General features: G+C 69.1%; 59 protein-coding genes (1 of these 59 only partly in view). 21 read left to right on the top strand and 38 right to left on the bottom strand.

Annotation, left to right across the window (positions count from 1 at the left end):
- Window positions 1–87, top strand: the 3' end of a protein-coding gene (locus tag AC0685_RS38645) for a DUF485 domain-containing protein (protein WP_478230023.1). The gene continues 336 nt to the left of window position 1, outside the view; 87 of the gene's 423 nt are visible here — the last part of the coding sequence; its start codon lies beyond the left edge, outside the window; it ends in the stop codon at window positions 85–87.
- Complete coding sequence (locus AC0685_RS38640; protein WP_340685105.1) at window positions 84–1658, top strand: solute symporter family protein; 1575 nt, start codon at window positions 84–86, stop codon at window positions 1656–1658. The genes AC0685_RS38645 and AC0685_RS38640 overlap by 4 nt, the downstream gene beginning before the upstream one ends.
- A 53-nt stretch (window positions 1659–1711) precedes the next feature.
- On the opposite strand, the gene AC0685_RS38635 is transcribed toward AC0685_RS38640, so the two are convergent.
- Window positions 1712–2281, bottom strand: coding sequence for a TetR/AcrR family transcriptional regulator (locus tag AC0685_RS38635; RefSeq protein WP_478230037.1), 570 nt, complete (start codon window positions 2279–2281; stop codon window positions 1712–1714).
- 136 nt (window positions 2282–2417) lie between these two features.
- Here AC0685_RS38635 and AC0685_RS38630 point away from each other — a divergent pair, with 136 nt between their 5' ends.
- On the top strand, window positions 2418–3845 hold the full coding sequence (locus AC0685_RS38630) for an MFS transporter (RefSeq protein WP_478230022.1): 1428 nt from the start codon (window positions 2418–2420) through the stop codon (window positions 3843–3845).
- On the opposite strand, the gene AC0685_RS38625 is transcribed toward AC0685_RS38630, so the two are convergent.
- The 5 genes from AC0685_RS38625 to AC0685_RS38605 form a co-directional block, all read right to left on the bottom strand.
- A complete protein-coding gene (locus AC0685_RS38625; RefSeq protein ID WP_034322453.1) occupies window positions 3835–4188 on the bottom strand; it encodes a DUF3817 domain-containing protein in 354 nt (117 codons plus the stop codon). The two genes, AC0685_RS38630 and AC0685_RS38625, sit on opposite strands and share 11 nt — an antisense overlap.
- 23 nt (window positions 4189–4211) lie before the next feature.
- Window positions 4212–4583 carry a hypothetical protein gene (locus tag AC0685_RS38620; protein WP_340685101.1) on the bottom strand — a complete coding sequence of 124 codons (372 nt, stop codon included), beginning with the start codon at window positions 4581–4583 and terminating at the stop codon, window positions 4212–4214.
- Between the two features lie 326 nt (window positions 4584–4909).
- The gene (locus tag AC0685_RS38615; protein WP_478230021.1) at window positions 4910–5794 is read right to left on the bottom strand and encodes a lytic transglycosylase domain-containing protein; all 885 of its coding nucleotides are present in this window, start codon (window positions 5792–5794) and stop codon (window positions 4910–4912) included.
- A gap of 131 nt (window positions 5795–5925) precedes the next feature.
- Window positions 5926–6408 carry a helix-turn-helix transcriptional regulator gene (locus AC0685_RS38610; protein WP_478230020.1) on the bottom strand — a complete coding sequence of 161 codons (483 nt, stop codon included), beginning with the start codon at window positions 6406–6408 and terminating at the stop codon, window positions 5926–5928.
- A gap of 350 nt (window positions 6409–6758) precedes the next feature.
- The gene (locus AC0685_RS38605) at window positions 6759–6914 is read right to left on the bottom strand and encodes a hypothetical protein (RefSeq protein WP_162182762.1); all 156 of its coding nucleotides are present in this window, start codon (window positions 6912–6914) and stop codon (window positions 6759–6761) included.
- Between the two features lie 132 nt (window positions 6915–7046).
- Between AC0685_RS38605 and AC0685_RS38600 the strand changes: the two genes are divergently transcribed.
- Window positions 7047–7832 carry a crotonase/enoyl-CoA hydratase family protein gene (locus AC0685_RS38600; RefSeq protein ID WP_478230019.1) on the top strand — a complete coding sequence of 262 codons (786 nt, stop codon included), beginning with the start codon at window positions 7047–7049 and terminating at the stop codon, window positions 7830–7832.
- A 10-nt stretch (window positions 7833–7842) separates the two neighbouring features.
- On the top strand, window positions 7843–8382 hold the full coding sequence (locus tag AC0685_RS38595; protein ID WP_478230018.1) for a GNAT family N-acetyltransferase: 540 nt from the start codon (window positions 7843–7845) through the stop codon (window positions 8380–8382).
- A gap of 211 nt (window positions 8383–8593) precedes the next feature.
- On the opposite strand, the gene AC0685_RS38590 is transcribed toward AC0685_RS38595, so the two are convergent.
- Together AC0685_RS38590 and AC0685_RS38585 are read right to left on the bottom strand one after the other, a co-directional pair.
- Window positions 8594–9742: a CaiB/BaiF CoA transferase family protein gene (locus AC0685_RS38590; protein ID WP_478230017.1), complete on the bottom strand. Its 1149-nt coding sequence runs from the start codon at window positions 9740–9742 to the stop codon at window positions 8594–8596.
- A gap of 27 nt (window positions 9743–9769) precedes the next feature.
- Window positions 9770–10921: an acyl-CoA dehydrogenase family protein gene (locus tag AC0685_RS38585; protein ID WP_478230036.1), complete on the bottom strand. Its 1152-nt coding sequence runs from the start codon at window positions 10919–10921 to the stop codon at window positions 9770–9772.
- Window positions 10922–11025: 104 nt separating this feature from the next.
- On the opposite strand from AC0685_RS38585, the gene AC0685_RS38580 reads away from it, so the two are divergent.
- From AC0685_RS38580 to AC0685_RS38545, 8 genes are all read left to right on the top strand, one after another.
- Complete coding sequence (locus tag AC0685_RS38580; RefSeq protein ID WP_478230016.1) at window positions 11026–11640, top strand: TetR/AcrR family transcriptional regulator; 615 nt, start codon at window positions 11026–11028, stop codon at window positions 11638–11640.
- Window positions 11641–11767: 127 nt separating this feature from the next.
- Window positions 11768–12124 (top strand): YbaB/EbfC family nucleoid-associated protein, encoded by a 357-nt coding sequence (locus AC0685_RS38575; protein WP_478230015.1) that lies wholly within the window; start codon window positions 11768–11770, stop codon window positions 12122–12124.
- Complete coding sequence (locus AC0685_RS38570) at window positions 12121–12387, top strand: hypothetical protein (protein WP_478230014.1); 267 nt, start codon at window positions 12121–12123, stop codon at window positions 12385–12387. The genes AC0685_RS38575 and AC0685_RS38570 overlap by 4 nt, the downstream gene beginning before the upstream one ends.
- Window positions 12384–12767: a WXG100 family type VII secretion target gene (locus AC0685_RS38565; protein ID WP_478230013.1), complete on the top strand. Its 384-nt coding sequence runs from the start codon at window positions 12384–12386 to the stop codon at window positions 12765–12767. The genes AC0685_RS38570 and AC0685_RS38565 overlap by 4 nt, the downstream gene beginning before the upstream one ends.
- Window positions 12764–13459, top strand: coding sequence for a hypothetical protein (locus AC0685_RS38560; RefSeq protein WP_478230012.1), 696 nt, complete (start codon window positions 12764–12766; stop codon window positions 13457–13459). Before AC0685_RS38565 ends, AC0685_RS38560 begins: the two co-directional genes overlap by 4 nt.
- A complete protein-coding gene (locus tag AC0685_RS38555) occupies window positions 13456–14031 on the top strand; it encodes a DUF3558 domain-containing protein (protein ID WP_478230011.1) in 576 nt (191 codons plus the stop codon). Before AC0685_RS38560 ends, AC0685_RS38555 begins: the two co-directional genes overlap by 4 nt.
- 103 nt (window positions 14032–14134) lie before the next feature.
- Window positions 14135–14932, top strand: a complete 798-nt coding sequence (locus AC0685_RS38550; protein ID WP_478230010.1) for a hypothetical protein — start codon at window positions 14135–14137, stop codon at window positions 14930–14932.
- Window positions 14933–15049: 117 nt separating this feature from the next.
- Entirely contained in the window at window positions 15050–16663 is a 1614-nt protein-coding gene (locus AC0685_RS38545; protein WP_478230009.1) for a succinic semialdehyde dehydrogenase, read from the top strand.
- 74 nt (window positions 16664–16737) lie between these two features.
- Here the strand turns inward: AC0685_RS38545 and AC0685_RS38540 are convergent, their stop codons facing one another.
- The 9 genes from AC0685_RS38540 to AC0685_RS38500 all read right to left on the bottom strand — a co-directional run bounded on the left by AC0685_RS38540 (window position 16738) and on the right by AC0685_RS38500 (window position 26978).
- Window positions 16738–19764, bottom strand: a complete 3027-nt coding sequence (locus AC0685_RS38540; RefSeq protein WP_478230008.1) for a helix-turn-helix transcriptional regulator — start codon at window positions 19762–19764, stop codon at window positions 16738–16740.
- 63 nt (window positions 19765–19827) lie between these two features.
- A complete protein-coding gene (locus AC0685_RS38535; protein WP_340685091.1) occupies window positions 19828–20040 on the bottom strand; it encodes a hypothetical protein in 213 nt (70 codons plus the stop codon).
- 164 nt (window positions 20041–20204) lie between these two features.
- Window positions 20205–20414 (bottom strand): DUF397 domain-containing protein, encoded by a 210-nt coding sequence (locus AC0685_RS38530; protein WP_125675531.1) that lies wholly within the window; start codon window positions 20412–20414, stop codon window positions 20205–20207.
- On the bottom strand, window positions 20411–21313 hold the full coding sequence (locus tag AC0685_RS38525) for a helix-turn-helix domain-containing protein (protein WP_478230007.1): 903 nt from the start codon (window positions 21311–21313) through the stop codon (window positions 20411–20413). The genes AC0685_RS38530 and AC0685_RS38525 overlap by 4 nt, the downstream gene beginning before the upstream one ends.
- Before the next feature lie 463 nt (window positions 21314–21776).
- Window positions 21777–22676: an acyl-CoA thioesterase II gene (tesB, locus tag AC0685_RS38520; RefSeq protein WP_034322491.1), complete on the bottom strand. Its 900-nt coding sequence runs from the start codon at window positions 22674–22676 to the stop codon at window positions 21777–21779.
- 227 nt (window positions 22677–22903) lie between these two features.
- Window positions 22904–24328, bottom strand: coding sequence for a pyruvate kinase (gene pyk, locus AC0685_RS38515; protein WP_043848002.1), 1425 nt, complete (start codon window positions 24326–24328; stop codon window positions 22904–22906).
- 111 nt (window positions 24329–24439) lie between these two features.
- Window positions 24440–25105, bottom strand: coding sequence for a DUF2461 domain-containing protein (locus AC0685_RS38510; protein WP_478230006.1), 666 nt, complete (start codon window positions 25103–25105; stop codon window positions 24440–24442).
- Between the two features lie 100 nt (window positions 25106–25205).
- On the bottom strand, window positions 25206–26426 hold the full coding sequence (locus AC0685_RS38505; RefSeq protein WP_340683250.1) for a glycoside hydrolase family 18 protein: 1221 nt from the start codon (window positions 26424–26426) through the stop codon (window positions 25206–25208).
- A gap of 210 nt (window positions 26427–26636) precedes the next feature.
- A complete protein-coding gene (locus AC0685_RS38500) occupies window positions 26637–26978 on the bottom strand; it encodes a winged helix-turn-helix transcriptional regulator (RefSeq protein WP_465434609.1) in 342 nt (113 codons plus the stop codon).
- 104 nt (window positions 26979–27082) lie between these two features.
- Between AC0685_RS38500 and AC0685_RS38495 the strand changes: the two genes are divergently transcribed.
- Complete coding sequence (locus AC0685_RS38495; RefSeq protein WP_478230005.1) at window positions 27083–27553, top strand: group II truncated hemoglobin; 471 nt, start codon at window positions 27083–27085, stop codon at window positions 27551–27553.
- A gap of 38 nt (window positions 27554–27591) precedes the next feature.
- Complete coding sequence (locus AC0685_RS38490; protein WP_478230004.1) at window positions 27592–29034, top strand: aromatic amino acid ammonia-lyase; 1443 nt, start codon at window positions 27592–27594, stop codon at window positions 29032–29034.
- Window positions 29035–29108: 74 nt separating this feature from the next.
- Here AC0685_RS38490 and AC0685_RS38485 read toward each other — a convergent pair whose 3' ends face one another.
- The gene (locus AC0685_RS38485; RefSeq protein ID WP_478230003.1) at window positions 29109–30626 is read right to left on the bottom strand and encodes an amidohydrolase family protein; all 1518 of its coding nucleotides are present in this window, start codon (window positions 30624–30626) and stop codon (window positions 29109–29111) included.
- 131 nt (window positions 30627–30757) lie between these two features.
- Complete coding sequence (locus AC0685_RS38480) at window positions 30758–31783, bottom strand: 6-phosphofructokinase (RefSeq protein WP_340683255.1); 1026 nt, start codon at window positions 31781–31783, stop codon at window positions 30758–30760.
- A 282-nt stretch (window positions 31784–32065) separates the two neighbouring features.
- Here AC0685_RS38480 and AC0685_RS38475 point away from each other — a divergent pair, with 282 nt between their 5' ends.
- Window positions 32066–33142, top strand: coding sequence for a 3-deoxy-7-phosphoheptulonate synthase (locus tag AC0685_RS38475; protein WP_478230002.1), 1077 nt, complete (start codon window positions 32066–32068; stop codon window positions 33140–33142).
- Window positions 33143–33495: 353 nt separating this feature from the next.
- Here AC0685_RS38475 and AC0685_RS38470 read toward each other — a convergent pair whose 3' ends face one another.
- Window positions 33496–33981, bottom strand: a complete 486-nt coding sequence (locus AC0685_RS38470) for a polyadenylate-specific 3'-exoribonuclease AS (RefSeq protein ID WP_061984256.1) — start codon at window positions 33979–33981, stop codon at window positions 33496–33498.
- 20 nt (window positions 33982–34001) lie between these two features.
- Window positions 34002–34763: a lysophospholipid acyltransferase family protein gene (locus tag AC0685_RS38465; RefSeq protein WP_478230001.1), complete on the bottom strand. Its 762-nt coding sequence runs from the start codon at window positions 34761–34763 to the stop codon at window positions 34002–34004.
- Between the two features lie 214 nt (window positions 34764–34977).
- Between AC0685_RS38465 and AC0685_RS38460 the strand changes: the two genes are divergently transcribed.
- Genes AC0685_RS38460 through AC0685_RS38450 form a run of 3 tightly spaced genes read left to right on the top strand, consistent with a single transcriptional unit; the run spans window position 34978 to window position 37399 of the window.
- Window positions 34978–35748 carry an alpha/beta hydrolase gene (locus tag AC0685_RS38460; protein ID WP_478230000.1) on the top strand — a complete coding sequence of 257 codons (771 nt, stop codon included), beginning with the start codon at window positions 34978–34980 and terminating at the stop codon, window positions 35746–35748.
- On the top strand, window positions 35745–36236 hold the full coding sequence (locus AC0685_RS38455) for a hypothetical protein (RefSeq protein WP_478229999.1): 492 nt from the start codon (window positions 35745–35747) through the stop codon (window positions 36234–36236). The genes AC0685_RS38460 and AC0685_RS38455 overlap by 4 nt, the downstream gene beginning before the upstream one ends.
- Before the next feature lie 20 nt (window positions 36237–36256).
- On the top strand, window positions 36257–37399 hold the full coding sequence (locus AC0685_RS38450; protein WP_478229998.1) for a glutamate--cysteine ligase: 1143 nt from the start codon (window positions 36257–36259) through the stop codon (window positions 37397–37399).
- Between the two features lie 60 nt (window positions 37400–37459).
- Here AC0685_RS38450 and AC0685_RS38445 read toward each other — a convergent pair whose 3' ends face one another.
- The 7 genes from AC0685_RS38445 to AC0685_RS38415 are packed head-to-tail and all read right to left on the bottom strand — an operon-like array spanning window position 37460 to window position 42561.
- Window positions 37460–38332, bottom strand: coding sequence for an NUDIX domain-containing protein (locus AC0685_RS38445; RefSeq protein WP_478229997.1), 873 nt, complete (start codon window positions 38330–38332; stop codon window positions 37460–37462).
- 4 nt (window positions 38333–38336) lie between these two features.
- Window positions 38337–39296 carry an ROK family protein gene (locus tag AC0685_RS38440; RefSeq protein WP_039923619.1) on the bottom strand — a complete coding sequence of 320 codons (960 nt, stop codon included), beginning with the start codon at window positions 39294–39296 and terminating at the stop codon, window positions 38337–38339.
- A 16-nt stretch (window positions 39297–39312) separates the two neighbouring features.
- The gene (locus AC0685_RS38435) at window positions 39313–39732 is read right to left on the bottom strand and encodes a hypothetical protein (RefSeq protein ID WP_478229996.1); all 420 of its coding nucleotides are present in this window, start codon (window positions 39730–39732) and stop codon (window positions 39313–39315) included.
- A complete protein-coding gene (locus AC0685_RS38430) occupies window positions 39729–40871 on the bottom strand; it encodes an ArsA family ATPase (RefSeq protein WP_478229995.1) in 1143 nt (380 codons plus the stop codon). The genes AC0685_RS38435 and AC0685_RS38430 overlap by 4 nt, the downstream gene beginning before the upstream one ends.
- 14 nt (window positions 40872–40885) lie before the next feature.
- On the bottom strand, window positions 40886–41326 hold the full coding sequence (locus tag AC0685_RS38425) for an SRPBCC family protein (protein WP_125675560.1): 441 nt from the start codon (window positions 41324–41326) through the stop codon (window positions 40886–40888).
- 27 nt (window positions 41327–41353) lie between these two features.
- Entirely contained in the window at window positions 41354–42142 is a 789-nt protein-coding gene (locus AC0685_RS38420; protein WP_478229994.1) for a metallophosphoesterase family protein, read from the bottom strand.
- Between the two features lie 8 nt (window positions 42143–42150).
- Complete coding sequence (locus tag AC0685_RS38415) at window positions 42151–42561, bottom strand: polyketide cyclase / dehydrase and lipid transport (RefSeq protein WP_378436573.1); 411 nt, start codon at window positions 42559–42561, stop codon at window positions 42151–42153.
- Between the two features lie 125 nt (window positions 42562–42686).
- Between AC0685_RS38415 and AC0685_RS38410 the strand changes: the two genes are divergently transcribed.
- Window positions 42687–44477, top strand: a complete 1791-nt coding sequence (locus AC0685_RS38410) for an AMP-dependent synthetase/ligase (RefSeq protein ID WP_478229993.1) — start codon at window positions 42687–42689, stop codon at window positions 44475–44477.
- Window positions 44478–44611: 134 nt separating this feature from the next.
- Here the strand turns inward: AC0685_RS38410 and AC0685_RS38405 are convergent, their stop codons facing one another.
- The 3 genes from AC0685_RS38405 to AC0685_RS38395 all read right to left on the bottom strand — a co-directional run bounded on the left by AC0685_RS38405 (window position 44612) and on the right by AC0685_RS38395 (window position 48051).
- Window positions 44612–45706 carry an FAD-dependent oxidoreductase gene (locus AC0685_RS38405; RefSeq protein WP_478229992.1) on the bottom strand — a complete coding sequence of 365 codons (1095 nt, stop codon included), beginning with the start codon at window positions 45704–45706 and terminating at the stop codon, window positions 44612–44614.
- A gap of 65 nt (window positions 45707–45771) precedes the next feature.
- Window positions 45772–46719: a ferritin-like domain-containing protein gene (locus AC0685_RS38400; protein ID WP_478229991.1), complete on the bottom strand. Its 948-nt coding sequence runs from the start codon at window positions 46717–46719 to the stop codon at window positions 45772–45774.
- 87 nt (window positions 46720–46806) lie between these two features.
- Window positions 46807–48051: an aspartate aminotransferase type Ic gene (locus AC0685_RS38395; protein ID WP_478229990.1), complete on the bottom strand. Its 1245-nt coding sequence runs from the start codon at window positions 48049–48051 to the stop codon at window positions 46807–46809.
- A gap of 176 nt (window positions 48052–48227) precedes the next feature.
- Between AC0685_RS38395 and AC0685_RS38390 the strand changes: the two genes are divergently transcribed.
- The gene (locus AC0685_RS38390) at window positions 48228–48731 is read left to right on the top strand and encodes a hypothetical protein (protein WP_478229989.1); all 504 of its coding nucleotides are present in this window, start codon (window positions 48228–48230) and stop codon (window positions 48729–48731) included.
- Here AC0685_RS38390 and AC0685_RS38385 read toward each other — a convergent pair whose 3' ends face one another.
- The 7 genes from AC0685_RS38385 to AC0685_RS38355 are packed head-to-tail and all read right to left on the bottom strand — an operon-like array spanning window position 48732 to window position 55397.
- Window positions 48732–49226, bottom strand: a complete 495-nt coding sequence (locus tag AC0685_RS38385; protein ID WP_478229988.1) for a hypothetical protein — start codon at window positions 49224–49226, stop codon at window positions 48732–48734.
- Window positions 49223–49711 (bottom strand): hypothetical protein, encoded by a 489-nt coding sequence (locus tag AC0685_RS38380; RefSeq protein ID WP_478229987.1) that lies wholly within the window; start codon window positions 49709–49711, stop codon window positions 49223–49225. Before AC0685_RS38380 ends, AC0685_RS38385 begins: the two co-directional genes overlap by 4 nt.
- Complete coding sequence (locus AC0685_RS38375) at window positions 49711–50946, bottom strand: MCE family protein (RefSeq protein ID WP_478229986.1); 1236 nt, start codon at window positions 50944–50946, stop codon at window positions 49711–49713. The genes AC0685_RS38380 and AC0685_RS38375 overlap by 1 nt, the downstream gene beginning before the upstream one ends.
- Complete coding sequence (locus tag AC0685_RS38370) at window positions 50943–52148, bottom strand: MCE family protein (RefSeq protein ID WP_478229985.1); 1206 nt, start codon at window positions 52146–52148, stop codon at window positions 50943–50945. The genes AC0685_RS38375 and AC0685_RS38370 overlap by 4 nt, the downstream gene beginning before the upstream one ends.
- Window positions 52145–53335, bottom strand: coding sequence for an MCE family protein (locus tag AC0685_RS38365; protein ID WP_478229984.1), 1191 nt, complete (start codon window positions 53333–53335; stop codon window positions 52145–52147). The genes AC0685_RS38370 and AC0685_RS38365 overlap by 4 nt, the downstream gene beginning before the upstream one ends.
- Window positions 53332–54363 carry an MCE family protein gene (locus AC0685_RS38360; RefSeq protein WP_478229983.1) on the bottom strand — a complete coding sequence of 344 codons (1032 nt, stop codon included), beginning with the start codon at window positions 54361–54363 and terminating at the stop codon, window positions 53332–53334. Before AC0685_RS38360 ends, AC0685_RS38365 begins: the two co-directional genes overlap by 4 nt.
- Window positions 54360–55397 (bottom strand): MCE family protein, encoded by a 1038-nt coding sequence (locus tag AC0685_RS38355; RefSeq protein WP_478230035.1) that lies wholly within the window; start codon window positions 55395–55397, stop codon window positions 54360–54362. Before AC0685_RS38355 ends, AC0685_RS38360 begins: the two co-directional genes overlap by 4 nt.
- Window positions 55398–55458 lie beyond the last annotated feature (61 nt).

Genomic DNA, 55458 nt, shown 5'->3' with positions numbered 1-55458 from the left:
ACGATCGCCTACCTGAAGTTCACGAACAAGCGGCTCGACCCCAAGGTCGAGGCGCTGCGGGCCTCCGTCGGGGCGGGTGAGCGATGAGCATCCCCGACAACAACCCGGTGCTGAACATCGCGGTGTTCGCGCTCTTCGTCGCGATCACCCTGTACGTCGTGTACCGCGTCAGCACGCGTAACTCGTCCACTTCGGACTACTACGCGGCAGGCAGCGCCTTCACCGGGCGACAGAACGGCATCGCACTTTCGGGTGACTTCCTCTCGGCGGCGTCGTTCCTCGGTATCGCCGGGGCGATCGCGATCCACGGCTACGACGGCTTCCTGTACTCGATCGGGTTCCTCGTCGCGTGGATGGTCGACCTGCTGCTGATCGCGGAGCTGCTGCGCAACACCGGCCGCTTCACCATGGGCGACGTGCTGAGCTTCCGGATGAAGCAGCGCCCGGTCCGCGCCGCGGCCGCGACGTCGACCCTGGTGATCTCCTTCTTCTACATGCTCGCGCAGATGGCGGGCGCCGGCGGCCTGGTGGCGCTGCTGCTGGACATCCACGGTGGTATCGGCCAGGCGCTGGTGATCGGCGTCGTCGGTGTCGTCATGGTGCTGTACGTGCTGGTCGGCGGAATGAAGGGCACCACGTGGGTGCAGATCATCAAGGCCACGATCCTGTTGCTGACCGGTGCGCTGATCACCGTGTTCCTGTTCGGCAAGTTCGGCTTCAGCTTCTCGAACCTGCTCGCGGCCGCCGCCGACAACAGCCCGCTCGGTGACGAACTGCTGGAGCCGGGCGGCTCGTACGGCAAGAGCGAGGTCACGAAGCTCGACTTCGTCTCGCTGGCACTGGCCCTGGTCCTCGGCGCCGCCGCGCTCCCGCACGTGCTGATGCGCTTCTACACGGTGCCGAACTCGCGCGAGGCGCGACGCTCGGTGGTGTGGGCGACCGCGTGCATGACGATCTTCTATCTCTGCACCCTGGTCATCGGTTTCGGCGCGGCCGCGCTGGTCGGCCCGGAGGCGATCAAGAACGCGCCCGGCGGGGAGAACTCGGCGGCGCCGCTGCTCGCGCTGAACATCGGCGGCACCCTCCTGCTCGGCATCGTCTCGGCGGTGGCCTTCGCGACCATCCTCGCCGTCGTCGCCGGGCTGACGATCACCGCTTCGGCGTCCTTCGCGCACGACGTGTACGCGAACATCTTCAAGCGCGGCAAGGCCGAGCCGGCCGCGGAGGTCCGGGTCGCCCGGCTGACCGCGGTCGCCGTCGGGGCGCTCGCGATCGTGGGCGGCATCCTGGCGAACGGGCAGAACATCGCGTTCCTGGTGGCGCTGGCGTTCGCCGTCGCGGCGTCGGCGAACCTCTCGACGCTGCTGTACTCGCTGTTCTGGAAACGCTTCAACACCACCGGCACGCTGTGGGGCATCTACGGCGGGCTGATCGCGAGCCTGGTGCTCGTGTTCTTCTCGCCGGTGATGTCCGGGGCCGCGGACTCGATCATCAAGAGCGTCGACTTCCACTGGTTCCCGCTGAAGAACCCGGGCCTGGTGTCGATCCCGTTCTCGTTCCTGTGCGGGTTCGTGGGCACGTTCGTCGGCCGGTCGAAGGCCGATCCGGTCAAGCACGCGGAGATGGAGGTGCGGTCCCTCACCGGGATCGGCTCCTGACCCGCGCGCCATGAAAGGTCCTTTCCTTGCGAAATTTGCAAGGAAAGGACCTTTCATGGCATCCGGAGACCGTCCAGCACGATCGCGAGAAGCCGCTTCGTGTCCTCCTCCGAAGCCTTGCTCGCGGCCGAGCCCAGCCCATGGCCGAGCCGCAAGATGTCGACGCCCGCGACGTCGGGCCGGAGCACACCCTCGTCCTGAGCCGCCTTCACGATCGTGTCAGCAGCGGCCCGCAGGCGTGACTGGCACCAGCCGAAGACTTCGGAGCCCGCGTCGACGGACGCCTTCAGCGTCATCGCGAGCCCATGCTTCTCGACAACGTAGATGACGTGCGTGGCCAGCCAAGTCTCGAGTGCCTTGCCCGGCGGCAATTCGTCGAGCAGGTCGTACGCCTGCTGCGCCAGCCCGTCGATCTCGTCGCGGTAGACGGCCTCGATCAACTTGTCGCGCGTCGGGAAGTGCCGGTACAACGTGCCCGCGCCGACACCGGCGCGTTTGGCGATGTCGTCGGCGGGCACGTCCACGCCGTCGGCGGTGAACGCCTCCTTCGCCACGGCCACGATGCGCTCGTAGTTGCGCCGCGCGTCCGCGCGCATGGGGCGGGCCGGATCGGCCGTGACCATCTGCACCTCCTCGGCGACGAAAACGGAGACGTTCTCCGAATTCACTTGCGTAAGCGGAGACGGTCTCCATATCATCGCTCACGACCTCAAGTGGAGAGTCTCTCCGCTTCATCTCGTTACGTCTTCGGAGTATTCCTTGACCGAGCGAACCCTGCGTGCCGAGCCCCGGCCCGAACCGGCCGAGGCCCCGCCACCTCCGCACCGGCTGGTCCTCCCGATCATCCTGACCTGCCAGCTCATGCTCATCCTCGACGCGACGGTGATGAACGTCGCGCTCCCGCGCATCCAGTCCGAACTCGGCTTCACCGATACTGGCCTGTCCTGGGTGATGACGGCGTACAGCCTGGTCTTCGGCGGCTTGCTGCTCCTCGGCGGCCGGGCGGGCGACTTGTTCGGCCGCCGCCGGACGTTCGTCGTCGGCGCGGCCGTGTTCACCGCCGCCTCCCTGCTCGGCGGCCTCGCCGGTTCGGCGGAACTGCTGATCGCCGCCCGGGTCGCGCAGGGCTTCGGCGCCGCGCTCGCTGGGCCGAGCACACTGGCGCTGATCACCAGCACGTTCACCGAAGCCAAGGCACGAGTGCGCGCGCTGGCGTTGTTCTCGGCGATGTCCAGCAGCGGTTTCGCGATCGGCCTGCTGCTCGGCGGGCTGCTGACCGAATGGATCTCGTGGCGTGCGGCGCTGTACATCAACGTCCCGTTCGGGCTCGCGATCGTGCTGCTCACTTCCCGGTACGTCGCCGATCCTCCACGACGGCGCGCCCGGCTGGATCTTCCCGGCGCGTTCACCGGCACCCTCGGCGTCGGCTCGCTCGTGTTCGCCTTCACCCACGCCGCTTCGCACGGCTGGGGCGACATGATCACCCTCGGCAGCCTCGCCGCCGGGGTGACGCTGCTGGCCGCGTTCCTCACCATCGAGACGAGGGTGCGCGAACCGCTGATCCCCCTGCGCCTGTTCGCCGAACGCGACCGCGCCGCGGCCTACGTCAACTTCTTCCTCGGGCCGATGGCGATGATGTCGATGTTCTTCTTCCTGACCCAGTTCCTGCAGGACATCGCGGGTTTCGCCGCACTGGAGACCGGCTTCGCGTTCCTGCCGATGGCGGTCTGCATGTTCCTGCTGAGCAGGCTGATCCCGAAGCTGCTCCCCCGGTTCGGACCGAAGCCGCTCGCGCTGACCGGGACCGCGCTGATGACCGGCGGGGTCGTCTGGCTGACCACCCTGACCACGGACAGCGGCTACTTCTCGCATCTGCTCGGGCCGATGCTGCTGATGGGCGTTGGCGCCGGGCTGGCATTCTCCCCGCTCAGCGTGATCATCATGGCGACGGTGCCCACCGACGACGCGGGTGCCGCCGGCGGCGCGCTGCAGACGTCGCAGCAAGTCGGGGCGACATTGGGGCTGGCGATCCTGATCACCGTGTTCGGCGCGGCGACCCGCACGCCGTCCGGGAGCCCGGCGGAGACTGCCGTCGCCGGGATGACCGCGGCGTTCACCGCCGCGGCCGTCGTGACGGCGGTGTCGTTCCTGGTGGCGCTGACCTTCCGGCGCCGGCTTAGAGCTTGACGCCCGCCTGGACCTTGTGCGTGACCTTGCGCTCCATCACGAACGAGAAGAACGGGATGCAGCCGGCGATCAGCACGAGGAGCGTGCCCTTCATCGACCAGCGGGCCTTGATCGCGAGGTCGACCGCGAGCAGCAGGTAGATCAGGTAGAGCCCACCGTGGACCATGGGGATCATCTTCACGAACTGGGGAAGTTCCACGCGGAAGACGTACTGCAGCAGCATTTCGACGACCAGCCCGAGCAGGGCCACACCGGTGGCGTACGCCGCGACGCGGAACCGGATCAGCGGTCCGCCCAACGAGACCGGGCGGGCCGGGGCGGCGTCGTCAGTTCGGGTGGTCATAGGGTCTCGAACCTCTCTGGGGACTACTTGTCGCGGGCGTTGAGTTCGCGCAGGTACCTGTTGTACGCGGCGAGCTCGTCGTCCTCGGGGGGCGGCGGCGCCGGAGCCCGTCGCTGCCGGGGAGCGGGCACTTCGGGGACGGCGGTCTCGGCCACCGTCTCCTGGGCGTCGGCCTCGGCGGCGCGACGGCGGAGCTTGCGGATCCGCCAGAACATGAAGGCGGGGAACAGTCCGAACAGCGGCCACTGCAGAACGTAGCCGAGGTTCTGGAACGTCCCGCTGGCCGAGGAGAACCGCTCCCACTGCCACCACGCGAGCCCGCAGCACAGCGCCAGGCTCACCAGGCAGACGCCGGCGATGCCGAGACGGCGCAGGGTGACGGACGAAGCGGGCACATATCGACGCTAGCACTGGGCGCGCGGCGAAACATCGCCGACCTGGGCGCTCGGGACCTTGGTCCCGAGCCGCGACCTCGCGCGTGAGGCGAAGGTGTCGTGAGTGAGTTGGGGGCGTGCCGCCGGTGCACAGATGGCGGTTCGCGTGACCGGATGGACGACACACGTGATTGAACGGACGCGCACACCGGTCCGTGAAGGCCTCCTTACCTACCCTGAAGGTAGTGAAGGAGGCCCTCACTACCCACCGATGTGACGCCTTGTGACGCTGGGACAACCGTGACGCCAGGAAGCCTTCACAGAACGATCCGACCGGGCCGAATCGCTCACGAACGCGAGGCGACGGCCTTCGCGTAGTCGTCCGCAAGCCCGAAGACCTTCTGCGCGTACTCGGTCGAGTTGTTGTACGACAGGATTCCCTGCCACCACCCCGATGCGGCCGACATGTCCCGGTTGTTCACGCACAGGTACCGCGCCGCCGCCAGCGTCGCGTCGTCGATCTGCTGCGGGTCGCCGAGGCCGTCGCGGTTGCCGTCGGCGGCGTACCGGCGCCAGGTGCTGGGGATGAACTGCATCGGGCCGACCGCGCGGTCGACGGCCGCGTCGCCGTCGAATTGGCCGCCGTCGGTGTCGCCGATCGCCTTCACGCCGGGCGATCCGTCGAGCGGGACGCCGATGATCGGCTTCGACGGCCGTCCGTCCTGGCCGAGGACGGCGCCGCCGTACTGACCGTGGTTCGACTCGATCCGGCCGATACCCGCCAGGGTCGCCCACGAGATCTTGCAGTTCGGCTGCATCTGGCGCATCGCCAGCTCGGCGTTGCCGTAGGCGAGCAGCGCCCTCGCCGGGATGCCGGTGGCCTGCGCCGCCCGCTCGGTCCAGGCGGTCAGCGGGTCCTTGCCCGGCTTCGGTTGCGCCTGCTGCGGCGCGGTCTGCTGGGCGGCGCCGCCCGCGAGGGTGGCGTTGACCGGGGCGACCGAACCGGGTTTGACGTCCGCCGCCTTGACCTGCAGCGCGGGGATCTCCATCGTCGTGGGGCTCGCGACCGGGGCGGACGCCTTGGTCACCAGCCAGATCCCGCCGCCGGCGAGGCCGAGCACGGCCAGCACGATCACCAGCCTGCCGAATACGGCGGCGCCCACCCCGCGGCGTGGCGGAGCGGGCGTGGCCGGGTCGGCGACGAGCTCGTCGTTTTCCGGGGTGGTGCGCACGAAGCGGGTCCTCCAGCGTGGGCGGCGATCACGACCGATGCTCGAACAACGAGCCCGCGCAGGTTAGCGTTACGCGGTCGCCGGAATCGCCCTTGCCACGCCGGTTCACCCGCGCGTGCGAGAAGTTCTCATCAGGCGGACTTCTGCTGCCTCGCCAGCCGCGCCACGCACCAGGCCGGGGCGCTGCCGCGACGGAGGTGCTGCAAAACGGTCATCGGGCCGAGACGGCGGCTCAGGTCGGACGGGGCGAGCCCGGCCGCGCGGTAGTCGAGCGCACGCTGGTCGAGCGGGCTGATGCCGGCGTCCCACCAGGCTTCGGCCTCGGCGACGCCGCCGACCATCTGCCACCAGCCGGCGGCCGCGACGAGCAGCTCCTGCGGGACCTCCGGGAGACGACGGCGCATGGCGTCGAGGTAGCCGGGATCGGCGGCCTCGACCGGCGCCCAGCGCCCCTGGCCGGACTGCTGACGCTGGCCGGGGATTCCGGGAGCCTGCCTCGGCACATCGGCCAGCCACGCCGACGCGATGCGATCGGCTTCCTGCTCCTCGGGGGTCTGCTCACGCTCGGCCGCCCACTGCCGGATCAACGCATCGACTCCGGGATCTCCGGTCATCCCTGCCTCCTCATGATTCCCCGACTGACAAGCCCTGACTTACTTGCCCGGCTGAAAGTTCCGCTGCCGTGAGGCTTGCACCTGCGGAAACTCCTCGCCCAGGAGGCCGGCTCCGGCGCCTGGAGGACCAACCGATCACGCAATGTGAGCACCGTAGGGGCGCGGAGGTCTTTTCCGCCAGAGCTTCCAGGGCACGAATTCGTCGACCAGCGGGTTTTCGGGGGCAATCCACCCGGATGGTCGAGTCATCCGACCGAAATCCGAGACGGGTGACGCTGAGTGATAACCGCTGGTGACTGTGCACAGCGATCACCGGCATCACCAGGGACGCCGGTGATCGCCGCGATGGGTCAGGAGAAGAGGCTCCGGACGAACGTCACGATGGCTTCGGCACCGGACCGGAGCCAGCCGAGCGCGGTGTGGACGGCGTCGGCGGATTGCGTCGGCCTGCTGATCAGAAAGAAGAGCACGAGCGCGACGACGGCGATCACAACGAATTTCTTCAAGCCGGGCGACATGGCTCCATCCCATCACACCGTAGTGTCCAGACGATGACTCCGCGCGCACTGCGGACTTTGTCACCACTTTAAGGAGAATCGGGCCCTGTTGCCCACCCGGTTTCCCCGAGGGAGCGATCGATGAGCGAAAACGTTCTTGTCCACCGGGAGGGGCCGGTGACGACGATCACGCTGAACCGCCCCGAGTCGCGCAACGCCGTGGACGGTCCGACGGCGAACGCTCTGGCGGACGCGTTCCGCGCGTTCGACTCCGACGAACAGGCCGCGGTCGCCGTCCTCACCGGTTCGGGTGACGCCTTCTGCGCCGGAGCCGATCTGAAGGCCGTCGGCACCGGCCGCACCAACTCGCTCAGCCCGGCGGGTGACGGGCCGATGGGCCCGACGCGCATGGCGCTGTCGAAGCCGGTGATCGCCGCGGTCCGCGGGCACGCCGTCGCGGGCGGCCTGGAACTGGCGCTGTGGTGCGATCTCCGGGTCGCCGACAGCACTGCCGTGTTCGGCGTGTTCTGCCGCCGCTGGGGGGTGCCGCTGATCGACGGCGGCACGGTGCGCCTCCCCCGGCTGATCGGGCATTCGCGGGCGATGGACCTGATCCTCACCGGCAGGCCGGTGGACGCCGACGAGGCGCTCGCGATCGGGCTTGCGAACCGGGTCGTGCCGGATGGCGAGGCCCTGGCGGCCGCGCAAGCGCTGGCACGCGAACTGGCCGCGTTCCCCCAGGCGTGTCTGCGCGCGGATCGCAAATCCGCGTACGGCCAGTTCGGACTGACCGAGGACGAGGCGATGCGCGCCGAGTTCTCGAACGCGCTGATCGGCGGAGGGCTCGCCGAGGAGGCCGTCGCGGGCGCGAGCCGGTTCAGTGACGGCGCGGGGCGTCACGGCAGTTTCGACGGCCCACGGCTCTAGGGTCTGTCGGATGACAGAAACCGGAGTCGCGCTCAGACCGGTCTACGAAGACGACCTGCCGATGCTGGAAGCGCTGACGAACGATCCGCGGGCCGCGGGCACGTTCGAATGGCACGGCTGGCACGACCCGCACTTCCTGCGCCGCCGCTGGGCCGAGACCGGCATGCTCGCGGCGGACAACGGGATGCTGATGATCGAGCTCGACGGGCAGCGGCTCGGTTTCGTCTCCTGGCACAAGACGAGGACGGGCTCGACGTCGTACTGCTGGAACGCCGGGCTCGTGCTCGTCCCCGAGGCACGCGGCCACGGCTACGGAACCGAGGCGCAGCGGTTGCTGGTCCGCTACCTCTTCGCGCACACGCAGATGAACCGGGTCGAGGCGTCGACGGAGGCGGGCAACCTCGCCGAGCAGCGCTCCCTGACGAAGGCGGGCTTCACCCGGGAGGGTGTGCTGCGCGGCTACGGGTTCCGGGACGGCGCCTGGCGCGACCACATCCTCTATTCGGTGGTGCGATCGGACCTGGGCCCCGCGAATGGGAAGGCCGGTTAGAGCCGATCGTGTCTTGGCTACCTACCGCCGACGCGCGTGGCAGGATGGACGACTCGCGGCGGGGCCCGGCCACGGTCGTGTCGTCCCACCAATCACGCGTGTCGTCCGCCGGATCACGCGTGTCGTCCGGTAGGTCACGTGACATCGTCGGTGCGGTCTCGTGAGTGGTAAGGACGGTTAGAACCGTCCTTACCACTCACGAGGCCGATCACTAAGCGATCGTCCCGGCGGCCCTGAGCCGTTCGATCCCCTCGGCGTCCACGCCGAGTTCGGCGAGGACCTCGGCGGTGTCGCCACCCTTGGGCCGAGGCGGTTCCGGCGTCTCGGCCGGCGTGCGGTCGAACCTCGGCGCCGGCGCGGGCTGCAGCATGCCGCCGACGTCGATGAACGTCTTGCGCGCGACGTTGTGCGGATGCGACGGCGCCTCCTTCGGGGAGAGCACCGCCGTCAGGCACGCGTCGGTGCCCTCGGCCTTCGCGACCAGCTCGTCGCGGGTGTGCTTCGCGACGGCTTCGGCGACGATCTTGCGCAGCTTCGGCCACTCGTTCTTGTCGACGTGGACCGGGGTCTCCTCGGGGTCGAGGCCGAGCACCTTCACCAGGTCGCCCCAGAACCGCATCTCGATCGCGCCGATGGCGACGTATTTGCCGTCGGCGGTCTCGTAGGTGTCGTAGAACGGCGCGCCGCCGTCGAGCATGTTCTCGCCGCGCCCACCGGACCACAACCCGGAATCCAGCAGCCCGTGCAGGCTGGTGGTCAGCAGCGCCGCACCGTCCACCATGGACGCGTCGACCACCTGTCCCTTGCCGGACGTCTGGCGTTCGAACAGCGCCGCCAGCACACCCATGGCGAGCAGGAGGCCACCGCCGCCGAAGTCACCGACGAGGTTGAGCGGCACCACCGGCCGCTGCCCGGCGTGCCCGATGGGTTCGAGCGCGCCGGAGATGCCGATGTAGTTGATGTCGTGCCCGGCGACGGTCGCCAGCGGGCCGTCCTGGCCGTAGCCGGTCATCCGGCCGTAGACCAGCCGCGGATTGCGGGCGTGGACCTGTTCCGGCCCGATGCCCATCCGCTCGGCGACGCCGGGGCGGAACCCCTCGATGAGCACGTCGGCGTCGTCGGCGAGTTTCAGCACCAGTTCGACGCCCTCGGGGGTCTTGGTGTTGATCCCGATCGACCGCCTGCCGCGCGCGAGCGGATCGTTCGGGAACCCGATGACGTCGTTGCCCGGTGTCGCCCGGTCGATCCGGACGACCTCCGCGCCGAGATCGGCGAGGATCGTGCAGGCGAACGGCGCCGGGGCGAGCCCGGCCAGTTCGACGACCTTGAGCCCGCTGAGCGGGCCGGCCTTTTTCGCCACGTTCTTCCTTCCTACGCCAACGGTTTCTCAGAGCGTGCGAGAGATGATTTCCTTCATGATCTCGCTGGTGCCACCGAAGATGCGGGAGATCCGGATGTCGGCCCACGCGCGCGCGATCGGGTACTCGGTCATGTAGCCGTAGCCGCCGAAGAGCTGCAGGCAGTCGTCGACGACCTTGTTGACCCGTTCGGTGGTCCACAGCTTCGCCATCGCCGCGCCCTGCACGTCGAGTTCCTTGCGCAGGTGCCGTTCGATGCACTGGTCGAGGAACGCGCGGGACACCGCGGCCTCGGTCGCGGCCTCGGCGAGCTTGAACTTCGTGTTCTGGAAGTTGTAGACCGGGCGGCCGAACGCCTGGCGGTCCTTGGTGTAGGCGATGGTCTGGTCGATCGCGGCCTCCATCCCGGCGACCGCGGTGACGGCGATGATCAGCCGTTCCTGCGGCAGCTGCTGCATGAGCTGGATGAAGCCGAGACCTTCCTGTGCGCCGAGGAGGTTGGCGGCGGGCACGCGGACGTCGTCGAAGTTCAGCTCCGCCGTGTCCTGCCCCTTGAGGCCGATCTTGTCGAGGACGCGGCCGCGGCTGAAGCCGGGCGTGTCGGTCTCGACGGCGATCAGCGAGACACCCTGCGCGCCCGCCTCCGGGTCGGTCTTCACCGCGACCACGACGAGGTCGGTGTGGAAACCGTTGGTGATGAACGTCTTCGCGCCGTTGATCACGTAGTGGTCGCCGTCGCGTACCGCGCGGGTCTTGATGTTCTGCAGGTCCGAACCGGTGCCTGGCTCGGTCATCGCGACCGCGCCGACCATCTCGCCGGAGGCGAACTTCGGCAGCCACGCCTTCTTCTGCTCTTCATTCGCGTACTCGAGGATGTAGTGCGCGACGATTCCATTGTGGACGGTGACGCCCCAAGCGCTGTCACCGGACCGGGCCTGCTCTTCGTAGAGCACGGCTTCGTGGGCGAACGTGCCGCCGCCACCGCCGTACTCCTCCGGGATGGACAGGGCCAGCAGGCCGACCTCGCCCGCCTTCGTCCACAGCTCGCGGTCGACCTTCTTCTCGGCCGCCCAGCGCTCCTGGTTCGGCACGAGTTCCTTCTGGCAGAAGGTCCGGGCGAGGTCCCGGAGGTCTTCGAGCTCCGTCGTGCTCCACGAACTCTTCTGGATCTGCAAGGGCACGGCCAACGCCTCCTGATCGGACCTGGAAAACATGACGCTTAGGATGTAAGTTCCATTCGGAATGTACATCCGTACCGAGCTGCACGTAAAGGGGGCCGGAGCCGGTGAGCGTGCTCGGCAGGACCCACCGCACCCAGGCCGAGCGGCGCGAGCAGACCCGCACCGCGCTGCTCGACGCGACCATCGACTGCCTGGTCGACCTCGGCTACGCGCGCACGTCGGTCCAGGAGATCTGCGCCCGCGCCGGCGTCTCGAAGGGCGCCGTGCAACATCACTTCTCCGCGAAGGCCGAACTCATGGCGGCCGCCGTCGAGCATCTGACCGAAAAGCTGCGCGGGCGGCTCGCGGCGTCGATCACGGCGCTTCCCGGCGGCGCCTCGGGGGTCGCGGCGGCGATCGACCTGCTGTGGGAGGGCTACTCGGGCACGCTGTCCACGGCCGCCACGGAACTGTGGGTCGCGGCGCGCACCGACCCCGAACTCCGCGAGGCGATCCGCCCGGTCGACAGGGCGCTGGGCCGCTCGACGCTGGAGCACGTCACCGCGGTCGCCGGGGATCTGCCGAAGGAACGCGCGGAGATCCTCTTCTGGCTGACCGTGAACCTCACCCGGGGACTGGCGCTGGACGCCGAACTCGGCGGCGATCCGAAGCGACGGCGGCAACTGCTCGACGAATGGAAGCGCGTCGCGGTGATGTTGTACGAGGACACCTCCTCATAGCGGCGAGAATTGCGAATTCACAAAAGTAGAGGTACCGCGCTTACGAAAGCGTGAGGAAGAAGACAAGCCCCACCTGCGTTTACTACTCTGGATATTCGGGTAGCTACGCAGGGGAGGCGACACCGACGTGTCCTGGAAGGCGGACGAACTCAGACTCCGGGCCGAGGAACTCGACGCGGAACTCGAGCGGAACAGGTACCCGGGCCGATCGCACGACGGGCTGGCCTTCGCCGTCGTCACCGGTCAGGGCAGGCTGATCGGCCTGTTGCTCGCGGATCACGCGACCGGCATCCCGCATCCGCAGCTGGCCGGGCCCGCCGTCGTGGAGGCCGTGCACGCGGCCAGGAAAGCGGCGGCGGAAGTGAGCCTTGTCAAAATGCGGGCGATGTTCGGCGAAACGGATCACCGGCGCCGAAGATCGCCGGAACCCGACGGTGAGGAGAGTTTCGAGGAAATCGACTTCCTGGACGGAGGTCTCCGGTGAATCACGAAGACGATCTTTATCACCTCGCGAAAGAAATAGACGCCAAGGTCGAGAGCGCGAAAGAGGCGTCTTCGGCGGCGGCGCGGGCGCAGCGGACATGGCGGCTCCCCGGCGAGATCGGGACGTTCACGACCACCGGGACAGGCGAACTGGTGGACGTGTCCTTGAACCCCTCGGTGGTGAAGTCCTACTCCGCCGCGAGCCTGTCCCGGAAGCTGCTCGCGGGCATCCAGCGGGCCGAGCGGGACGGAGGGATCGCGTGAGTAGTCCGCATCCCTTCGACCCCGGCCCGGGACAGGGCTACCACGTCTATCCGGAGAAGCTGCGCGCCGCGGCGGACACCATCGACCAGGCGGCGGATCTCGTCCGCGGCTTCGCGCTCACCGACCTCGCCGACGTCCGGCTCGGACCGAACGACCTGGGGTTGCCGGGCACCCTCGCCGAGCTGATGCGGGGCGTGCAGGGCGCGGGCACTGTCGACGCCTACAACCGGGCCGTCGACCAGGTCCGGGAGATCTCCGTGGCCAACTCAGCCGAACTGGGCGAACTGAGCGCGGCGCTCCACCGCGCCGCCGAGCACTACGAGCGACTCGACCGGCAGGCCTACGAAGAGATGAAGAGGCTCGAAGGAGGGATCCGATGACCGGCCTCCAGTACCCCGACAAGGCCGACCAGGAGGTCCGTTTCTACGCCGACCTGATCGGTGCGGACGGAATCGTCGAACTCCTGGACAACCTCAAGAACTTCCTGCTCGGCGACCTGCGAAGGTCACTGGAGCTGGCGGACAAGTTCGCCTCGCAGAGCAAACTCAAGTCGGCGTCCGAGCTCGTCACGACGACGAAACTGTCGTTGCGCACGACCTGGCAAGGCGATGGCTTCGACCAGTTCGACGCGTACGCCGCCGAAACGACGAAAGCCCTCGACGCGGGGCAGACGTCCTTGGGCAACCTGACGACGGTCGTGGTGAATCTCGCGACCACCGTCATCAACACCTACAAGAACCTGCTCGAGCTGCTGGGCAACTGCGCTTCGACCCTCGCCCAGCTCGGCGGGAAGTTCGGCGTGGTCCTCGGTTCGGCGGTGTTCCCGCCGCTGACCCCGCTCGCGGTGAAGGATCTGATCGACGGCATCAACTCGGCGTTCACCACCTTCTGGCGGGACTGCAACGCGAGCCTCACGCACCTGCTCACCGACATGACGACGCTGATCGGGGCCGGGTTCCAGCTCCAGGTCATCAAGGAGACCTTTCCCAAGGTCCCGCCCGTGGGAACGAGCGCGCCGGTGGTCGCCGATCCCCGGCGCTGGCGGATCAAACCCGAAGCGGATCCGGCATGAGGCGCGCGGCGATCGTCCTCCTGGCACTGCTCGTCGCCGGCTGCGGCGGGACGGCGCCCGAGCCGCCGCGGCGGTCGCCCGCGCTCGCGCCGCCGATCCCCGCCCCTCTCGACGGCGCGAGGTTCCTCGCCGACCCCTGCAGCGCGATCACGGTGGAGCAGGTCGAAAGCATCGGCTTCACCGGCGGGAGCCGCGACTCGGGCGACGGCGCACGCTGCGTCCTCGCCTTCGGTCCGATCGTCCGGGTGCAGACCTCGTGGCTGAGCCCGATGCGGGAGACCCTCGGCACCCTCTACGCCGACCACGCGAACGGCAAGGCCACCGGGAACCGGTGGGAGGAGCTGACGATCAAGGGCTATCCGGTGGTGGTGGTCTGGGCCGAGGAGAACGTCCCCGGCCGTCAGGACAAGGGGCCGCTCGCCTGCCGGCTGGCACTCGGGCTGGACGAGGAGACCTTGATGTACGTCGGCACCAACGTCGACGAACGCGCCGAGGCGGGCCCGTGGCGGTACGACTCTTGTGGCGCCGCGAAGAAGGTCACGGAATTCGTCATCGAGAACCTCCGCTTGTAGCACGCACGGATGCCGCTGACCAGAGCACAGCTGACACTTATCCCGTCGGCCGATCCGTGGTGGAATTCCTTGCTGGACAACCGAACCGGCGGAGGAGTCGACCATGAACGCGCCGCAGCAGCAGCCGTACCAACCGACTGGCCCGTTCGGCGCAGTACCGCCCGCCACCGCGTCGCGCCCGCCGTCCGACGTGCGGCTCCCCCGCCTCTTCGCCGCGATGATGGGGGTTTTCGCCGGCCTGCTGGTCCTTCTCGCGACTTTTCTCCCGCAGTCGACGTACGAGCAGGTGTCCGACGGCAAGGCGGTGTCGAAATTCGCCGAGACCGGCTGGACGCGGATCTTCGACATCGAACCGTCGGCGGAGGAGAAGGAGTTCTACGACAAGACGCATGTCGCCCGCTACGGCATCCCGCTGTCCGCCGCCGCGCTGACTCTGTTCGCCGGGGCCGCGGTGGGTTTCGCCGCGTACCAGCGCAATTCGGGTTCGCCCGCCGCGACGACGTCGAGGACGCTCCTCATCGCGGGCGGGGCGGGGGCCGCGGTCGGCGTCTGGATGCTCGGCATGGACATCTCGGCGAGCCTGAGCTTCGGACAGGACACCGGCCGGTTCGTCTCGCGTTATGGGACCGGGAGCGGATTCTGGATCCTGCTCGCCGGCGGGCTCGTGGCGTTGCTCACGGTCGGGCTGGCGGTCGTGGCCAACCGTCGTGAACCGGCGCCGCCCCCGCAGGCCCCTTACCCGGTCACCTACACCCCTTATGCTCCCGGTGTCCCTCAGCAGCAGTATCCGCAGGCCTACGAGCCGCCGTCGCCCCCGACGCCGCCCGCGGGATCCGCGTTGCAGCAGCAGGACATCCTGCGCCCGTCCCCGGACAATCCGCCACGGCCCGACAATACGTGAAACTGATTCATATCAGCACTGGACAGTCTCCATACCGGCGGTATGCTGTACTCGTCGGTAACACCTGGGCTCTGCGTGGCGCCTTTCCGGCTCCGCGCGGCATGGAACGGAGACGGCATGACGAGCACGACACCGGCGAGTGCGGGCCAGCACACCGAAGGACCGTCCACCATCGGCGGCGTTCCCGGCGCCCCCGCCATGACGAGGGCGGAACGGCTCGTGCGCCGGGTCGTGGGCGGTGCGGACTCGGCGCCCGTCCAGATGCGCGCGCCCTTCACCGGACAGCCGATCGCGACCCTTCCCCAAGCCACCGACGCCGACGTCCGCGCCGTGTTCGACCAGGCGCGGGAAGCTCAGCGCGCATGGGCCGAGCGACCGGTCGAAGACCGCCAGCGCATCCTGATCCGCCTGCACGATCTGGTGCTGAAGCGGCAGGAAGAGGCGCTCGACCTCGTGCAGATCGAGGCGGGCAAAGCACGGATGGACGCCTTCGACGAAGTCAGCGCCACCGCGCTCGTGGCCGCCTACTACGGCAAGCACAGCGCGAAGTTCCTGTCGCCGCGCCGCGCCGCCGGGCTGATCCCGGTGTTGACGAAGGTCGGCGAGATCCGGCACCCCAAGGGTGTCGTCGGGATCATCTCGCCGTGGAACTACCCCCTCGCGCTGACCGCGATGGACGTCCTGCCCGCGCTCGCGGCGGGCAACGCCGTCGTGCAGAAGCCGGACAACCAGACCGCGCTCTCAGCGCTGTGGCTGCAGGAGGTCGCCGAGGAGGCCGGGCTGCCCGCCGGTGTCTGGCAGATCGTGCTCGGCCGGGGCTCGCAGATCGGCGACGCCCTGGTCGAGGAATCGGACTACCTGTGCTTCACCGGATCCACGCCCACGGGTAAGGGGCTCGCCGCGAAGGTGGCGGAGCGGCTGACGAGCTACTCGCTGGAACTCGGCGGCAAGAACCCGATGATCGTGCTGCCCGACGCGGACATCGCCAAGACCGCCACGGGCGCGGTGACCGCGTGCTTCTCCTCCGCGGGGCAGCTGTGCGTCTCGGTCGAGCGCATCTACGTGCACGAGTCGATCCGCGAGGAGTTCACTCGCGCGTTCGTCGCCAAGACCGCCGCGCTGCGGCTGGGCGGCGCCCTGGACTACCAGGCGCAGATGGGATCCCTGACCTCCGAGGCCCAGCTGGAGACGGTGTCGGCGCACGTCGAGGACGCCCGCTCCAAGGGCGCGAAGGTGCTCACCGGTGGCAAGGCGCGGCCCGACCTCGGCCCGCTGTTCTACGAGCCGACCGTGCTCACCGACGTCACCGAAGACGTCAAGCTGTTCGCCGAGGAGACCTTCGGGCCGGTCGTGTCGATCTACGGCTACACCGACGTCACCGACGCGATCGAGCGGGCCAACGACACGAAGTTCGGGCTGAACGCGAGCGTGTGGTCGCGCAACGGCCGGGCGGGCTGGGAGGTCGCGGCGCGGCTGAAGGCCGGGACCGTCAACGTCAACGAAGGCTTCGCGGCGACTTTCGGGACCGTGGGCCTGCCGATGGGCGGGATGAAGGAGTCCGGCGTCGGGCGGCGCAACGGTGCCGAAGGCCTGCTCAAGTACACCGAGGCCCAGGCGATCGCTTTGCAGCGCGGGATGCCGCTGCGCCCCGGCCGCGGAATCCCGCCGAAGCTCTGGGTGCGGGCACTGAGCACGAGTCTGAAAGCCCTGCGCCGCCTCCCGCGCCGCTGATCCACCTCCCGCATTTCGTCCTCTGAACGCGGTACTTGCACACGCAAGGATCGCATTCAGAGGACGAAACGCGGCTAGGAGGAAGAGGTCGGAGCGGCCAGCAGGCCCCGGTCATAGGCGATCGCGACCGCCTCGGCCCGGCGGCTCGCGCCGAGTTTCGCCATCACGCGCGAAAGGTGGACGCTCACCGTCTTCTCGCTGATGTACAGCTCTTCACCGACCTGCCGGTTGGTCCGGCCGAGCGCGACGCGCTCCAGCACGTCGCGCTCCCGATCGGTGAGCGGATCGACGACGTCACGACGCGGCGCCGCGGCCTCCCCGGGAAGCTCGACGCGCGCCCTGTGGCTGAGCTCCCGGACGGCTTCGCGCAGCGGGCAGGCGCCCAGCCGATCGGCCACCGCGTGCACGGCCAGCAGCTCCGACGCGGCGAGCGCGGTGTCGCCGTCCGAAGCCAGCAGGGATTTCGCGTGCTGCAGACGGCACATGGCCTGCTCGTACACCGCGCCGTACCCGAACGCCTCGACCGCCTTCGCCCACAGCGCCGGATCCCCCGCGCCGCGCAGGCTGCCGCCGAGCGCCTCCAGCCGGGCGAGCCACGCCAGCGCTTCCGGGCCCAGCGACACCGAACGCGGGATGCCGTGTTCGGCGCAATGGCGGCCGTGGGCGAGGAACTTCTCGCCCGATTCCACCGCGGCCTCGACTGCCGCCTGATCACCACGTACCCGTGCCTCGGCGGCCTGGGCGACGGCCGCCGTGAGACCGTGCACGCTGATCCGGATGCCGCCCAGCACGGCGGGTTCGACCTCTTCGAGCCAGTCGATCAGCTCATGCGCATGACGCACCGCACCCGCGTGATCTCCTCGCCACGACGCGAGCTGGATCGCGGCGTCGCCCGCCGCGAGCGCGATCGAGTAGTCCGCGCTCCAGTGCTGACGGAGGCTGGGCAGGATCTTGTCCGCGTCCGCGAACCGGCCCCTGCCGACGACGAACTGTGCCCAGATCCCCAGGAAGCGCCCGGCGACGACACTCGAAACACCGCGGCCCGCGCGGCCGGCATCGTCGTCTTCCGGCCAATCCCCGCTGACGTACCGCAGCGTGAGGTGTTTGGTCCGCAGCTCGATGCCGAACGAGCTCCAGGTCAGCCCGGTCTCCTTGGCCCGCTTGATGCCCTTGGCGTAGTACTTCAAGGCGGAATGGATCTCTGCCCTGTCGTCGTAGCTCAGCCCGAGGAAGTGCAGGGCCCGTAGCTCGCCATTGAGCGCGCCGGAATCCCTGGCCTTCCGCTCGGCCTCGCGCAGCCTCTCCCGCGCCTCCTCGACGTCGCCCGCCGAATCGGCCAGCGTCCCGAGCGAGACCAGCGCCGCCGCCTCCGCCCCGCCCGCGCCGACGGCCCTGGCGTCGGCGACCGCGGCCAGCGCGCACTGCAGCGCCTCGTCGTGCCTGTCGATCAGCCGCAGGATCCCGGCGCGGGTGGCGAGCACCCAGGCCCGCGCGGCACTCGCCTCGGTGTGTTCGACCAGCTCCCAGGCCTTGTCGATCGCCTCGACGACCTCGTCCAGCGTGCCGTCGACCGAAAGCAGCGCCTCGGCGTGCCGTCGCCAGACCTTGGCGGCCCGCTCGTTGCCGGTGTCCGGGCCCAAGGCCTCGGTCGCGGACCGCGAATAGGCGACCGCGCGCTCCGGCTCCCCCGACGTGCTCGCGAAATACGACGCCTCGTGCAGAAGGCGGAGCTCGTCGACGTCCGACGGCCGGTCCGCCGCGGGCACGGCGTCCCAAATGGACAGTGCCTGCTCGACGTGCCTCAGCGCGGAGCCGGGCGCGCCCAGCTTCTCCGCTTCGTCCATCGCGCGCAGCAACGCGGCCAGTGCGGTGACGAAGTCCTTGCTCTCCATGCTGTGGTGCGCGAGCCGCGCGTCCTGGCCCCGGCCTTGTGTGCGGTTACGGATGCGTGCCGCGTACGCCGCGTGCATGCGCACCCGCTCCCCCGGCAACAGGTCGCCGTACACGGCTTCCTGCAGCAGCGCGTGACGAAAGGTGTAGAAACCGTTCTCGATCACCAACACGTGATGCTGCACGGCCTCGCGCAGCGCCTCGTCGAGTTCGAGTTCGTCCAGGCCGGAGATCTCGGCGAGCGCGGCGTGCGCCACCGCGTCCTTCGCGACCGAGACCACGCGCAGCACCCGGCGCGTGATCTGCGAAAGCTGCTCCACCCTGGCGAGGAGCACTTCGGCCAGCCCGGCGGGGAGCTCGCGGCAGTCCTTCGCGGACGCGAGCAGCTCCTCGACGAAGAACGGATTGCCCTCGGACCGGGTGACGATGTCGGCGATCAGGTCCTGGCCGATCGGCTCGTCGGCCAGCGCCTCGACGAACGCGCGCGCGTCCTCGGCGCCGAACGGCTTGACCTCGACACGTTCGACCGCGCCCAGCCGCACCACCTCGGACAGCACCGCCCGGAGCGGATGCCGCCGGTGGACGTCCTCCTCGCGATAGCTCGCCACCACCAGCAGCCGCTGGGTGCGCAGCCTCGTCAGCAGGAAGGACAGCAGGTTCCGGGTGGAACCGTCGGCCCAGTGCAGATCCTCCAGCAGGATCACCACGGGCCGGCGCTGCGCGATGACGGTCAGCACCCCCAGTACCGCGTCGAACAGCTGGAGCTGGCCGAGGTCCCGTTCGGGCCCGAGGCGCTGCGTCGACACCCGTTCGCTCGCGGTGAGCTGACCGTCTTCGATGGCGGGGTAGTCCTCCGCCTGCTGCATCTGCGGGAGCAGCCTGCCCAGCGCCGGCCGGGCCCGGAGCGCGGCGGTGACCGCGGGATCGGACGTCGTCGCCAGCGGCGCCAGCGCCTCGGCGAACGGAAGATAGGGAAGACCGCCCTCATGGACGTCGATACAGCGCCCGGTGAGCACCAGGGCGCCCGCGCCCGCGGTGTACTCGCCGAGCGCGGTCAGAAGGCGGGTCTTGCCGACGCCGGCGTCACCGGAGAGCAGCACCGCGCCGGCCTCGCCCCGTTCTGCACGGGCGAAGGCGGCGCGGAGCTGCCGCATCTCCTGTGTGCGGGCGACGATCGGGATTCCGGAGCCAAGACGGGGCACGAGGTGCATTCTTGCCTACCGGGCCGACAACTTCGCCTGTGTTTTCGCCGAGAGCTTCATCGCACTCGACCTCTACCGGGTGATGTCGCCGCTGCGGGCGGGCGCCTGCCGGACCTCTCGGCGCTCCTGGGCGGGCACCTGGACTTCGGCGCGCTGCGCGCGGATCCGCTTACTCGCCCGGCGGGCCCGCTCGACCCATATGCTGCGGCCCGCTCGCTGCAGCTCTTCCCGGCGATACTCGACCTCGGCCAGTACGCCGGTGAGCAAAGCGTCGTTCGTGTTCATCACTGTCTCCCCTTAGGAACTTCACTGCCTTGTTGGTAGTGAAGAGATTCGTCCTGAGGGGTGCCCTGAGGCATCGGGTGATCACCTACACCCGGACGTGATTCGACCCCTTACGCCGGCCCATCCCCTGCTCGGGGGGCGTAAGGGGTCGAGTTCGGGGATCTTCAGTCGTGAGCGGGGCCACTCGTGCGCACCGCGCCGAGCAGCCCACGCCAAGCCTGCGGCGAGAGGCGGAAGGCACCTCCCTCAGGGTCCTTGGAGTCCCTCAGCGCGGCACCGGAACCGGTGAAGGCGACCTCGACGCAGTCGTTGCCGCCACCGCTGTGGCTGCTCTTGAACCACCGGGCCTGGGAAAGATCATCGTTGGGCGTCATGCTCCCCGCTCCTTACTTGTTTCCAGGGACTTCTCCGGAAGGGCCGCCTGTTCGGCGAACCTTCCGGCGGCCTCGGCGATCACCTCGACCGAGTCGTCCGGCTTCAACGCGGCGGCACGCAGATGGTCGAACATCAACGCGTATCGCCGGACGTCCGGGGGTTCCTCCAGGTACAGCCCGCTGGAGGTGCTGTCGACGTAGACCACGTCGGTGTCGGCCAGTTCGGGGAAGCCCATGATGAGGAACGGACCCTCCATCCCGGGATGGGCACCCGCGCCGAACGGCACGATCTGGACGGTCACGTTCGGCTGCGCCGCCATCGTGACCATCCGGTACAGCTGCTCCGCCATGACCTCGGGGCCGTCGACCACGCGGTGCAGGACCGCTTCGTCGATGACGGCCCAGTACTCCGGGGGCGAGGGATCGGTCAGCAGTTCCTGCCGCGCCATCCTCGCCGCCACCCGGCGCCTGATCTCGGCGTCCTCGGCGTCGGGCCGCATCGCCCTGATCACGGCCTTGGCGTACCGCTCGGTCTGCAACAGGCCCGGGACCAGCAGCGCCTGGAACGCCCGCAGCGAACTCGCGTCCGCCTCCAACCCGACGAAGGTGCCGGTGAACACCTCGTTATACGCGTGCCACCAGCCGCGTTTGCGGGCTTCCCTGGCCAGCTGGACGAGCGCTTCCTGCTCGTCGCCCGCGATGCCGTACAGCTCGAGCATGTCGCGCGCGTCGCGCGGGGTGACACCGACATGCCCCGTCTCGATGCGGCTGACCTTCGACGCCGAGCATTCGAGCTTCTCGCTCACCTCGTCGATCGTGAGGTCGGCCGCCTCGCGCAACCGCCTCAACTCGCTCGCCAGCCGCCGGCGGCGCACGGTGGGTCCCTGACCCCTCGTCATCACGGCACCCTCCACAAGCTGTCCGAGCAACACCGATCGCGACACGGCGAGGAGAACAGTGTTCAGTAACCTCGCACGAAGCACATCTAACCAGCCCGAGACACATTCGGTGAGATGGTCACACGACCATTTTCACCCACGCCTCGATTTTCATCCTGCAATTTGCAGATTGCCGTTGTAGGTTGAGCATTGTGCAACGCGGTACGCCCGCCCTCACCGGCGGCAGCGGATCCGCTCGCGGCACAGGCGCGGGGCCGCGAGCTGCACCGATGGGCTTTCGGAAGGATACCCGTCGAAGCCGGATTCACCCCCGGTGCGGGGCCGGAGCCGTCCCCCGATCGGTTCCGGCCCTCCCTTTATGCCCGCATCCATTCCGTAATGCTCTGGCTCCAGATGTTAATTCGTTTCGCCATTCCCTCTAAAGGGTGGACAAGACGACATCTCCGATGCGGAAAGTCACCGTTCACACGACCCGCAGAAGACCTTCCTGCACCACGGTGGCGATATGCGTTCCGTCCGCGGCGAAGAACCGGCCGGTCGCCAGCCCGCGGGCACCCGACGCGGTCGGCGATGCGCTGTCGTAGAGGAACCACTCGTCGGCCCGGAACGGACGGTGGAACCAGAGCGCGTGGTCGAGGCTCGCGCCCAGCACCTTGTCGAGATCCCAGTAGACGCCGTGGCGCGCGAGGACCGAGTCCAGAAGCGTCATGTCGGAGGCGTAGGTCAGCACGCAGACGTGCAGCAGCTGCTGGTCCGGGAGCTTGCCGTCGGCCCGCATCCAGACCTGGTTCCTGGCGGGCCGGTCGCCCGATTTCCTGGTCACCCACGGCGGATCGTTGACGTAACGCAGGTCGATCGGGCGCGGCCGGTCGAGATGACCCATGAAGTACCCCTCGGCCCGCTCCTGCAGCGTCGGGAGCGACTCGGGGTCGGGGACGTCCGGCATGGTCTCGGAGTGTTCGATACCGCCTTCGTCCTTCTGGAACGAGGCGGACAGGGAGAAGATCGCCTTGCCGTGCTGGATGCCCACGACGCGGCGAGTGGTGAACGAGCGGCCGTCGCGGATGCGGTCGACCTCGTAGACGATCGGGACACTCGGGTCGCCGCCGCGGATGAAGTACGCGTGCAGCGAGTGGACCTTCCGCTCCTCGGGGACCGTGCGGCCGGCGGCGACCAGCGCCTGCCCCGCGACCTGCCCGCCGAACACCCGCACCGGCGAATGGGCGGGCGAGACACCTCGGAAGATGTTCTCCTCGATCTTCTCCAAGTCCAGCAGCGCGACCAGCCGGTCGAGCACGGGCTGTCCGCCCACCCCACCGGCGTTGTCGAAACCGGCCGCGGCTTCCCTGGCCATCTCAGTCATGTCCTGAACTTTAGGCCGTGCGGGTGCCGTGGGCCCGGGTGAGGCGGGACGTTTGTCGCGAAGGCCACCTTCGGGACACCTTGGACTCTCGGGGCGGCTGGCGGCCGACATCTCCGGCGAGGGGGCGGTGCGGGCGGTCGGGCCAAGACGTAGTGAAGGCCTCCTTCCCTACTCTGACGGTGGGGAAGGAGGCCTTCACGGCACAGTCGCGGCCTCGTGAGCCGGCGTCAGGCGTGGTCGTCCTCGCCGAGGCGGTGCACCCGGATGAGGTTGGTCGAGCCGACGGTCCCGGGCGGGGAACCGGCCACGATGACCACCAGATCACCCTTGGCGTACTTGCCCATTTCGAGCATCGCGTGGTCGACCTGCTGGATCATCTGGTCGGTGGAGCCCACCTTCGGCACGATCCGCGTCGTGGTGCCCCAGGTCATCGCGAGCTGGCTGCGGACGCTCTCCTCCGGCGTGAACGCCAGCAGCGGCAGCCGCGTGTGCAGCCGCGCGAGCCGCCGGACGGTGTCACCGGACTGGGTGAAGGCGACCAGCGCCTTGGCGTTGAGCCGCTCGCCGATGTCCCGCGCCGCGTAGGAGATGACGCCTCGCTTGGTGCGCGGGACGTGCGACAGCGGAGGCACGACCGGCGAGTCGGTCTCGACGGCTTCGATGATCCGGCCCATGGTCTTGACCACGTCGATGGCGTAGCGGCCGACGCTGGTCTCACCCGAGAGCATGAGCGCGTCCGCGCCGTCGAGCACCGCGTTGGCGACGTCCGAGGCCTCGGCGCGCGTCGGACGGGAGCTGTTGATCATCGACTCGAGCATCTGCGTCGCGACGATGACCGGCTTCGCGTTCTCGCGGGCGATCTGGATGGTGCGCTTCTGCACCAGCGGGACCTGCTCCAGCGGGAGTTCCACGCCGAGATCACCGCGGGCGATCATCACCGCGTCGAAGGCCAGCACGATGGCTTCGAGGTTGTAGACCGCTTCGGGCTTCTCGATCTTCGCGACGACCGGGAGGCGTCCCTTGCCGACGCGGTCCATCACCTGGTGGACCAGGTCGATGTCGGCGGGTGAGCGGACGAACGAGAGCGCGATGAAGTCCACGCCGAGTTCGAGCGCGAACTCGAGGTCTTCGATGTCCTTTTCGGACAGCGCCGGCACGGAGACGTCCATGCCCGGCAAGGAGACGCCCTTGTTGTTGCTGACGGGGCCGCCTTCAGTGACCTCGCAGACGACGTCCGGGCCGTCGACCTCCTTGACCACGAGGCCGACCTTGCCGTCGTCCACGAGGAGACGGTCGCCGGGCTTCGCGTCGTCGGCGAGTCCCTTGTAGGTGGTCGAGACGCGGTCGTGGGTTCCCGCGACGTCCTCGACGGTGATGCGCACGATGTCGCCGTTGTGCCACTCGACCGGGCCACCCGCGAAGGTGCCGAGACGGATCTTCGGCCCCTGGAGGTCTGCGAGGATGCCCACCGCGCGACCCGATTCGGCGGCGGCGGTGCGGATGAGGTCGTAGACCTGCTTGTGGTCGCTGTGCGTCCCGTGGCTGAAGTTCATCCTCGCGACGTCCATCCCGGCGTCGACGAGTTGCCGCATCTTCTCCGGCGTAGCGGTCGCGGGGCCCAGGGTACAAACGATCTTCGCGCGTCGGCTCACGTTCGCACAGCGTAGTCCCTCATCGCGGATACGTCTGTACCGATACCGAAAGTTCAAGAAAAGTGTCAGTCGACCTGGCGATGAGGGCAACCGTCGACCAGGGTTCGGTGGTTATCGTCGCGGCTTCTCGCTCGGCCCGACGCGGTCACGCGCCCACTCGTTGAACGCGCGGACCTGCCGCCATGCTTTCCGCACCCGGTCGAGCGTGCCCCGTTCGTGCAGGACGTCGTCCGGCTCCCAGCCGCGGACGGCGTACACGGAGCGGTACTTCAGCAGGTCGATGCGGGGATGGTCCTCGGTGAAGCCGCGCGGCTTCGACTTGAGCCTGTCCCCCTTGATCTCCCAGCCCGCCTTCTCCAGCTTCGCGAGGATCTTGGCCAGCTCGGCGCCTCGCAGTTCGGTGTCGACGGCCTTGCGGAAGCGGGCGAGCTGATCGGACTCGAAGTGGAAGCAGCCGCCGCCGACACGCAGCCCGGCCGGGCCGACCTCGACGTAGTACGCGCCGCCGCCGCGGCCCTGTTCGATCACCGCGCCACAGTGGGTCTTGTACGGCGTCTTGTCCTTGGCGAACCGGACGTCGCGGTACGGACGGAAGACCTTGCCCTCGCCGAAGCCGTCGCCGAACTCCGGGACCAGCTCGGCGAGCAGCGCCTCCATCGGCGCGCGGACGTCGGCCTTGTAGGTGGCGAGATTCGCGTCCCAATAGGACTTGGAGTTGTCCGCCTCGAGACCGTCGTAGAAGTCGATGGCGTACTCGCCGAAACCCTCGAAAGCCATACGCAGACCGTAATCCTCACCTCCGACAGAAGCGCGTGAAGGCCCCCTTCCCCTTGGGTTCGCCGAGGGAAGGGGGCCTTCACGCGCGCCCGAGGGAGGCTTACTTGGCCAGCGCGGTGATCAGCTCGCCGTCGGTGGTGTCACCGGACAGCTCCCAGAAGAAGGCGCCGCCGAGCCCCTGGTTCTTGGCGTAGGTGACCTTGCCGCCGATGGTCGCGGGGGTGTCGTAACTCCACCAGTCGCTGCCGCATTTGGCATAGGCGGTGCCCGCGACGGTGCCGGTGGCCGGGCAGGTGTTCTTCAGGACCTTGTAGTCCTGGATGCCCGGCTCGGTGCCCGCCGCCGGACCGGTAGCGGTGCCACCCGGGGCCTCCTGGGTGACGCCGGTCCAGCCGCGACCGTAGAACCCGATGCCCAGCAACAGTTTGTTCGCCGGGACGCCCTTGCTCTTCAGCTTCTGGATCGCGGCGTCGGAGTGGAAGCCGGCGGTCGGGATGCCCTCGTAGCCGGTCAGCGGCGAATGCGGGGCGGTCGGGCCCTGCGCGGCCCAGGCGCCGAAGTAGTCGTAGGTCATGACGTTGTACCAGTCGAAGTACTGCGAGGCGCCGCCGTAGTCCGCCGCGTCGATCTTGCCGCCGTCGGTGCCGTCCGCGGTGATCGCGGCGGTGACCAGCTTCGAGCCGAATTTCTCCCGCAGGGCCTGCGCGAGGTTCTTGATCGCGGCCGGTCCACTGGTGTCACACGAGAGTCCGCAGGCGTTCGGGTACTCCCAGTCGATGTCGATGCCGTCGAAGACACCGGCCCAGCGCGGGTCGTTGACCAGGTTGTAGCAGGACTCCGCGAACTTGGCGGGGTTCTTCGCCGCCTCGCCGAAGCCGCCGGACCAGGTCCAGCCGCCGAAGGACCACAGCACCTTGAGGTTCGGGTACTTGGCCTTGAGCTTCTTCAGCTGATTGAAGTTCCCGCGCAGCGCGCCGGTGTCCCAGCTGTCGGCGACACCGTCCACACTGCCCGCGGCGTCGTAGAACTTGCTGGTCGCCGCCTCCGCGTCGCCGATCGCGCAACCACCGTTCGTCACGTTGCCGAACGAGTAGTTGATATGCGTCAGCTTGCTCGCCGAACCCGACGTGTCGATGTTCTTCACATGGTAGTTCCGCTGGTAGACGCCCCATTCGGCGAAGTACCCGAGCACCTTGCCGACCGAGGCCTCCGGTGCTTCCGGTGCGGCTGCCGCCTGCTGCGCCGGTGCGGCGACGGCCAGCGCGCCCAGCGCGACGGCCGCGGCACCCGCGAGCGCGGTGAACCTGGTCAAACGGGACATGCGTTCTCCCTTCACGGTCACCAGCGGTGACGAGAGGACTGCGGCGGGACACGCACAAGTTAAGTGGACTAGACCACTTCGTCAATGGTGCAGACCACGACTTTCGGATGGACATTTTCGAACATTCCCCGATGGGAATATGCCGAACGCCTCGCCGAGCCGGTCAAGGCTCTCCAGCGGAGCCACTCGGCCATAGCGGAACGGCAACAGTCAGTGAATGGGTAACGGCTCGAAAGCGATACCGCGGTCCGCAGCGCGCCGAGTCCCCCAGTCGTAGAGCGCTTCGAGTGCGGGGCGTAACCGTTCCCCTTCCTCGGTGAGCCGGTACTCGACGTGCGGCACCCGCCCCTCCCGGCTCTCCCTGAGCACGAGGCCGTCCGCCTCCAGTTCGCGCAGGTGCTGGGTCAGCATCTTCTCGCTGACGCCCGGCATCCGGCGCCGGAGCTCGCCGTACCGGTGCACCCCTTCCTTCAGATGCGACAGGATCACCGGCTTCCACTTGCCGCCGATGACGTCGACCGCGAGCTCGACCGCGCAGCGGTACCGCTTCATCGTCACTCCCGTTGGCACGCACCGAAAAGTAAGCGGTTGTCCCGAGCGATCCGGGGTGGTTGCCTTGCCGGACCGCAAGATCAGCGCCGCTGGGAGGACCCTACGTGACCGAGACGCCGACGTTGTACGAATGGGCGGGCGGACTGGCCGCCCTGCGACGGCTGACCACCGTCTTCTACGGCCGCGTGCTGAAGGACCCGTTGCTGGAACCGGTCTTCCGCGACATGGACCCCGGCCACCCCGAGCACGTCGCGGTCTGGCTCGCCGAGGTGTTCGGCGGCCCGGAGACCTACAGTCACGACCACGGCGGCCACCGGCACATGGTCGGGCGCCATCTCGGCCGCGCCATCACCGAAGAGCAGCGCCGCCGCTGGGTGAATCTGCTCTTCGACGCCGCCGACGAGGCCGGGCTGCCCGCCGATCCGGAGTTCCGTTCCGCGTTCGCCGCGTATGTCGAATGGGGCAGCAGGCTCGCGGTGATGTTCTCGCAACCAGGCCGAGAGGTGACCGTTCCCGAGCCCATGCCGAAATGGGACTGGGGCAACCGGCCGCCCTGGCAGCCGCCGTCGGACTGAAGGCGTTCATAGTGGGGCGGTCACGAAAGGAGGCCGCCGTGATCCGGGTGGACGGCCGGACCCTGCGCTGCGCGGACGTCGTGACCGCCGCGAGCACCGAGGGTCCGCTGGGCATCGACGTCTCGATCGCCGCGCTGCGCGGCGCGGAAAGCGCGTGGAAACTCGCCGAAGAGCTGAGCACGCGCCGCATCGTCTACGGCCGCACCACCGGCGTCGGCGCCAACAAGGAGGACCCGGTCGGCGAGGGCGAATCGCCGGATCACGGGCTGCGGCTGCTGCGCAGTCACGCGGGTGGCAGCGGCGACGTCATGTCCCCCGGCCAAACCAGGGCGATGATGCTCATCCGGCTCAACCAGCTGCTGGCCGGACGCTCGGGGCTCAGTCCCGAGCTGATCGGGGCGCTGGCCGCCGCCGTGCGGACCGGGGCGCTGCCGCTGGTGCACCGGCTGGGCGCGATCGGCACCGGCGACCTCGCGCCGCTCGCGGAGACCGCGCTCGCCCTCACCGGCGAACGGCCGTGGCTGGCAGGCGGTGTGCCTCCCGTGCCCGTGCGGGCAGGTGACGCGCTCGCGTTCATGAGCAGCAACGCCGCGACGCTGGCCGAAGCGACCCTCGCGGCGATGCGGCTCGACACCCTGACGCGGGCGAGCCATGTCGTCGCGGCGCTGACCTACATCGCGCTCGACGGGAACCCGGAGGCCTACGCGACTCCCGTCCACGAGGCGCGGCCGCACGCCGGGCAGGTCGCGTGCGCGGCGGAGATGCGGCGGCTGCTCGGGATGGAGGGCACGCCCAAGCCCGGAAGGCGTATCCAGGACCCGTTCGGCCTCCGCGCTTTCCCGCAGGTGCAGGGACCCGCGCTGGACGCGATCCACTACCTGCGCGACGTGCTCGCGGTGGAGATCAACGCCAGCACCGAGAACCCGATGATCTCGACGGTGCACCAGGACGCCTACCACCACGCGCACTTCCACACCGCGTACGTCTCGACCGCGCTCGACCAGGTGCGCGCGACCGTCCATCAGGTCGCCGAGCTGTCGGTGGCCCGGCTGGGCGATCTGGTGGAGCCGGAGTTCACCGGGCTGCGGCCGTTCCTCGCGGCCGGGCCGTCGGGCAGTTCGGGCGTGATGATCCTGGAGTACGTCGCGCATGACGCGCTCACCGAACTGCGGCAGGCCGCGCTCCCGGCGACGCTCGGCACCGCCGTCGTCTCACGCGGGATCGAGGACCACGCGAGCTTCTCCACCCAGGCCGCCCGGGCGGCGACCGCGGCGGGCTCGGCGTACCAGCAGGTGCTGGCGTGCGAACTGGTCGCGGCCGTGCGGGCGCTGCGGATGCGCAAGGCCGATCTCGTGTCCCTGCCCGCGCGGGACGCCTACGAGGCAGCCGCGGCGGTGCTCGACCCCAGCGTCGACGATCGGCCGCTCACCGAGGACATCGCCCGCGCCGTGTCGCTTTTGGACACCCTCGCGCTCGTCTGACTCCTGCATTTCGTCCTCTGAACGCGGTGGTTCGCGTCGCCAACTACCGCGTTCAGAGGACGAAATGCGGGAGGTCAGCAGCAGCAACCCCGCAGGGCGAGGGAGTGGAGGCGGGCGCTCGTGGCCGGCGCCGGCCGGTTCGCGGCCGCCTCGACGGCGTCGAGCATCCGCAGGCGCTCCGCCTTGTCGAGGACCCGGCCGCGGGTGATCACCGTGTCGATCTTCGCGACGTTGCGGATGTCGGTGGCCGGGTTCGCGTCCAGGAGCACGAGATCCGCCTCCTTCCCCACCGTCACCGTGCCCGACGTCGCTTCCCTGCCGAGGAACTTCGCCGCGTCACCCGTGACGGTCTTCAGCGCCTGCACCGGCGAAAGCCCGGCCTCGACCAGGAAGGCGAGTTCCTCGTGCAGCCCGCTGCCGGGGAAGGTGTACGGGTTGAGGCAGTCGGTGCCGCCGATGAGCCCGACGCCCGCTTCGTGCGCGACGCCGACCAGCCGCAGCGTCTCCTGGTAATAGCGCTCCTGCAGGGCGATATCCGCCGGAGTCTTGGGCGTCACCCGTTCGATGCCCTTGGCCCAGCTCTCGCGGACGCCGGCAGGCACGTATTTCAGCCGCGGGTCGTGCTGGTGGGTTTCGGCGGGCTGCGTGACCACCCGGTTGATCGTCAGCGTCGGCGAATGCCAGGTGCCGTTGCGCCGCAGCCTGCCGAAGTAGGCCTGCGCCCGGCCGCGGTCGTACGTGGTGACCGATTCGAACTCCAGCCGCCGCGCCAGGTCGAAGAAGGCACGCGGCTCCGCGGGGTCGTAGGGCGTCGCCGACAACCTGTCGAGGATCTCGTCGCACCGGGACGAGCAGTGGACGGACACCCCGAAGAAGTGCTCGAGGCTGTGCTGGCCGAGGTCGCTCACCTCGAGGTGGGACAGTTTGTACGGCCAGTGTCCCGAGAACCGGAGGCCCTGCGCGCGGGATTCGTCCGCGACGGCGCGCAGGGCGTCGCGTCCGAGGTAGGAGTAGGTCTTGACGAATTCGGCACCCGCGGCCTTCTCCGCACGGACGACGGCGCGTGCTTCGGCCTCCGTCGACACATGGAGCACCGGTGGCGCCAGAAGCGTGACCGGCCCGTCGACGATCCCGCTCGCCAGCACCATCCGCGGGCCGAGCAGCTCACCGCGTTCGATCTTGGCCTTCGTCTCGCGGTTCTCCGCGTACCCCCACATCTCGCGGACCCCCGTGACACCGTGGATCAGGTGCAGGGGCGGGACGACTTCTTCGAGGTCCGCGCCGTGGGTGTGCATATCCCAGAGCCCCGGAAGGAGGTACTTGCCTCGGCCGTCGATCACCCGCGCGCCACCGGTTTCCGGAAGCTCGGCGGAGCCGCCCACCCAGACGATCCGGTCACCGGCCAGCACGACCGAAACGCCGGGCCGTGGAGCCGAACCCGTGCCGTCGATCAGCGTGACCTCGGCGATGACGACGATCTCGCCCTGGTCGGCGCCTGCCGTGCCGGGCAGCAGCGCGGCGAAGGCCACTCCGGTCCCGCCGACGGCCAGCCACCTCAGGAATTCGCGCCTACTGGATCCCGCACCCGCCATGAGAACCGCCGTCCCTTTCACCCGGATCCCCAGAGGGCGATTCAACTTGTCGCGGAGGCGGGGCCGCAAGAAAACGAAGGCCCCTTACCCGAACACAGCACAAAGTAAGGGGCCTACTCCTGAAACAGGGCTCAGCCGAAGAAGACCTCGGCCTCTTCGTACCGCTCGACCGGGACGGTCTTCAGCTCGGCGGTCGCCTCGGAGAGCTTGACGCGGACGATGTCCGTGCCGCGCAGCGCCACCATCACGCCGAAGTCACCGTCGGCCACGGCGTCGACCGCGTTGAGCCCGAACCGGGTGGCGAGCACGCGGTCGTACGCCGTCGGGGTGCCACCGCGCTGGACGTGCCCGAGCACGACCGCGCGGGACTCCTTGCCGGTACGGGCGGCGATCTCGTCGGCCAGCCAGGTGCCGATACCGCCGAGCCGGACATGCCCGAAGGCGTCCTTCTCCCCGGTCAGCAGCTTCTCCTCGCCGCCTTCGGGCAGCGCGCCCTCGGCGACCACGATGATCGGCGCGTACTCCTTCTCGAACCGGCGCTCGACCCAGGACACGACCTGGTCGACGCTGAAGTGCCGCTCCGGCACCAGGATCACGCTCGCGCCGCCGGCGAGACCGGAGTGCAGCGCGATCCAGCCCGCGTGCCGTCCCATGACCTCGACGACCAGGGCCCGGTGGTGCGACTCGGCCGTGGTGTGCAGCCGGTCGATGGCCTCGGTGGCGATCGAGACGGCCGTGTCGAAGCCGAAGGTGTAGTCGGTGGCGCCGAGGTCGTTGTCGATCGTCTTGGGCACCCCGACGACGCCGACACCGTCGTCCGTGAGCCGCTTCGCGACGCCGAGAGTGTCCTCGCCGCCGATCGCGATCAGCGCGTCGACCTGCTGCTCGGCGAGCACGGCCTTGATCTTGCCGACGCCGCCGTCGACCTTGTACGGGTTGGTCCGCGACGACCGCAGGATCGTGCCGCCTCGGGTCAGGATGTCCTCGACGTCGTTCAGGCCGAGCGGGCGGCTGTCCCCGGTGAGGGGACCGTTCCAGCCGTTGCGGAACCCGACGATGTCCCAGCCGTGTACCTCGATGCCCTTGCGCACCACAGCGCGGATCACCGCGTTGAGCCCCGGGCAGTCGCCACCGCCGGTCAGCACACCGACACGCATGAGAAGCCTCCGTCTTGTGTTCCGTAGAGATGACAGTCACATGTCCCGCCACCAGCGTAGCGGGAGTTCTCTGGATCGGTGCAGGGCGGACCACCTCGGGAATCGGTCCACGTCCGGGATGTGCTAGCTTGGCGCCATGCAGCGCTATTTCTGGTTTACGAAGCCGGCCCCGGGTGGGCACGGCCGCGTGAACCTGCGCTGACCTCCACCCCGAGCCGGAATCACACCGGCTCGGCGAGTTCCCGCGGGTCGGTATCCCTTTCGAAAGGAACCAGACCCGCGATGTCTCCCTCCGCTGACACCCTGATCGCCCTCGACGGGCACCGCACGGCGGCCATCAACCCGCTGCTGTCGCCCGCGATGCTGCGGCACGAACATCCGATGACGGCGGAAATCGCCGATACCGTCCTAGCGGGGCGGGCCTCGGCCGTCGACATCCTCGACGGCCGGGACGACCGGCTCCTCGTCGTCGTCGGGCCCTGCTCGGTGCACGACGCGGACGCCGCGCTCGACTACGCCCGCCGCCTCGCCGCCAAGGCCGAAGAACACCGCCGCGACCTGCACATCGTCATGCGTGTCTACTTCGAGAAGCCGCGGACCACACTCGGCTGGAAGGGCCTGATCAACGACCCCGGGCTCGACGGCACGTACGAGGTCAACCACGGCCTGCGGATGGCGCGGAAACTGCTGCTCGACATCTCCGCGCTCGGCCTGCCGGTGGGCTGCGAGTTCCTCGACCCGATCACCCCGCAGTTCATCTCCGACGCCGTGACCTGGGGTTCCATCGGCGCGCGGACCGCGGCGAGCCAGGTGCACCGGCAGCTGTGCAGCGCGCTGTCGATGCCGGTCGGGATCAAGAACTCCACCGAGGGCGACGTCCAGGTCGCCGTCGACGCCACCCGTGCGGCCGGCGCCAGCCATGTCTTCGCGGGCATCAACCCCGACGGGCTCGCCGCGCTGATCACCACGGCGGGCAACGAGGACTGCCACGTGATCCTGCGCGGCAGCTCCGCCGGCCCGAACTACGACCCCGCGACGGTGGCCGACACGCTGGCCCGGCTGGCGAAGTCGGGGCTGCCGGAGCGCGTGATCATCGACGCGAGCCACGGCAACAGCGCGAAGGACCACGTGCGGCAGGCCACGGTCGTCCGTGAACTCGCGGAGCGGATCGGCGCCGGTGAGCGGGGCATCGCCGGGCTGATGCTGGAGAGCTTCCTGGTGGAGGGGCGGCAGGACCTGACGCTGGGCTCGGCCGCTTCGCTCACCTACGGGCAGTCGATCACGGACGCGTGCCTCGGGTGGGACACGACGGCGGAGCTGCTGGATACCCTCGCCGAGGCCGTCGACTCGCGGCGCTGAGGGCCCCTCGGGAACGCTGGGAACGGTCCTTTCCTGGCAAATTTCGCAAGTAAAGGACCGTTCACTGCACGGCACGCGGGGCTGCGAGGGGTGGAGGGCTCGCGTCTTATGCCGCGAAGGGAGCTTTCGCCGCATGGCACGCGGGGCCGGCGCCCTTCACCTCAGGACCGTCAGGCCGATGCCGTAGTGAAGGCCTCCTTCCCTACCTTGAGAGTAGGGAAGGAGGCCTTCACGGACGGAACCGTCAACTCCAGCCCCAGCAGTCCCATCAGCCACGACGACCGCGCGTGAAGGCCCTCCCTCGGCTCAGCCGTGGAAACACGGCCTTCACACCAGTCCGAGCACTCAAGGGCCTACCGGTGCCAGTAGGACTCGATGATCTGCCAGCGCTGGTAGTTGTGCCGCGCGTCCGCCAGCGCGTCGTGCTGGTCGTCCGGCGCCGCGGGGAGCTTCGGCTTGCCCGCGTCCTCCCAGCGTTGCCGCAGGTCACGCGTGAACCGCGGCAGCTGACGCGGCAGCGCTGGCATCGGCCCCCACAGCTGCGCCAGCGCGACGTGGTCGTAAGCGGCGAACCAGGCCCAAAGTTCGATCCCGCCGGGCGGCTTGCCGAAGAACTCGAGCAGGTCCGTGCGGATCTTCTCGCGGCTGCGCCACGCCGGGTCGGCGGGCGACGGGAGTTTCGGGAGCACGTTGTCGCGGACCCAGGGGCCGGCCTTGCCGGGATCGAAATCGGTCGAGACCGCGTAGAACTCGCGTCCTCTTTCGTCCACGACACCGATCGACACCAGATCGATGGTCACGCCGTCCTCAATGAATTCGGTGTCGTAGAAAAAGCGCACCGGAGAACCCTAGTGGGGCCTCAGCCGACCTTGGTGTCCGGGATACGGGCGACGTCCTTGGCGGACGGCTGCGCGGGCACCTTGGGGCGGAGCCCCGCCTCTTCGGCGGCGATCAGTTCCTTCGCCTTGGCGGCGTAGATGTCGACGTACTCCTGACCGGACAGCTCCATGAGCGCGTACATGATCTCGTCGGTGATGGACCGCTCGATGAAGCGGTCGCCGGCGAGGCCTTCGTAGCGCGAGAAGTCGAGCGGCTTGCCGAAGCGGATCTCGAGGCGGCGCGGCCACCACATCTTCGAGCCGATCGGGTTGACCTTGTCGGTGCCGATCATGGCGACCGGGACCACGACGCCGCCGGACTCGAGCGCGATCCGCGCGACGCCGGTCTTGCCCTTGTACAGGCGGCCGTCCGGGGAGCGGGTGCCTTCGGGGTAGATACCGAGGAGGTGTCCCTCGCGGACCAGCCGGGTCGCGGTGTCGAGCGCGGCCTGCGCGGCGTTGCCGCCGGAGCGGTCGATCGGGAACTGGCCGACGCCGGTGAAGAACCACTTCTTCAACAGGCCCTTGAAGCCCTTTTCGGTGAAGTACTCCGATTTGGCCGGGAAGGTCACCTTGCGCTTGACGCGCAGCGGCATGAAGAAGGAGTCGGCGACCGCGAGGTGGTTGCCCGCGAGGATCGCGCCGCCTTCGGCGGGGATGTTCTCCGCGCCGACGACTTTGGTGGGCCACAGCGCCTTGAGCAGTGGCCCGATAAACACGTGTTTCATGAGCCAGTACAGCACTGCGAAAACTCCTCCTAGCAGCTCAACCCCCGCGCCCGATGGTCAAGACTACGAATCGCGCACCCCAGGCACAACGAAGTCCACCCGGTTACCCGCGCCCAGCGACGGATCTCACATCCGATCCGGCCCGATTCCGCCGGTGGCCGGGGGCCCACAAGCCGCTCCGGTCGTGCGAACATAGGAGACCCACCCAGCTCTCACGGAAGGCGATCGCATGGCCGTCCTTGCCGGCGCGGAACCGTTCGCTCACACCGGTTCGACCGAAGCAGGGTTCCTGCTGTGCCACGGCTTCACCGGCACTCCCGCGAGCATGCGGCCCTGGGGAGACCATCTGGCCGAAGCCGGTTACACGGTGCGCTGCCCGCTCCTTCCCGGGCACGGCACGCGGTGGCAGGACATGAACCGGACAGGCTGGGAGGACTGGTACGGCGCGGTCCGTGAAGAGCTGCTGGCCCTCTTCGCGACCTGCGAGACGGTGTTCGTCGCCGGGATGTCGATGGGCGGGACACTGACGCTGCGGCTCGCCGAGGAGTTCGGCGACCGGATCGCCGGCATCGTGCTGGTGAACCCGTCGGTCCTGACGCTGCGCTGGGACGCCAAGCTGCTGCCCGTCCTGTCGAGGATCCTGCCCTCGGTGCCGGGCGTGGCGAACGACATCGCGAAGCCCGGCGAGACGGAGCTGGCCTATTCGCGGACGCCCGTGCGCGCCGCGGCGAGCTTGGCGAAGCTGTGGAAGGTCACCCGCGCGGATCTGGGCAAGGTGACCCAGCCGGTGCTCCTGCTCCACTCGGCCGTCGACCACATCGTGGAGCCGGTCAACTCCCAGGTGATCCTGGCTGGGATCGGCAGCGAGGACGTGACCGAGGTGGTGCTGGAAAACAGCTTCCACGTCGCCACGCAAGACCACGACGCAGGCCTGATCTTCACGCGTACGGTGGACTTCGCCCGGTCCGTGCGCCGGGCGGGACAGGTGGACGCCGGATGAGCAGAGGCAAGGACGGGCCGGAGGACGTCGACGCGACCTTCGCCGAGATCGTGGCCGACCTCCGTGCGGAGGGCGTCGGCCTGTTCCCGGACGAGGAACTGGAGAAACCGGCGGAAAAGCCCGCCGAGAAGACACCCCGGCCCGAGCCGTCGGACGCCGAACCCGAACCGGGCTGGCGTGGGGGCGGCACCAGCTGGGACAAGACCCTCTTCGAGGACGACCCCGCCGGGCCGAGCGACGACGAGGGCCATTTCGTGCCGCCCGAGCCGCCTCCCCTGCCGCGTCCGCGCAAGGGCGCGTTCATCGTCCTGCTGTTCTTCCTGCTCGGCCTGCTGCTCCTGATCGCGCCCAACCTGATCGGCATGGGCACGCGGCTCGGCACCCCGCTCGGCATCCTCGCCCTCGCGACCGCGATCGCCCTGCTCCTGCTGCGGGTGCGTCAGGGGCCGCCGCCCGGCGCGGATCCGAACAACGGCGCCCAGGTCTGATCTGCCGGACAATTCGGAAGATGAAGATCGACTTCACCCCCTCGCGCCAGTCGACGGTCGGCGCGGAATGGGAACTCGCCCTCGTCGACCGGCGGACCGGTGAGCTCTCGTCGGTCGCGGAACAGGTGCTCGACGCCGTCCGTCCCGGCGGCGAGGAGGAGCATCCGAAGATCAAGCAGGAGCTGCTGCTCAACACCATCGAGGTGATCAGCGGGATCTGCGACACGATCGCCGAGGTCAAGGCCGATCTGAACGACTCGCTGGACGTCGTGCACTCGGTGCTCGACCCGCTGGGCGTCGAACTGTTCTCGGCGGGGTCGCATCCGTTCTCGACGTGGTACCAGCAGAAGGTCACCGACAAGGAGCGCTACGCCAAGCTCATCGACCGGACCCAGTGGTGGGGACGGCAGATGCTGATCTACGGCGTCCACGTGCACGTCGGCGTCGACCACCGCGACAAGGCCCTGCCGATCCTGGACGCGCTGCTCAAGTACGCGCCGCATCTGCAAGCGCTTTCGGCGTCTTCGCCCTACTGGGGCGCCGAGGACACCGGGTACGCGTCGAACCGCGCGCTGATGTTCCAGCAGCTGCCGACGGCCGGGCTGCCGTTCCAGTTCCGGAAGTGGACCGAGCTGGAGAGCTACGTCGACGACATGTTCACCACGGGCGTGATCGACCACTTCTCCGAGATCCGCTGGGACATCCGGCCCGCGCCGCATTTCGGGACGATCGAGATGCGGGTGTGCGACGGGCTGCCGACGCTGGAGGAGGTCGGCGCGATCTCGGCGCTGACCCAATGCCTGGTCGACGACTTCAGCGCGCGCCTCGACGACGGCGAGATCCTGCCGACACTGCCGCCGTGGCACGTCCAGGAGAACAAGTGGCGCGCGGCGCGCTACGGCGTCGACGCGATCGTCATCCTCGACGCGGCGGGCAACGAGCGGCTGGTCACCGACGACACCTACGACCTGCTGAACCGGCTGGAACCGGTCGCCCGGCGCCTGGACTGCGCCGACGAACTGCGGTCGGTGGAGACGATCCTGACCTGCGGGCCCAGCTACCTGCGTCAGCGCGCGGTGGCGAAGCAGTACAACGGCAGCCTCCGCGCCGTCGTCGCTTCGCTCATCGCGGAGATGCGGGACGGGAAGATCGCGCGCCCCTGACCCTCCGCATTCAGTCCTCTGAATGCGGTCCTTGCGCGTGCAACTACCGCATTCAGAGGACTAAATGCGGGAGTCGAGGTGGCCCAGGAGGGCGCCGGGGCCGAAGGTCGAAGCGCCCAGGGCCTCGACACGGGACCGCAGCTCACGGTCGGCGGTCACCACGACGACGTGGTCGTCCGGACCGGCCGCCCGGGCCTCCCGCGCGACGGCCACGATTTGGGAGTCCCCGTCGGACTCTGCGTCGACGACCTCGACACCGGGCACCGGCGCGACTCCCCGCGCCTTGCCCTCGACGACCAGCACGACCTTCGGCCACCACGACCATTCGCCACCACCGGGGAGCGCCGGATCGGCGAGCCCGGTCCCGGCCAGGGTCGCGAGCTTGTCCCGCAACCGTTCCGCGGCGCCACGCCGGTCGCGCCACCAGCCGTCCGGGCGCGACCCGACGACGTTCGCGCCGTCGACCACCAGTACCAGCCCGCGATCCAAGTGTTCCCTCAATCCCGGCCACGCCGCCGCGAAGTCGCGATGCAGCCGGAAGCCCGCGACCTCGGCCGCCCGGACCCACCGCAGTTCCGCGCTCTCCGCACTGGTCACCCTGACCGAAAGCGGGCCGATCGGCGCGGCCAGGACCGTGGTGTAGCGCCAGTTCCCGTGGTCGACCTGCGACGCCGCCAGCGCGCGGACCCGGCCGGGCGGGATGTCGGCCTCCTCGTGCGCCTCGCGGGCGGCGGCCTCACGCGGGCTCTCCCCCGCCTCGACCGCGCCCCCTGGCAGCGCCCAGGTGCGTCCATGATGGACCCACCAGGCCCGCCGCTGCAGCAGCACCCCGCGCGCGGGATCGGACAGCAGCAGCCCGGCGGCGCCGTTCAAACCCCAGTGAAGATGCCCGAAAGCGCACTTCACGAAGCCGTTGCCGTCTTGCCGGGTCACGGCTTCAGCCTGTCACACCGACCTCGGCGCCGGGAGCCTTCGCCGCGTCGACGGCGAGCGCGGCGGCACCGACGATCGCCGAATCGTCGCCGTGGTGCGCGGCCCGGATCCGTGCCAGCGGGCGGTGCCCGGCGCCGGTGATCTTGTCCGCGTAGCGTTCGCGCGCCTCGTCGAGGAACAGCGGCGCCGACTCGGACACCCCGCCGCCGATCACGATGATCTCGGGATCGAAGACGTCAGCGACCAGGGCCAGGCCCTCGGCCAGCCACTTCGCCAGTTCGGTCATCGCGCGCTGGGCGATCGGGTCGCCGTCGCGGGCGGCACCGGCGACCCGGCGGCCGGTGACCGAGCCGGGGTCTCCCCTGGTCTCGCGCGCGAGCACGGTCGAGCGCCCGGGATGCCGTGCGAGCAGTTCCACCGCCGTCGCGGCCAGCGCCGTCCCGCTGCAGTAGCGCTCCCAGCAGCCGTACTTCCCGCACGGGCAGGGCCTGCCGCCGGGGACGACGGTCAGGTGCCCGAGTTCGGGCGCGACACCGTACGCGCCCCGGTAGATCTTGCCGTCGAGCAGCAGTCCCGCGCCGATCCCGGTGCCCAGTGCGATCAGCGCGGCGACATGAGCGCCACGGGCGGCCCCGAAGCGGTACTCGCCGACGGCGGCGGCGTTCACGTCGTGTTCCAGTGTCACCGGCAGGCCGACCCGCTTTTCGATGCGCTCGGCGACCGGCGCGGCACGCCAGGACAGATGCGGCGCGAACATCACCGTCCGCCGGTCCTTCGCGACGAACCCGGCGACCGCGAGGCCCACGCCGGAGACGTCGTGCCGGTTGCGGAGGTCCTCGACGACCCCGGCGATGGCGTCCTCGAGCGCGTCCTCGCCGCTGGGGGTCCCGACCCTGGCCGTGTCCATCAGCGAGCCGTGCTCGTCCACCACGCCGGCGCGCACACTCGTGCCCCCGACGTCCACCCCTACCGTCAGCAACTCAGTTCTCCCGGTCCGGCTGCCAAGCGTCGCGCCTGGTCACCGTGATGTGCTGGACCCGCGAAGCTCCCACCGGCGCATCTTCCCGCGCGGGCTCCTTCCGCGCAGGCTGGAACCCCGGCATATGCACGCCGGCCTCGGGTTCCCATCGATCGGCGAGCACCGCCCGCAGCAGCGCGACGAGCTGCGCGGCCTGCTCCATCAGGCGTGCCACGAACTCGGGCCGCTCCCCGCGGAAGATCCCGACGATCGCGCAGAGCGGGCACCACCCGCCGGAATCGTGGTCGGTGCAGCCGTGCCCGGCGGAGATCAATCCCTCCAGCCACGGCGCCGCGTGCTCGACGACCAGCTCGACCAGCAGGCGGATCTCTTCGGCCAGGTCGAGCGGGCCCGATCCGGTGTTCTCGTTGTTCTCGCTCACCCGGGTCCCCGATTCCCGGCCAGGCTCACGACCAGGCCGTGCGCGTCGGATTCCGCACCGGTGATCCGGCACGGGCGCAACATCTCCGGCAGCGCGATCAGCCGCCGGAAACCGTCCACGGTGACGGCGAGATCATCGTCCACTCTGGCCAGGTCCACTTCGGAGTCGCGGTGCAGTGGCACCGCGATCCGCAGCTCGTAGCCGCTGTCCGATTCGGACACCCGCAACAGCGGGGTCACACCTTTTTCGTTGTCCGCCAAGGGATCCAGTCCTTGGTAGAGCTCGAACGCGATTTCCTGCAGCGCCTCGAGCCCCACCGGCTCGACCGCACGGTACTCGACGGGCTTCACCTGCCCTGGCCCGAAGCCCGCGTCGGCGAGTTCGGCGAGGACGGTGTTCTGCTGCGCGCGCCGGGTCCGCATCCACGAGGCCGCCGCGCCGCGCCAGAACCCGGGCGCGGGCATCAGCCGGTTGACGATCAGCCCGTCGACCAGGATTCCGCGCAGGGCAAGGGAACTGAGGGTGCGGCGGGCTTCCGCGACGACGACGCGTTCCGGGGTCAGCACGAGCCGCACGGTCGTGGTGGCCGGATCGGTCAGCAGGGTGCGCAGCGACTCCAGATGGGCGCCGAGCCGCCGCACCGCGGCCGCCGTCCGCCGCGCGCCCGGTTTGAACATTCTCGACAGATAGCCGGAAACGGCTTCGGGCAAAGCCAGCAGACGCAGCGTTTCCGCGGTCGGTCCACAGTCGACGACGACCGTCTCCCAGGGACCGTGCTCGGCGAGGCGCTGGACCTCGGTCAGCGCGAGGAGCTCGTCCACTCCCGGCACCACGGTGAGTTCTTCGGCGTCGAGCGAGTCGAGGCCCGCTCCCGCGAGCGCGGCCTGAAGTTCCAGCCGGAGTTCGCGCCAGGTGCTGTCGACGAGGCCGCGGGTGTCGATCTGGGCGGCGTGCAAGAGGATGTCCACTTCGGACGGTTCGCCGCCGAGCGCGCGGCCGAAGGCGTCACCGAGGGAATGCGCCGGATCGGTCGAGACCACGAGCGTCTTCCTGCCCCGGCCCGCCAGTGCCGCCGCCGTCGCCGCGGCCAGCGTGGTCTTGCCGACACCCCCCTTGCCGGTGAACAGCAGGATCCGCATGCCTACCCTTCGACTCAGGATGCTTCAGCGCGCTTCTTGAGCTCCTTGAGCGCGGTGTCCATGACCATCTTCTCGGCCTTGCGGCGCAGCAGCCCGATCATCGGCAGCGCCAGCTCGACGGACAGCGTATACGTGACCTTGGTGCGGCCGGCGCCCAGCGCTTCGAGGGCGTAGCGGCCGTTCTGGGCCTTCTGCATCTGCCCCTTGACCAGGTGCCAGCTGACTCCGTGGCCGTCGGCGTCCCAGTCGTACTCGAGGGTGTAGACGTCCTTGATGGGCCCGGCGTCGAGGGTGAGTTTCACCTGCTTGGCGCGACCGTTGTCATCCTCGGCGAGGACCTCGGTCTCCCGGACGGCCTTGGCCCATTCCGGGTACGCGGGGAAGTCGGCGATGACGGCCATGACCCGCGCGGGCTCGGCGTCGACCTCGATGGACTGCGTGGACTGCTCGGCCATGCCCCGAACTCTAGCCGGGACCGACCGTCACCAGCGAAGCACGTAGGGCTGAGAGGTCTCTTTGAAGTGACCGACGTTACGGCATTCGGTCCTGCCGACCCTCGTCCGCGGGGTCAGCGGCTGGTGGACGTGCCCGAAGACCGACCAGCGCGGCCGCTGCTCGCGGATGAGATCCACCAGCGCCGCCGACCCGATCTCGGACCGCCGCGCGATCACGTCGTAGGTCAGTTCCGGGATGGCGGGCGGGATGTGGGTGCACAGGACGTCCACGTCCGCCAGCCCGGCGACCGCGGCGTCGTACTCCTCCCGAGTGCGCAGGTACGGCCGCCAGAAGCCGTTGCGGCGCGGGACCACGTTCGGCGGAAGGAGCGCGCCGCCGATGAACCCGAAGCGCAGCCCGCCGAACTCGGCGACGTCGCCGTCGAGGACGGTGATGCCGTCGCCGGCGAACTCGGGCCACAGCGACGGGTCGTCGACGTTGCCGGGGGTCGCGAACGTCGGCGCGGTCAGCGCCCCGAACAGGACGGCGTACTGGTCTTGGATCGCCTCGCCGACCGCGCCGGCGGGATCGGCCAAAGTGGCCCACAACGATCGCGAGAAGGCAACGGTCTCATCACGAGTGCCCTCACGCCGCAGCCGCGCGAATTCGCCGACCTTCTCGGCGCCGAACAGCGCGCCCATGATGCCCTTGTCGTGCTCGCGGTAGTCGACGAAGTCCAGCAGGTCGCCCAGCACGATCAGCGCGTCGGCGCCGTCGCCCGCGCGTTTGAGCGCGTCGGCGTTGCCGTGCACATCCGACACCACGTGAACCCGCATGCTCTCCCCTACTCGGCCCGGGGACCGACCCCGGGCTCGCGCCCGTCCTCGAGGACCTCTTTGAGCCCGAGCGCGATGGCCTTGGCGGCACGGGCCCTGCGGTCGAACTCCCGCCGCAGGTCACGGGGCTGGAGCACGCGCGGCGCCCCGTCCGGACCGGCGGGAGTGGCGCGCAGGAAGTAGTGCAGCAAAGTGCCGTCGAGCACCGGCTCGAGCCAGACCTCCATGGTACCGATCAAGGCACCGCGCACCGTCCAGCGCAATCCTTCGTCGCCGCGGTCGGTGTAGACCTCGAGAACGAGGTCCGGCCAGTAACGTGACCAAGATCGCGGATCGGCGAAAGCGGCGGCCACGGTGGAGGGCGGGACCACGAGGAAGGTCTCGTCAACGATGTCGAGAGCTGGCGGCGCCTGGTTCACAGCGGCAGAATGTCATGTCCTGGGTATGGCCGATTCGTCAGCATGGTCTTAAGGTGCACGGCACGCTAAGTTGACTTGCGGGTAACACCGGTCACACCACTTGCACGCGAACACGGAGGTTCCTCGTGCGCGAATACAGCGCCCCCGCCGCCAATCCGGTGACCGACGACGAGAATCTCGCCGACGTCGTCTGGGCGAACGCGGAGCGGTTCTCCGATGTCGTGAGTTTCCGCCGCCAGGTCGACGGTACCTGGTTGGACGTCACCGCCAAAGACTTCGCCGCCCAGGTTCTGGCCGTGGCCAAGGGAATGGCCGCGGCGGGCATCGCTCCGGGCGACCGGGTCGGGCTCATGTCCAAGACCCGCTACGAATGGACCCTGATCGACTTCGCGATCTGGGCCGCCGGCGCGGTCACCGTCCCGATCTACGACACGTCCTCGGCCGAGCAGGTCCACTGGATCCTCTCGGACTCGGCCGCGAAGGCCGTGTTCGTCGAGACCGACGACCACGTCGCGACGCTCGAATCCGTCAAGGGCCGCCTCGACGCGCTGGAGCACACCTGGCAGATCGAGGCAGGCGCCGTCGACCAGCTCACCAAGCAGGGCGCCGAGCTGAGCGACGACGACCTGCACGAGCGGCGCCGCACGGTGAAGGCCGGCGACCTGGCCACGATCGTGTACACCTCGGGCACGACCGGCCGCCCCAAGGGTGTCGAGCTGACCCATCGGAACCTCCTCGCCGAGATCCGCGCCGACATCGCCGCGTTCCCGCAGCTGATGGAGCAGGGCAACTCGCTGCTGGTGTTCCTGCCGCTCGCGCACGTCCTCGCGCGCGCCATCGCGGTGACCGCGCTCAGCGCGCGGGTGACCCTCGGGCACACCTCGGACGTCAAGAACCTCGTCGCCGACCTCGGCACCTTCCGCCCGACGTTCGTCGTCGCCGTGCCGCGGGTGTTCGAGAAGGTCTACAACGGCGCGAAGCAGAAGGCGCACGGTGACGGCAAGGGCAAGATCTTCGACGCCGCCGAAGCCACTGCCGTCGCGTACAGCCAGGCCCAGGACACCGGCGGCGCCGGGCTCGGCCTCAAGATCAAGCACGCGCTGTTCGACAAGCTGGTGTTCAGCAAGCTGCGCGCGGCCCTCGGCGGCCGGTGCGTGGCCGCGGTGTCCGGCGGTGCGCCGCTCGGCGTGCGGCTCGCGCACTTCTTCCGCGGCATCGGTGTCCCGGTGTTCGAGGGCTACGGCCTGACCGAGACGTCCGCCGCGGCCTGCGTCGGCACCCAGGACGGGTTCCGCGTCGGCACCGTGGGGCGTCCGGTCGCCGGCACCTCGGTGCGGATCGCCGACGACGGCGAGATCCTGCTGAAGGGCGACGTCGTCTTCGGCGGCTACTTCAACAACGCCGAAGCGACCGCGGAAGCGCTCGAGGACGGCTGGTTCCACACCGGCGACCTCGGCGAGCTGGACAGCGACGGGTTCCTCAAGATCACCGGGCGCAAGAAGGAGATCATCGTGACCGCGGGCGGCAAGAACGTCGCCCCGTCCGGGCTCGAAGACACCATCAAGGCCAGCCCGCTGGTCAGCCAGGCGATGGTCGTCGGCGACCAGCGGCCGTTCATCGGCGCGCTGATCACCATCGACGAGGAGTACTTCCCGTCGTGGAAGTCGCAGCACGGCAAGCCCGCCGACGCCACGGTGTCCGACCTGGCCGGCGACGCCGAGCTGCGCGCCGAGATCCAGCAGGCCGTGGATCAGGCCAACAGCGCGGTGTCGCAGGCCGAGGCGATCAAGAAGTTCACGATCCTCTCGAAGGACTTCACCGAGGCCGGCGGGGAGATCACGCCGAGCCTGAAGCTGAAGCGCAACATCGTGAACAAGAACTACGCGACCGACATCGAAGCCCTGTACAAGAAGTAGCTTTTCGTCCGTGAAGGCCTCCTTCCCTACCCTGAAGGTAGGGAAGGAGGCCTTCACGGGCTTCGGACCTGCACCCGGCACGCCAAGGGGGCTGAAGGACGCTTTCGCCGCGTGACATGTGGTGAAAGCGTCCTTCAGCCGATCTTCGCGTCCCAGTCGATGTGGTGCCGGTACAGCCAGTTCCGGTCCCGGTCGGACGTCGTCCCCGACGACACCGCCGCGCTGCCGGCCACCAGCTCCTCCACCCGCGCCCGCCGCAGCCGCTCGTAGGCCGCGAAAGCCGTTGGGGCGTCGGGAAGATCCCGCAGACACTGGGCGAGGACGACGCTGTCCTCCAGCGCCATCGACGCCCCCTGCCCAGCGGCGGGAGAGGCCGCGTGCGCCGCGTCGCCCACGAGAACCATCGACTCGGTGAACCACACCGGCGTCGACGGGACGTCGTAGGAATGTCCGCCGAAGACTTCGTCCCCTGTGGACTGGATGATTTCCGCGGCAGGCAACGGTTCCCCGTCGAAGGCGGCGAAAGCGGCCGAGCGCCATTCGGCCGGCGTCAGGCCGGAGCGCACGCCTTCGGCCGTGGGAAGCCGCGCGAACCAGTACGTCACGCCGTCGGGCGTGCTCGTGTAGCCGAAGAAGGCGTGCAGGCTCTGAATCATCCGATAGAGGGACGGTGCCTGCGGGATGCTCGTGTCGGTCGAGTAGCCGTAGACGACGTCGAGGCCCGTCGAGCGCGGAGGCGGGCAGTCCGGGTCGATGATGGTCCGGACGACCGATCGCAGCCCGTCGGCGCCGATCAGGATGTCTCCCTCGGCAACGGACCCGTCCTCGAAGCGAGCGACCCCCGGCGTGGCGGAAACCAGCCGTTTCCCGCGTTCGAAGGTGATCCCGCGCGAGATCGCCTCCTCTTGCAGCGCACGGTAAAGCGACGCTCGCGTAATCGTGCGTGGCCCGGCGAGACCGTCGATGTCGAAGGAACGCCGTTCGACGGTCCGCCCGTCCGGCGTCACGAGTTCCAGGCCCACCGCGCCGAAGGAGTTGTCGATCACCGGTGCCTCGGCGCCGATCGCGCGCAGGGCGTCCATGCCGTTGTGCATGATCGTCAGGAACGCGCCCGCGTCCTCGCCGCCGGACGGGTACGCCTCGTGGACGCTCGCTTCGATCCCGGCCCGCCGCAACGCCATCGCGGTCACCGTGCCCGAGATCCCGCCGCCGATGATCACAGCCTTCACCGCTGACCCCCTGTCGTGTCGCCGTCACCCGACGGTACCGGGAAACGGCGACCCGACAGAGGCGTTCACGCGCCGCCGCTGGCGACGATGTCCCCGTTGACCCCCTTGGGGAAGAACCCGCCCTCCTGCACCGGACCGGGGTTCAGGTAGACGACGTTCAGCACCCGGTCGGCGCCGCGGCCGAAACAGATGCCGTTGTTGTCGGTCGGCACGATGTTGGCCTGGTTGCCGAGCAGGATGCCCTGGTCGTCGTCACCGGGGCCGTCGAGGGCGTCGCGGGCGTTGGAGATCTTGGCCGCCGCGTCACCGAGGCCGCGGTCGAACAGCGAGGTCCGGATGGTGGCCGCGTGATAGGCCTCGGCGGCCAGGATGCCCGCGGCCGCGTCCAGGAACGTCTTGTTGGTGATCAGCGGCGCGGCGCCCTTGTAGGCCGTCACGCCGACATCCTCGAACAGGAACGCCGCCAGCAGGAAGTTCTTCTCGTTGGCGAACGGGTCGAACTGCTGGTACTCGCTGATCAGCCCGGCCGCGCGAGCGGCGGCGGTGAAGCTGTCCTTGAGGTCGATCTCTGGCCGCGACACCGCCGCCTCACCCAAAGCACCACGCAGGAACTTGACGTGCGCGACCTCGTCGCCCGCGATCTCCTTCGCGAACTGGTGCAGCGTCTTGTCGCGGAACATCACCTTCTTGCCGCCGACGACGCCGCCCTGGGCGCCGACGCCGCCGGTGAGGTCGTCCGGCAAACCGCGGCCGTGGACGGCGAAGGAGTAGAACTCGGCTTCGAGGTACTCCAGGTTGAGCGCGAAGTTGAGCACGGCCGCGTCGCTGGGGGCAGCAGCAGCAGCAGCGGCCTCACCCGTCGCCGAAGCGGACGAAGTGGCCTGCACCCCGAGGTAGGTGGCGCCGACGACACCCAGCCCGGCCGCGCCGGCGGCCTTCAGGAACCGGCGGCGATCCGTGCGGTTCTCGGCGCTGCGCGAGATCAGGGTACGAACGAAGGGCTTTCCGAACACGAGTGGTTCCTCTCGTCTTTGCGGTGCACACCCACCCACTCGGACGTTCGGAACCACCCGTGACCCGGATTGGAAAAGATCTCGAACTTATTTCTTCGTCGCCGCGGCAAGGCGGACGCAGACGGCGAGGCCGCGGATGGCCTCTTCGACTTCGGCCAGCTCAGGGTACGTCGGCGCGATGCGGATGACGGCGTCGTCGGGGTCGTCGCCGTACGGGTGGGTCGCGCCGGCCGGGGTCAGGGCGATGCCCGCCTCCTTGGCCAGCCGCACGACCTCCTTGGCGGTCCCGGACGGCACGGTCAGCGAGATGAAGTACCCGCCGGTCGGCTTGGTCCAGGACGCGAGGCCCGATTCGGCCAGTTCCTTGGTCAGGATCTCGTCGACGGCCGCGAACTTCGGCCCGATGAGCTCGGCGTGCTTGCGCATGTGCTCGCGGACGCCGTCCTCGTCGCGCAGGAACAGCGCGTGGCGGAGCTGGTTGACCTTGTCCGGGCCGATGGTCCGCTTGCCGATGAGGCCGGTCCACCAGGCCAGGTTCGCCTCGGAGGCGCCGAAGAAGCCGACGCCGCCGCCCGCGTAGGTGACCTTCGAGGTGGAGCCGAAGACGAACACGCGGTCGGCGTTGCCCGCCTCGGTGGCCAGCGCGAGCAGGTCCGCCAGCCGCGCCTCGTCCTCGGTGAGGTGGTGCACGGCGTAGGCGTTGTCCCAGAAGATCCGGAAGTCCGGGGCGGCGGTGGTCATCGTCGCCAGGCGGCGCACGGTGTCGTCGCTGTAGGTGACGCCGGTCGGGTTGCTGTACTTCGGCACGCACCAGATGCCCTTGACCGCGGCGTCCTCTGCGACGAGGCGCTCGACGACGTCCATGTCCGGGCCGGTCTCGGTGAGCGGCACCTGGATCAGCTCGATCCCGAAACGCTCGGCCAGCGCGAAGTGGCGGTCGTAGCCCGGCACGGGGCACAGGAACTTGACGCTCGGCTCGTCGGCCCAGCGGCGCTCGGCGCCCGGGAGCTTGCTGAGGTAGGCCTGCACGATCGAGTCGTGCATCAGCTCCAGGCTGGAGTTGCCCGCGGCCAGCAGCTGCTCGGCCGGGACCTGCAGCGGCCCGGCGAAGATGCGGCGGAGCTCGGGCAGGCCCTTGAGGCCGCCGTAGTTGCGGACGTCCGTGCCGTCCTCAGCCTTGCGCACGTCTCCGGGGAGAGCGAGCAGCCCATCGGCGAGGTCCAGCTGACGAGGGGACGGCTTGCCGCGGGTGATGTCCAGGGAGAGGCCACGGTCGACGAGGGCCGCGTAGTCGCGGCGGGCGCTCTCGACATCGACAGGTGCAGTGGTCATGCCTAACGCTAAACCCGGGGGCGGTCCGACGTGAGACGAGGGTGGCCCTAGGCCCGCGCGCACAAGATCCGATAACGGTTCCGGCGTGTTTTTCAGCATTCGTAACGAGGCCAAATCCCCTATTGGGACGACCACCGTTCCCGCATTCTCGATAGCACGAGGAAAAGGGGAGAAAAATGGGAGCGAAGAACCGGGTCGCGGTGACACTGATGGCGGCGGGCGCGCTGGCCGCGTGCGCGGTACCCACGCAGGGAACGGCGGCACCGGCCGTCACGGTGGCACCGCCGCCGAACACGATCGTGATCCAGCCACCGGCGGTCGCGGCTCCACCCCAGACGGTTTATGTCGCACCGCCGACGACACAGACGGTCTATCCCGCACCCGCGGTTCCGGTGGCACAAACGGTGATCGCGTACTACGACGCGCTCAACCGGCGTGATTTCCCCACCGCGTGGAATCTCGGCGGGCAACGGCTGGCGAAAGGCGGCACTTATGCCTCCTACGTCAAGGGATTCGCGACGACTTCCTGGGCCGACCTCACCGTGACGGGCGTGAGCGGGAACACCGTGCACGTCCATCTTTCGGCTCGCCAGACCGATGGTTCGCTGCGTACTTTTTCCGGTTCTTACACCGTTTCCGGCGGCGCGATCGCCGGCGCGAACATGAAACGTGTCTCCTGATCACAGCGGGGTGAGCCGCGAGATCTTCCACCGGCCGTCGATCCGGACCGCCGCGACCGAAAGCTGCGACACCGAAGACTGCGGGGCGCCGCCGCCCGCGGTGAGCGTCTGCTGGTCGAGGAACAGCAGCACTTCCGCCTCGTCTCCGCGCAGGGACCGGACGCCGAGCGACCGGACCGTCGTCGTCCGCACGAGCTTCTGTTCCTCGGCCCGTTCGCGCGCCGAGGCGAACTGGTCCCGGTACTGGCCGGTCGCCTCGCCGGTCAGCACGTCGGCGGCGGCCCGCTCGGTTCGCGCGAGGTTGCTGTAGTCGTAGGAAAACACGGCCTTCACCCCGGCGCCGACCTGATCCGCGACCTCGGCCGTGGCGGCTTGGTCCACCAGCGCCGCGTTGCCGTCCGAGCCCAGCGAAGACGCCTCGATGCCGAACCACACCGCGCAGCCGGTCGCCAGCGCGATGATCGCGATCAGAATCCGCGGGACGCGCCCGGTCATGATCCCGCCGCCTGGACCGCGCTGACCTTCCAGCCGCCCTCGACGCGCTGGTAGTCCACGGTCAGCCTGCTCACCTTGGGCACGGCCGAGCCGCCGCCGGTGCTGACCCGCACGTCCAGCACGGCCATCAGCCGCGCCGTCCCGGCGGCGGCGTCGAGTTCGGTGACCGCGGCCTGCTTGAGCTCGGCGGTGGCGACGGTCTTGCTCGCGGTCGCCCGGTCGATCTGGATCTGCCGGTCGCCGGTGAGGTCCTTGCCGAGCCGTCCCGTGGTGACGCCGAGCCAGCGGTCGACGTCCTGGGCGCCGCTGCGGTAGTCGATCGTGTTGAGCACTTCGAGCTGACCGGACGCTGCGGCCAGGACGGCTTCGCGTTCCCGGCCCCTGGCCAGACCGTCGTCCCGGGCGGCGCTCCACCACGACCAGCCGAACCAGGTGGCCGCGAGGACCGCCAGCGCGGCGACGACGGTGAGGGCACGGGTGAGCACTACTTGCCGCCCAGCAACGCGCCCAGTCCGCCCGGCGCGGACCCGGTCAGCAGGCTCAGCACACCCGGCAGCTGAGCGGATTCCGCCGCCTGCGGGGTCTGCTTCGGCCGCTCCGGGACCGCGGGCGGCTTTCCCGCGTACGGGGCGTTCTGCGAGCCTCGTACGCCAGTGGGGCTTCCTGGTGGCTCGGCGCAGTACGCCTGGGTGTTCACCGGCGCCTCGGTGGTGTCGTTGGCGGGACGCTGTTTCGTGCCCTCGTAACCCTTCGTGCACGAGACCGGGTCGAAGAAGTTGAACACCACGCCCAGGTGACCGGTGCCGTCCGGCGATGTCGAGCGTGAGAACGCCGAGATGATCGGGTACGCGACGAGCAGTTCCTCGATCGCGTCGGTGCGGGCGGACGTGATCTGGGCCGTCGTGAGCGTGTTCGCGAACAGCACGCCGAGGTCGGTCCCGGAGACCGCGAGCACGTCGCTGATCTGGCGGCTCAGCTTGGGTGCCTCGTCGATCACGCGCCGCAGATCCGGGTCGGACGTCTTCAGCTGCGCGGCGATCGTCTTGAGCCCGCTGGAGAACTGGGTGATGTTGTCCGCTTGCCGACGCTGGGTGTCCAGCACCGTCCGCGAGTTGGCGAGCAGGCCTTGGGTGTCGGGCAGGTACTGGGTCGCGGTCGCGGTGAGGGAACCGGTGCTGTTCAGCAGCTGCCGCAGGTCCGGGCCCGCGTTCGCGAAGGCCTCGTAGGTCTCGTCGACGACGGTCTTCAACGATTCCGGCTTCACACTCGACACCAGCTTGTCCAAATTGGACAGGACGGTGTCCGGCGCGAGCGGGATCGAGGTCTTGTCCCGCTTGATGACCGATCCCTCGGTGAGGTACGGCCCGTTTTCGTGCATGGGCAGCAGATCGACGTACTGCTCCCCCACCGCCGACCGGTTCGCGACCGCGGCCTTGGTGTCCGCGGGGATCTTCGGCGCGCCGGAGTCGATGTCGAGGCCCAGGTCGATGCCGTGCTCGGTGAGTGTCATCGACGCGACCTTGCCGACCGCGACACCGCGGTAGGAGACCTCGGCGTTGACGAAGATCCCGCCCGAGTCCACGAGCTGCGCGGTGACGAGGTAGCCGCGAGTGCCGAAGAGCCGGTCCAGCCCGGCGTACTTGCCGCCCGCGTAGACGACCGAAACCACCGCGATGACGACGAACGCCGCCAGCTGGAACCTGGTCTTGCGCGTGATCACCGGCCACCTCCGAGCAGCGGTCCGAGGATCCCGCCGAGCACGCCGCCCAGTACATCCCCTTGGGGCGTTCGGGGAACCTGAGGGAGATCACCGGCGGGCAGCGGCAGCACCGGCGGCGCGGCACCGTTGTTGAACGGGATCGCGCCGGGGGTGCCGGTGCCCTGGGTACCGGGCAGCTGAATGATCGGCTGCGACGAGTTGTTCATGTTCTCCAGGAACGTGTCCAGGTTCAAGTCGATCTTGGCTTCCACGTTCGCGTAGTCGCCCTTGATCACGTTGCCCGCGTAGTCCGGGAACGGGTACGTGAGCAGGATCCGCAGCGCCGTCGGCAGATCCTGGCCCGCCTCGGTCAGCTTCCGCAGCGTCGGCTGCAACGCGCGGAGGTTCGCGACCAGCGTGTCCTTGCTCGCCTTGATCGTCTCGGTGGCGACCCCGGAAAGGGTGTTGAGCGACTGCAGCATGCCGACCAGCTGCTCCCGTTGCTCGGTCACGACCTTGAGCCCCGGCGAGAGATTGTCGAGCGCGTTCGTGAGGTTCTGCGTCTGGCCGACCAGGGTTTTGGACAGCTTGTCGAGGCCGTCGATGGCGCGCAGGATCTCACCCTTGTGCCCGTCGAGTTCGGTGGCCAGTTTGTCCACTTGGGACAGCAGGGAGCGGACCTCGGCCTCGTTGCCGGTGAGCGCTTCGTTGAGTTCATGGCTGATCTTCTGGATCTGCTCGACGCCGCCGCCGTTGAGCAGCAGGGAAAGCGCGCCGAGGACCTCTTCGACCTCGGGGTTGCGGTTCGTGCGGTCCAGCGGGATCTTCGCGCCCTCGGCGAGCGTTCCCTCGGGCTTCTCGGGGGCGTGCAGGTCGACGAACTTCTCGCCGAGCAGGCTGGACTGCCGCAGCTCGGCGCGCGCGTTCGCGGGCAGCGGGATGTCGCCGTTGACGACCATGCTCACCCACGCCGAACGCGTGTCCGGCGCGAGATCGATCTTCTCGACGCGGCCGACCGGGACGTCGTTGACCTTCACACTCGCCTGCGGCACCAGGTCGAGGACGTCGGAGAACTGCGCGGAGAGCCGGTACGGGTGGTCGCCGAGATCCGCTCCACCCGGCAAGGGCGTGTTGTACAGCCCCGAAAAACCGCCGTCACCGCAGCCGGCCAGCACGAGGACGCCCGCCATCACTCCCGCGATCTTCTGCCGTTGCCGCCTCATTTCGGGAGCCCCTTCGTCATGACGTCGACGAGCGGGAGCGGCAGCGGTGGAAGTTCGCCGCTCTGCAGTGAGGCCAGCACCTGCGGGACCGACGGGAGTTTCAGCGTGCCGTCGAGGACCGGCGCGAGCTGTTTGCAGATGTTGCCCAGCGCGTCCGGAATCGGTTTCGGCGTGCTCGCGCTGATCAGGCGGCACACGGTCAGGATCGGCGGATGCGTCAGCTCGTTCAGGTTGTCCCGCACCGCGATGGTGCCGGACGCGGCGTCGTAGGAGTTGATGAAGTTGGTCGCCCCGGTCGGCGCGATGTCGATCACCTCGGCGAGCGACGCCCGCTGGTCCACGAGCACCTTCGTCAGCCCGGCCAGTTTGTCCACATTGGACGAGAGAAGATCCTTGTTCTCCGCGACGAACTTCTCGACGTCGCCCATCGCCGTCGCCAGGGAGTTCAGCGCGGCACCCACGTCGGCGGAATCCGCGGCGAGGAAACCGCTGACGTCCGCGGCCCGGCGATAGAACTCGTTGAGCTGCTTGTCGCTTTCGGCCAGCGCGCCGGTGAAGGAGTTCAGGTTCTGCACGGTGGTGAACAGGTCGCCTTTGGAGCTGTCCAGGGTCTTGGCCAGTTCGGACAGCCGCGTCACCGTGGTGTTGAGGTTCTTCCCGTTTCCGTCGAGGTTCGCGGCCGCGGTGTCGAGCACGTCGGACAGCGCGCCGTTCTTGTTGGCGCCGTTGGGTCCGAGGCTGGTCGAGAGCTTGTCGAGGCTCGTGTAGAGGTCGTCGAGTTCGGCGGGCGTCGCCGTCTTCTCCTTGGCGATCACCGTGTCCGTCGCCATTTCGGGGCCGCTCTCGTAGGCTGGGGTCAGCTGGACGTACCGGTCGCTGACCAGGCTCGGCGCGACGACGACGGCGCCCGCGTCGGCCGGGATCGGCGTGTCGCCGTCGATCCTCATGTCGACCCGGACCGCCTCGCCCTGCGGTGTCACGCCGGTGATCTCCCCGACCTTCACGCCGAGCACCCGGACCGACGAACCCGCGTAGAGCCCGACGGTCTTGCCGAAGTAGGCGCTGATCCTGGTCCCGCCCGGTTCCTTGAACACCAGCCACAGCCCGGCGGTCAGGAGGAGCACGAGGACGCAGGCGAACGCGACCCACGTGTAGACCGTGCGCCCGGTGCGTGTCCGGATGGTCATCGTCCGCCCACCCCCTGGTTCGGTGCCGCGATCGGCGGGGTGCAGCCCTCCGGGTTCACCTGGAACGCGCCCGCGATGATCGTCGGCGGCAGCAGCCCGCACAGGTATCCCTCGAACCAGCGCCCGTTGCCGGTCGCGTTGGCGCCGACGCGGGCGAACGGCGCCATCAGCGCGAGGCTACGGCTGAGGTTGTCCTGGTTGCGCTGCAGGATGTCGGTGACCTTTCCGAGTTTCTCCAGCGTCGGCTTCAGCTGGTGCCGGTTGTCGGCGACGAGACCGGACAGCTGCGCTGAAACCTGTTGCGTGCCCTTGAGCAAGGTGCTGATCGCGTCCTTCCGGTTCTGCAGTTCGGCGAGCAGGAGATTGCCGTCGTCGAGGATCCGTTTCAGCTGCGCGTTGCGATCGGACAGCGTCTTGGACACCTTGCTCGTGTTGGCCAGCAACGTCTTCAGGTCACCGTCGCGTGAGGACACCGTCTTGGACAAGGAGGAAAGGCCGCTCAGCGCGTCCTTGAGGTACTGCGGGCTGTCCTTGAGCGCGTCGGAAAGGACGGTGAAACTCGACGCCAGCTGCGCGGTGTCGATCTCGCCGACCGTGCCCGACAGCTCCTGGAACGCGTCCTGCAGTTCGAACGGCGTCCGCGTGCGGTCGAGCCCGATGGTGGTGTTCGGGTCCTGGTTTCCCTTGCCCTTCGGCGTGAGCGCGAGGAACTTCTCGCCCAGCAGCGTCTTGATCTCGATCGACGCGGCGGTCGCGTCGCCGACCCGGACATCCTTGACCCGGAACTTCACCAGCACCTTCTTGCCCGCCAGCTCCACCGAGCTGACCTGGCCGACCTTGACGCCGGCGACCTGCACCTCGTTGTCCGGCGCCAGCCCGGCGGACTCGCCGAAATACGCGGAGTACGTCGTCCCGCTGCCGAACAACGGGATCCGGTCGGAGAAGTACGTCGTCGCCGTGATCAGCACGATCAGGATGAGCGTCACGCCGCCGACCACGGCCTGGTTGCGTTCCTTGAGCGGCTTCACGGCCCGCACCTCTCCGGTCGCTGCGTGCCGGGCAGCGGCGTGATCGGCAGTTCGATGTCGAGCGACTTGATGCCGATGCTGCCGGAGATCCCGCACAGGTAGTAGTTGAACCAGCTGCCGTAACTCAGCGTCCTGGTGAACTTCTGCAGGTTGCCCGGCAGCACCTGCAGGAGATGGTCGAGCAGCTGTTCCGAATCGCCGAGGTTCCGCGACAGCGCGCCGAGCTGGACGACGTCGTCCTTGAGCGCGGGCCGCGCGTCGGCGAGCAGCCCGGTCGTGGCGACGGTGAGGTCGCCCAGCGCCTTGACCGCCTCCCCGATCGGCTGCCGCTGCTCGGCCAGCCCGGTGACCAGCCGTTGGGTCTGATCGATCAGCTCGCCCAGTTCCGGCGAGCGTTTCTCGACCGTGCCGAGCACGGCGTTGAGGTTCGCGATGACGTCACCGATGATCTTGTCCTTGCCCGCGATGGCCGACGTGACCGACGCGGTGTGCGCGAGCAGGCTGGTGATCGTGCCGCCCTCGCCCTGGAAGACCTGGATGATCTCGTAGGACAGTTTGTTGACGTCCTCGGGGTTCAGCGCGCGGAAGAGCGGTTTGAACCCGTTGAACAGCACGGTCAGGTTCAACGCCGGTTTGGTGCGCTCGGGTGGGATGACCCCGCCGCGCGGCAACGACTTCTCGTCCCCGATGTCCGTGCCGAGCGACAGATACCGCTGGCCGACCAGGTTGCGGTACTTGATCGTCGCGGTCACCGACGCCGGCAACCGGTGCGAGGTCTGGACGTCGAAATGGACCTGGGCGAGGTTTTTCTCGCCCTCCTCGACCTCGATCTTGCCGACCTGGCCGACCTTCACCCCGACGATGCGGACGTCGTCGCCCTCCTTGAGCCCGGACGCGTCGGTGAACTTGGCCGTGTAGCCGGAAGTGTCGCCGAAGTTGGTGTTCGCGATGGTGGCGCCGAGGACCGCGGTGAGCAACACGGTCACCACCGCGAAGACGAGGATCTTGACCAGATCCGGGACGAAGGACCTCATCGGACCGCCCTCCCACCCGCGGGGGAAGGTGGCGGTGAGGCGTCGGTGCCGGTGGTCGTGA

The organism is Amycolatopsis sp. NPDC043889 (assembly GCF_056435645.1).
Note: the sequence above shows the minus strand (reverse complement) of the source record. Positions and strands in the feature narration are given on the sequence as shown.

Bases quoted from the DNA above. Each gene is read 5' to 3' on its own strand.
- AC0685_RS38460 (WP_478230000.1), top strand. From the start codon at position 34,978: ATGGCCGTCCTTGCCGGCGCGGAACCGTTCGCTCACACCGGTTCGACC.
- AC0685_RS38540 (WP_478230008.1), bottom strand. From the start codon at position 19,764: ATGCACCTCGTGCCCCGTCTTGGCTCCGGAATCCCGATCGTCGCCCGC.
- AC0685_RS38535 (WP_340685091.1), bottom strand. From the start codon at position 20,040: ATGAACACGAACGACGCTTTGCTCACCGGCGTACTGGCCGAGGTCGAG.
- AC0685_RS38600 (WP_478230019.1), top strand. From the start codon at position 7,047: ATGAGCGAAAACGTTCTTGTCCACCGGGAGGGGCCGGTGACGACGATC.
- AC0685_RS38635 (WP_478230037.1), bottom strand. From the start codon at position 2,281: ATGGTCACGGCCGATCCGGCCCGCCCCATGCGCGCGGACGCGCGGCGC.
- AC0685_RS38555 (WP_478230011.1), top strand. From the start codon at position 13,456: ATGAGGCGCGCGGCGATCGTCCTCCTGGCACTGCTCGTCGCCGGCTGC.
- AC0685_RS38430 (WP_478229995.1), bottom strand. From the start codon at position 40,871: ATGCGGATCCTGCTGTTCACCGGCAAGGGGGGTGTCGGCAAGACCACG.
- AC0685_RS38500 (WP_465434609.1), bottom strand. From the start codon at position 26,978: ATGAAGCGGTACCGCTGCGCGGTCGAGCTCGCGGTCGACGTCATCGGC.
- AC0685_RS38355 (WP_478230035.1), bottom strand. From the start codon at position 55,397: ATGAGGTCCTTCGTCCCGGATCTGGTCAAGATCCTCGTCTTCGCGGTG.
- AC0685_RS38640 (WP_340685105.1), top strand. From the start codon at position 84: ATGAGCATCCCCGACAACAACCCGGTGCTGAACATCGCGGTGTTCGCG.
- AC0685_RS38425 (WP_125675560.1), bottom strand. From the start codon at position 41,326: ATGGCCGAGCAGTCCACGCAGTCCATCGAGGTCGACGCCGAGCCCGCG.
- AC0685_RS38595 (WP_478230018.1), top strand. From the start codon at position 7,843: ATGACAGAAACCGGAGTCGCGCTCAGACCGGTCTACGAAGACGACCTG.
- AC0685_RS38420 (WP_478229994.1), bottom strand. From the start codon at position 42,142: ATGCGGGTTCACGTGGTGTCGGATGTGCACGGCAACGCCGACGCGCTC.
- AC0685_RS38480 (WP_340683255.1), bottom strand. From the start codon at position 31,783: ATGCGTGTCGGTGTGCTGACCGGCGGTGGCGACTGCCCGGGGCTCAAC.
- AC0685_RS38450 (WP_478229998.1), top strand. From the start codon at position 36,257: ATGAAGATCGACTTCACCCCCTCGCGCCAGTCGACGGTCGGCGCGGAA.
- AC0685_RS38370 (WP_478229985.1), bottom strand. From the start codon at position 52,148: ATGAGGCGGCAACGGCAGAAGATCGCGGGAGTGATGGCGGGCGTCCTC.
- AC0685_RS38475 (WP_478230002.1), top strand. From the start codon at position 32,066: ATGTCTCCCTCCGCTGACACCCTGATCGCCCTCGACGGGCACCGCACG.
- AC0685_RS38545 (WP_478230009.1), top strand. From the start codon at position 15,050: ATGACGAGCACGACACCGGCGAGTGCGGGCCAGCACACCGAAGGACCG.
- AC0685_RS38525 (WP_478230007.1), bottom strand. From the start codon at position 21,313: ATGACGAGGGGTCAGGGACCCACCGTGCGCCGCCGGCGGCTGGCGAGC.
- AC0685_RS38560 (WP_478230012.1), top strand. From the start codon at position 12,764: ATGACCGGCCTCCAGTACCCCGACAAGGCCGACCAGGAGGTCCGTTTC.
- AC0685_RS38485 (WP_478230003.1), bottom strand. From the start codon at position 30,626: ATGGCGGGTGCGGGATCCAGTAGGCGCGAATTCCTGAGGTGGCTGGCC.
- AC0685_RS38395 (WP_478229990.1), bottom strand. From the start codon at position 48,051: ATGACCACTGCACCTGTCGATGTCGAGAGCGCCCGCCGCGACTACGCG.
- AC0685_RS38365 (WP_478229984.1), bottom strand. From the start codon at position 53,335: ATGACCATCCGGACACGCACCGGGCGCACGGTCTACACGTGGGTCGCG.
- AC0685_RS38610 (WP_478230020.1), bottom strand. From the start codon at position 6,408: ATGACCGGAGATCCCGGAGTCGATGCGTTGATCCGGCAGTGGGCGGCC.
- AC0685_RS38505 (WP_340683250.1), bottom strand. From the start codon at position 26,426: ATGTCCCGTTTGACCAGGTTCACCGCGCTCGCGGGTGCCGCGGCCGTC.
- AC0685_RS38455 (WP_478229999.1), top strand. From the start codon at position 35,745: ATGAGCAGAGGCAAGGACGGGCCGGAGGACGTCGACGCGACCTTCGCC.
- AC0685_RS38390 (WP_478229989.1), top strand. From the start codon at position 48,228: ATGGGAGCGAAGAACCGGGTCGCGGTGACACTGATGGCGGCGGGCGCG.
- AC0685_RS38625 (WP_034322453.1), bottom strand. From the start codon at position 4,188: ATGACCACCCGAACTGACGACGCCGCCCCGGCCCGCCCGGTCTCGTTG.
- AC0685_RS38530 (WP_125675531.1), bottom strand. From the start codon at position 20,414: ATGACGCCCAACGATGATCTTTCCCAGGCCCGGTGGTTCAAGAGCAGC.
- AC0685_RS38385 (WP_478229988.1), bottom strand. From the start codon at position 49,226: ATGACCGGGCGCGTCCCGCGGATTCTGATCGCGATCATCGCGCTGGCG.
- AC0685_RS38510 (WP_478230006.1), bottom strand. From the start codon at position 25,105: ATGGCTTTCGAGGGTTTCGGCGAGTACGCCATCGACTTCTACGACGGT.
- AC0685_RS38550 (WP_478230010.1), top strand. From the start codon at position 14,135: ATGAACGCGCCGCAGCAGCAGCCGTACCAACCGACTGGCCCGTTCGGC.
- tesB (WP_034322491.1), bottom strand. From the start codon at position 22,676: ATGACTGAGATGGCCAGGGAAGCCGCGGCCGGTTTCGACAACGCCGGT.